Genomic DNA, 57,671 nt, shown 5'->3' with positions numbered 1-57,671 from the left:
TCCTGCGGGAACAGAAACGCATCATCCTGTACCGCGTGCCCATCGAACGCCTGGGGCACCCGCATCAGGACGACGACCTGCACCGTCGCATGATGATCGAGGGAGCCGTGTTCCGCGCGGCCGCAGAGTACCTCGACCGCGATCCCTGGGATCTGGGCCCCGAGCGCTTCCGCTTCTTCTGAGCCGCCGTCGCCCGAGCGACGCGGTGCCGCGCGGCTCGCCGTCGCGGCGGCATCCGTGACCCGGCGTGCGTCGGGTCAGTCCCTCACGGCAGGACGGTGACCGCCGACGCCGCCGCGTCCGCGGGCCAGAGCGGGTACGACGCCAGCGCCGACGCACCGGTGTAGGTGACGGAGGCACGCACGGGCGCGGTCGTCTCGAGGCGGTACACGCCCGCCGCGACGGGCAGCGCCGTGCTCGACCCCGCCACGACGGGGGTCGACACGGGGTCGCCGCCCTCGACGGGGGTGAGGGTGACGCTCGCATCGCCCGCGTCGGCGGCGAGCACCACCGACGCACCCGAACCGGGGGCGACCGCGACGACGCTGGGGTCGGCGATCTCGGGGGCCGCGGCGTACCAGGCGAAGTCTGCGCCCTCTCCGAAGCCCGTCGTCGACCACGTCGCGCCCACCACGGGGGCCGTGGCCGACACCTCGACCGTGTACGCGCCGGCGGTGTTGCCCGTGAGGTCGACGGAGGTGGGGAGCCCGGCCGTGAGAGGAATGTCGAAGGACGCGGGAGCGGGCGTCACGGCATCCACCGGGATGAGGGCGACGGTGGCGGTGGCGTCCGCGCCCGGCGCGAGCAGGCGGAGGACGGTCCCGGCCTGGCCCGCCGCGGTCGCGACGACCTGCACACCGGGCATCACCAGGCGCGTGTCGGCCTGCGCCGTCGGTGCCACCTGCTCGACACCGCCGGGCAGCAGCACCCGCGTCACGCTCGTCTGCAGCGCCGCGTGCACGGGGGCTCCGGATGAGACGACCCGTACGACGGGGCTCTCCTCGCCCAGCAGCAGTCCCGCCAGGGGCACGATGCGGCGCTCGCCGGCCGCGATGACGATGTTCTGTCCGCTCGGCGGCGTCGACACGCCCTGCGATCCGTACACCGACAGCTGCACCGTCGCCGGCACGCTGCCGGGGTTGGCCAACTCGATGAGGTCGTTCGCGCCCGTGGTGCTCGCCCCTCCCACCAGCCACGACTCCGCCAGCGGAGCGCGGCACGCGGATGCCGCGAAGCCGACGAGGTCGTCGGAGGCGGCGGTGGCCGAGGTCGCTGCGGCGATCGAGGTCAGCACTCCGTCGCGCGGGGCCGCGCGCAGGACCGGAGCGTCGCCGTCGGCGGCTCCCGTCGCCCCGCCGAGCGTGCTGGTGGTGGCAGCGGCGTCGGCGGGTCCGCTCACGATGTCCGACGGCGCGGCGGCGCTCAGGCTGCCCGCGGCGTCGGCGTTGCGCCCGAGCGCCAGCAGCGGACCGTCGCACGCGAGCACGGTGTCGCTGGGCGCCGGGGTGGTCTCGAGACGCACCGGCTGCGCCGTGTACTGCGGCCAGGGCACCGCGATCGCGGCGACGGTGCCGACGACGGCCGCCGCGGCGATGGCCGCTCCGGCGACCAGGCGGGCGCTCGTGGCGGCGTAACGGGCCAGTCGGCGCTCACTCATCGCGAACCTCCCGGTGTCGGTCCGACGATGCGCGGGGTGCGGCGCGCGATGCGGCGCGAGGCCGCGGTGGGGACGGCGAGCAGCAACGCGATCACCAGCACGCCGAGAGAACCCAGCGCGACGAGCCGTTGGAGGGTCGCCCGGTGATCGTCCAGGGGCGCGCGCGGAACGACCTCGGTGTTCACGCGCCAGAGGTCTCCGCGCGAGGTCGTCCCCACGGGATCGAGCAGGTCGCGCTGGTCGAGAGAGGTGGCGGCGCTCAGCCGGTCGCCGAGCACGACGTCGTCCTGGGTCGACGGCGCCGACGACAGCAGGACGAAGCCGATCCCCCGCTCGGCCAGCAGCGACACGACGTCGTCGGTGGAGGGCGACACGAGGTCGGCGGCAAGGGCTGCGAGCTCGCGCTGCTGGTCGTCGGCGGAGACGCGCGTGGCGTCGACCGTGCTCTGCCCAGACAGCGTGGCGCTCCCGCCCCAGACGACCTCGACGCGCAGGCCGTCGTCGCGCGGGTCGAGCACGAGCGTGCCGATGGCGAGCGAGCCGCGCCCCTCGGCGGCGACGAAGGCGGGGAGGGTGGAGACGGGTCCGTTCGTCAGCACCGAACGCGGGGCGGCGCCGTCGGCGAGCTGGGCGGTGAGCGCGGGGGCCACGGCCACGGCGAGCGCCAGCACCGCTGCGAGCCCGCCGATCGGACGAAGCACCCGTACGCGATCGGGGATGCCGGCATCGAGGGCGACGACGGCAGCACCGACCAGACCCACCCACGCCAGACTGAGGCCGGAGCCGGCCCAGAGCGGCACCGCGACGGCGGAGTCGTCGAACGACACCGCGACACCCACCGCGGCGAACGCGGTGGCGAGCCCGGCCACGGTGATCACGATGAGCCCGGATGCCGTGATCCAGCGCGCCGTGAGCACGGACAGCACGGCGAGCACCGCGAGCGGAGCCACGAGCAGGCCCACCCACCACACGGGGTGACCGAGCAGACTCGCCCACCCGCCCGGGTCGGAGGTGGGGAACCCCGCGGCCAGCAGGGCACGGCCGAGCGGATCGGGCGAGACCTCGTCGCCCGCGAACGGCACGCCGGGGTCGGCGAGCAGACCCCACGCATTGCCGGCTCGCACCTGGGTCCACACGAGCGGGGCGAAGATCACCGCCGAGGGGATCACGAGCCACACCACCCGAGCGATGCCGCGGCCGGCGACGAGGGCGACGACCACGAGGGCGGCGCACCAGAGCACGACCGCCGCGGGCGCCAGGGACGGGGCGCAGGCGAGCACCGCGACGAGCAGGATGGATGCCGCCCCCGCCGGCGCCCAGGAGCGATGCGCGACGCTCGCGGCGGAGAACAGCCACGGCAGCAACAGGTGCACCAGCACCCCGGCGGGGCGTCCCTCCACGAGCGCAGCGAGGAAGGTCGGTGCGAGCGCCCACGCGATCGCCGCGACGATGCGCAGCAGCGACGACTCCGTGACGCGGGTGGCGGCGAACCAGCCGCCCAACACCGCGAGCGGGAGGGCGAGCACCCACAGCACGACGAAGGCTCGCGAGGGATCGCCCGGCGACAGGGTTCCCACCAGCGCCACGAGCGCTGCGAACGGGTCGGCCGGGCCGATGGCATCCAGCCCGAGAGGACGCAGACCCCAGGCCGCGTCCTGCCAGAGCTGCGCGACGTTCGCCCGAAGAGGAGCGAGCGCCCCGCCGCCGAGCACCGGCCATGCCAGGAGCGGCGCGAACAGGGCCACCGACACGGCGAGCGCGCCCAGCACCGCCCATGCGCCGCCGCCGACGAAGAACTTCAGTTCGCTGCGGACCGGGGCGTCGGGGTCGCCCACGTCGCCCTGCCAGCGCACGCGCATCTCGGCCCGCGAGACGCGGAGCGGGGCGATCCGCGACCATCCGACGCTGCGGACGGTGCGGATCCTCCGCCGCGCACGGGCGACGGCTGCCGGCCTCGCCATGACCAGAAGCGTCGCCCCCCATTCGGGCAGCACGCGGTGCGGGACTTTCGTCACCAGGTGCACGAACGTCCGCCACAGGGCGAGGGGCAGGAACGACAGCCAATGCAGGGGGACGGCGGGGGCCGGCGCGTACGCGAGCCGGCGGTGCAGTTGCGCCGTACGGGTCGCGAAGGCGCGGCGGCGCGCGCGCCGACGACCGCGGGCCATGGCGGCGACGCCGTCACCGGCGACGGCGACCCGGGCGGCGGGGACCACGGCGACCAGGCGGGCGCCCAATCGTGCGCGGACCCCCAGGTCCAGACCCTCGTCGGCGCCGCCGAGGGCGGGGTCGAGTCCGCCGAGCGCGGACCACGCGTCGCGGCGCACGAGGACTCCGCGCACATCGGCACCGAGCACGTCGGAGGAGCGATCGCGCTGCCCCTGGTCGAGCTCGCCGGCGACGAGGTCGACGGTGGCGCCGTAGCGGTTCATGCTCACGCCCAGGGAGCGGATGACGTCGCGATCGTCCCAGTCGACGAGCTTGGGGGCGGCCACCACCAGCGGCGGCGAGAGTTCGAGGGCGCCCGCGAGGCGTTCGAGCGCGTCGGGATCGGGCGCGGTGTCCTGCGCGAGGAGCCAGACCGTGTCGCCCGTCAGGCGAGGTGTCGCGAGCGCGGTGGCCGCGGCGAACGACGTCCCTGCCGAGGCCGTGATCACGCCTTCGGCTCCCGACCCCGCGGCCAAGCGGGTGAGCTCGGCGTCCGGGCCGCACAGCACGATGGTGAGGGCGTCCACGCGACGGGTCTGGGCGGCGAGGGCGGAGAGCGTGCGCTGAAGATGGTTCGCCGCGGGAGTGCGTCCTTCGGGACGCACGACGAGGATGGCGTGTACACGGTCGGGCATGACGCGGATCAGCCTAAGTCCGGCTCCGCGGGATCGCGGACGCCGCGCCGTCGGCCGCCGGATCGTTCAGGCGCGCTGCGGACAGGCGCGCGACTCAGGCGCGACGCTTGAGCTTGCGGCGCTCGCGCTCGCTGAGGCCGCCCCAGATGCCGAAGCGCTCGTCGTTCTGCAGCGCGTACTCGAGGCACTCGCTCTTGACGTCGCACGAGGTGCAGATGCGCTTGGCGTCGCGGGTCGATCCGCCCTTCTCGGGGAAGAACGCCTCAGGGTCGGTCTGCGAGCAGAGCGCATCGGTCTGCCACGCGAGGGTGTTCTCCTCCGTGGCGTCGATGTCGCGGCGAACGCCGGGAACACCGAGGTCGACCGGGTCTACGAACCAGTTGTCCGGAACACCGGACCGGTACTGCGACGTCGCCATATCATCCTCCCCCTCGTTCGAGCCCCCATGACGCGGCTTGCGCGTAGGGATAATTACACCCGTGTCATTCGGATTGGTCAAGTCGCGGATGGTAAACCCTCAACGGCGACCTGAACCTTCAGGACGCGCTCCGGCGTGTCGCGGTCACGCCCCCGGCATGGCGACGAAGACCTCGCCCGCGCCGTCGCTCGTCAGCGGCGACTCGTCGGGGGTGACCAGAGCCGCCTCGCCGGCGGCGAGGGTGACCGTGGCCCCCGACGCCCCGGTGAGCGTCGCCGATCCCGCCACGCCGAGGGCGATCGATACACCGCGCAGGGCGAGACGCGCCTCCGCGCCCTTGACGAGGTGCCCCAGGGCGAAATCGGCGATGCCGGGGGCGAAGACCTCCGCGTCCCCGGCCGGCGTCGGACGCAGGAAGGGCGGTTCGGCCGGACGGAAGTCGACGAGCGCGAGCAGCTCGGCCACATCGATGTGCTTGGGCGTCAAACCGCCGCGGAGCACGTTGTCGCTCGCCGCCATGATCTCCACGCCCATCCCCGCGACGTAGGCGTGCAGAACGCCCGCGGGCACGAAGATCGCCTCGCCACGGCGCAGCTCGACGAGGTTCATCAGCAGCGCGACGACGATCCCGGGATCGGCGGGGTACGCCGCGTGCAGCGAACGGGTCAGCTCCAGCTCGGCGGCGAAGTCGTCGGATCCGGCGGATGCCGCGGCATCCACGATCTGCGCGATCTCGGCCGCGTCCGCCTCGCCGAGGAGCCAGGCGATGGTCGTACGCAGCGCCTCGACCGCGTCGGCCGCCGACAGGTGCGCGCGGAGCGTCGCGACGGCGGGCGCGTCGCCGAGGACCTCGACCAGGGCGCGGGTGCGCTCGAGGTCGCGCAGCCCCGCGAGCGCGGTGAAGGTGTCGCTGAGGGCGACGATGACCTCGGGCTTGTGGTTGTCGTCCTTGTAGTTGCGCGAACCCGCGTCGCGCGGGACCCCCGCCGCCTCTTCACGGGCGAAGCCCTCGACGGCCTGCTCCTTGGAGGGGTGCACCTGGATCGACAGGGGTGCCCCGGCGGCGAGGAGCTTCAGCAGGTACGGCAGTTTCGCCGGCACGTGCTGCTCCGCCGCGACGGCGGGCAGCCACGCGTCGAGCGCGCGGTCCGTGCCGTCGTGCACCACGGCCGGCGAGCCCGGGTGATCCCCGAACCAGACCTCGGCCTCCGGGGCGCCGCTGGGCTCGCGTCCCTCCAGGTCGGCGATGAGCGTCGGGCTGCCCCAGGCGTAGTCGCGGGGCGTGTTCGAGATCGCAACAAGCACGGGCGTCAGCATAGTGAGCAACGAACGCGGCCGGATGCCGACGGGTAGCCTGAACGCATCATGGCGATGTACACGAATCACCCCGTGTCGGCGCTGCCGACGGCGCCCCCGCGCGAGACCACGGGGCACCTGCTGCTGCGGGCGTGGTGCGTCTTCGTCATCCTGCTCGCCCTCGGCGGCGTCGGCCTCGTCAACGCCGCGGGTCCCGTCGTGGGAGCCGTGGTCGCGGGGGCCTCGGCCGTCGTCTCGCTCGTGATCTGGGTCGTGACCCGCCCGCCGATCGCCGTCCGACGCCTCCCCTGGCTGGCGTTCGCCTACCTGGCGTGGGCGGCGGCGTCGATCGCGTGGAGCGCCTGGACCGCGGCATCCGTCCTCACCTGGCTCCTGCTCCTGATCACCACGTTCCAGGGCCTGTTCGTGGGGGCGGTGCTCACCTGGCGCGACGTCGTGCGCGCCGTCGCATCGGCGGCGAAATGGGTCGTGGGACTCTCGCTGCTGTTCGAGGTGGCGGTGTCTCTGCTGGTGCGTGGACCCCTCCTCCCCGGTTTCGTCGTGCCGTCCGCGCGCGTGGACCCGACCCTGTGCTGGTCGCGCGACAACCTCTTCGACGGGGGGCGCATCCAGGGCCTCTTCGGCAATGCCGACCTGCTCGCCGCGGCCATGCTCGTGGCCGTCATCGTGTTCGGCGTGCGCCTCGCCGCGGGGGCTCCCCGCCGCGTGCTGCTGATGGTGTGGACCGCCCTCGCCGCCTTCCTCTTCGTACGCGCGGGCTCGGCGACCGCGGTCATCGCCGCCGCGTTCGTCGCACTCGTCCTCGGGACGGTGCTCGTCATGCGCACCGCGCGCCGCCCCGGCGAGCGCACCCGCTGGTACCTGCTCTACGCCGCGATCGGCGTGGGCTTCGGAACCGCGCTGTGGTTCGGACGCGAAGCGGTGTTCGGCGTGCTCGGACGAGGCGCCGACCTCCTCGGACGCGAGGGCATCTGGGCCGACGTGCGGGAGCGGGCGGGTCAGCGCCCGTTCGCCGGCTGGGGGTTCTCGACGCCGTGGATCCCCACGGAGCCGCTGATCGACGGCTGGATCGTCGACCACGACCAGACGGTCGTGCAGGCGCACAGCATGTGGCTCGACGCCTACCTGCAGCTCGGCGTCGTCGGCGTGATTCTGCTCGCCCTGGTCTTCCTGGCGTACGTCTGGCGCTCGTGGTTCTTCGCCGTCGACAGCCCCCGCTGGGATCTGCGCGACGATCGCCCGCACTCCCCCCTGACGCTTCTGCCCACTCTCGTCGGCGCCCTGCTGGTCGTGCAGGGACTGACCGATTCGGGCCCGCTCGCGCTCTGGGGCTGGATGTTCGTCATCCTGTTCGGTTCCAAGATCAAGCAGACCCCGTTCGTCGGCCACGGCCCCGGCGAGATCAGCGCCTCGGTCGAGGGCGGCGAGCGGCAGAGGTAGGCCCGATCGAGCAGAGCATCTCGATCGAGCGGTGGGCTGGTGAGGCCGTCGGCGTGAGCGGTGCGGCCGACGGCTGGGCGATCGTCGCGGGCCGTGCGGGTTCCGCGAAGGACGGACAGTTATGATCGACGGGCTATGACCGCGCACGCCGACGCCTCGTCCCCCTCGCGGGATACCGCCTTCGACCCGAAGACCGCGACGATCGTCGTCGTCACCTACAACCGCACGCCATTGCTGACGCGCCTGCTCGAGAGCATCGAGCGGATGTCTCCGGCGCCCGGGCACCTCGTCATCATCGACAACGCTTCGACTGACGACACCACCGACGTCGTCGAGTCGTTCCGCGACCGCCTTCCCACCGAGCTCGTCTACCGTCGCCTCGAGACCAACACCGGCGGCTCCGGTGGCTTCAGTGAGGGAATGCGCGTCGCCTACGATCTCGGCTCCGAGTGGATGTGGCTCATGGACGATGACGTCGAGGTCGTCTCCGACGGCCTCGCGCGCATGGGCAAGTGGGCCCCCCGTTTCCACAGCATCCAGGGGCGCCGCTACGACTTCGACGGCAGCGAGTTCTACTGGCAGTACCGCGTCGCAGAGTCGATGGCGATCCCCATCCCGTACGCGCCGGCGGACTTCGACGGTTCAGGATTCAAGCCCATGAACTCGGGCTGTTTCGAGGGCATGTTCATCCACCGCGACATCGTGGCGAAGATCGGTCTGCCCGACCCGCGCTTCTTCATCTACTGGGACGACCAGCTCTACGGCTGGCTCGCTTCACGCGAGACGCCGTCCGTCATCGTCGACGAGTTCGTCTTGCGCCGCACGCGCGAGATCAAACAGTGGGACATGGGCATCCGCCACATGAACGCCTCGAGCGACGCGTACCGCTACTACATCATGCGAAACCGCGCGTACCTGAAGAAGTACTACCGGGCGTTGGGCGTGTACCGCGTTCTCCCTTTCACCGTGGGAACAGTCCTGACGTTCGTCAAAGAGCTGATCCGCCTTGTCGTCGTGGAGCGGAAGGTCAGTGGCACCAGCCACCTCTTCCGCGGACTGCGTGACGGGCGGAAGATCTCACGCGATGCGTCCTGGAAGCCGATGCCCCCGCTGGAGCAGGTTCGACCGGCCGTATAGCCGATCGGTTTCACGCGATGGAAGCCGCCGACGGCTGCTTGTCTCGTGATCGCCGGGCAGGTCTGTGCTCGCCGTCCTCTGCGAGCGGCAAGCACAGACGCTCTCGTTAGGACCAAGCCGACGGGTCTGAGTACCCGCAGAACAGGTCGGGGAACACACGGGTCCCTTCCAGGGGCGTAGGCGAGCCCATGGCCACCCACTCCGGATAGGTCAGGCTGCGGGGGCCCATCCATCGGGCCACCGAATCGTCGTACCTGTAGGTCATCGCACCCAGGTAAGCCAGGCTCGGGTGATCTGGGCTCCGACGGAAGACGGAGTCGTTCGCGGTCCGGGTGACGGCGAGAGGTGTGGGCGAACCCAGGCTGGTCCACTGCTCGTAGGTGAGGCGTCCGCCCTTACCTGCGGCCGTGTCGCACATGTAGGCGATCCCTCCACTGCCATCCCAGGACAACCGCACGAATCCGCGCCCCTCCCGCACCGTGAACGCCGGGAATCCCGCGTCACGCCACTGCGGGTAGGTCAGCTTCAGCACGTCGCCGGCGGCGTCCTCGGCGATGAGTTCGTCGGAGGTACCCCACTTGTGCACCGAGATGTCGGGCCCCCACACGGCCGTCAAGACGGCCGGGAAACCGGCGTTGCGGTACTCGTCCCATGTGACGTCCTGCGTCAGCTCGACCCCGGCGCGCTCGAAGAAGGTGATCGCCGACACCGTCGGGAACGACAGCACCTTCTGGTAGACCGTAGCCGCGTCGTCGAAGGCGGGGAAGCCGAGCTGCGCCCACTCGTCGAACGTGAGGGGGCGGGCATCGTCATCCGTCACCTCGTAGATCGCGCCATCGTAGGCGGTGCGGACGTAGTCGGGAGCGGCGGGAGCGGCGTACGCCGCGGGCGCGGCCAACATGGCGGCTACGGCCACGCACGCGGCGGTGACGGAAATGCGGGTCTTCATAGATGTTCCCTGTCTCGGGTGGGTGGGGTCGCAGCTCTTCTCCCCGCGCGCGGACACGGGCCACCCGGGAGCACGGAGAGGCAATGGCGGCCCACCATCACCTGCACGACGAACCCGGCGCACAACTCACCGCCGTCAGGGCGGCGGCCTCGAGGGGACCTGCCTCGCATCTCCGCACCAAGGAGCGGAAGGTCGAGCTAAAGGAAACGTAGCGCACCCCGCGGGGCCGCCACGTCGAGATTCACCACCCCAGGAGGGGCATCATCCGTTGCTGCAGAACAGGCACCGTCGACAGTGCCCATGAGTTCGTCAGGTGGTGATCGTCGCGGTAGACCAGCCGTCCGCCCTGCGCGAAAGTGCACCAGTCATCCGGGCAGAGCAGATCGGTGAGATCCAACGGGCGTACGAGGGAGCCTTGGTTCGGCGCGCCGAAGAGCGGAGGGGTCTCATCGAGAACACTCGCGCGCGCCACTCCGCAGAGCTCGTTCGCGATCGACGCATCCGATATGCACCCGACGGGGTCCGCCGCCGTCCACGGGTTGTCGCGGATGGCGACGGTAGTGATACCGGCCGCGCTGAGACGCGCCCATGCCCTTTCGTACGCACCAGGGACGATCTCACGGCGTTCCGCGCCGGCGGGAGAGGGGCGGGTCCACGTCGTGAAGACCGCGTCAGGGGCGCGCGCGGTCAGAGTGTCGAGTGCGTTCGCCGCCCACGACAGGCACACCTCGTCGAAGTACTCGACGTCTTGCGGGCCGTCGGCCAGCTCGCAGCTCCACTTTATGAGGGAGTCGACGCGGAAGCCTTCCTCCTCCCCCAGCGCAGCGATCGCTTCAATCCACTGCTCGGTGTGAGAGCCACCGGCCACCGCGACGACCCTCGGGGCACCGAGGTCGCCGTACGAACACAGGACGACCTCATCCTCGACCGCGTTGCACCCATCGGTCACCGTCCGCGGTTTATCCTCCGACGCCAGGGCGACAGCGGGGATGATCCCGTCATCGGTGTTCCAGTGGAAGAGATCCGGGAACGCGGCAGCCGCAGCGCCCGGGTAGCGCGTGAGATCCTGCGCCAGGTTCCCCAGCTCGCTACGAGCGACGTCGACGCGTACGAGCCAGGCCGTGGGCAGGGCCACCACCAAGACCCCGGCCAAAACGACGACGGGCCGAAGGATCGGGCGGCGGGGTCCGCGACGCCGTCGGCGCAGGAAAGATTCCATCGCGGTGAAGCGCGCGCGAGCGCGCCCTGCCGCCGGCGCGCTTGACGCGGCGCCGGTGCCGACGCGCCGGATCGCGGGAGCGTCGAGAGGGAAAAGCGACTGCACGAGCTGGACCGTCACCCACGCCAATACGGCGCTGATCAGGAGAACCGCCGAACCGGCCAGCCAGCCGACCTCGGGGCGGTCACGGAGCCGGATGGCGAGGACGAGTATGGGCCAATGCCAAAGGTAGAACGCGTACGCGTACCGCCCGGCGACGACGAAGGGGTACCACGAGAGTATTCGGGCCGGACCCCCGTGTCCGCCCGGAAGGAGCACGACCAGGGCGGCACCGGCCAACGGGAGCAACGTGGCCGGGCCGGGAAAGAGGTCCGCACCGTCGACGAGGACCCCGGTCAGAAGGATCGCGACCAGACCCGCCCACGCCGCCAACGCGCTCGCTGTCGCCCGTCCCCTCCAGCGCGACCCGTCGTCCGCCGCGCGCATCCTTTGGTCCATCACGAGGGCGAGAACCGTGCCGAGCAGGAATTCCCACGCTCGAGCGAGCGTGTCGAAGTAGGCCCACGCCGGATCCGTCCACACCCCGACGCAGGCCCACGCGAAGGAGGCTCCGCAGGCTAGGACGAGCACGATCGATGTCGTTCGCGCGTCGAGTCTGCGCCCGCGTCGACGCTGCCCGATCATCCCGGCCATCGCCAATACCGCGATGCCCACGAAGAGTTGTCCCTGCACCGACATCGACCACAGGTGCTGGAACGGCGAGTCGACCACGGCGGCCCCCGCGTACTCCCGGCCGGTGACCGCGAGATACCAGTTCTCCACATAGAAGACAGAAGCCAGGGTCTGCCGTGCGCTCTCCGTCCACGCGCCGGGGGGCAGAACCGCCACCGTTAGCAGCATGCAGCCCGCGAGGACGGTCACGAGCATCGGCAGAAGCCGGCGGGCCGTGCGGACGACGAAGGTTCCCAGTTCGAAATCGCCTCGGAGGCACGCCCGGACGATCCCCCCACCGACGAAGAACCCCGATAGGAGAAGGAAGACGTCGACGCCTCCCGATACCCGCCCCACCCAGACGTGATACACCGCGACCAGCAGCACAGCTACGGCTCGGAGACCGTCCAGATCCTGTCGGCGAGCTCGCACGATCGGTGCGGAAGGGGAGGCGACGGTCGGGTTCATCTGTTCTCCTGCGAGCCGTGATCGACACGGCTAGGGCGCGCAGCGGCCCTTCTGGACGGGCGGGGGCACCTCAGGTGGGGGGCGCGCCACGAGCGGGGAGATGCTTCGCGACGAGTCCGGTCACGCTATCACGAGCCCCCGCCTTACCCCGTGGGATCGGGAAGCGGACCGCACTGATCAATGCGGTAGAGAACCGTGTCCGCGGAGCTTTCCACGGGAGTGAACAGGCCCGCCTCCACTGCGGCGTGCACTCCACCGAAAAGGTTGCCGGCTGGGTCCCCCCCGGCGACCGCGTGCGGACTGTAGAGCACGAAGCGGACCCGGAGACGATCTAGGGCGAAGCACACCGCGGGGTCGTCAAGGAGCGCCGGCAGGTTCTGAGCGACGAGGCTCCGATCTGCGTCCCAGACGCCGTTCACATGAGGGAAGACCGGCTCCCGATCACCGTAGAGCCGGGACCATGCCGACCCATCCCACGGATCTCCCAGCACCCTCTGATCCGCGGGGACGGTGTCCGGGAGCCTTCTCATGAGGTCGATCTGGGCGGACGAGACGACCTCGGTCGTCGCGTTCGCTACCGGCATGCGGAAGACCTCCCGCACGGCGGAGGTCACGCCACCTGTGGCGAGCACCACGCACGAGACGGTCGCGACGGCCGCACTGGCGGCCGCCGACACGCGGGACGGCCGGCGTATGGTTCTCAGGCGCGCCGTCACGCGGTCGACGAGCCCGAGAATACCCAGAGTCGCCAGGGGCACGCCGAGCACGGGGATGAGAGAAGACAGACGGTACCGGTCTTTGTACCAGATGCCCGTCAGGAGCTTCGCTACCACCTCGTCGGAGCCGGCAGCCAGCGCGAACAGGACGAGAACCGCCGCGTACGACACGACGATCCAACGAACACGTGGCATGCCGGCCGCGAAGACGACACCCAGGACGACGAGGGCGGCTAGCGCGAGGGAAGGCGCGGTCACCTGCAACCCCACCCCGGTCGGCCACGCCTGCAGCAAGACGGAAATGACCCCGTCGCCGATGGACTGGGTCGCCTCGGCCTGTGGGCCGCTCAGACGATCCTCGAGGGGCCGGTCGAAGATGCCGAGGACACGCGCCGCGACGAACAAGGCGGCGGCGGCAGCGACGACGAACGTGACACCCGTGCCGAGGACGAACCGCATCGCGCGGCGCCGCCGCGCCCCGCCCGCACCCCATTCGGTGCGAACGAGGCGCAGCACGGCGAACAAGACCAGGGGCACCAGCATGAGCGCCCACGACGCAAGGACGCGAGGCTGGGCGATCGCGAGCGCGAACACGCACCCTGCGATCGCGATCGAGCCGAGCAACGTCACGCGCCAGCGCCGCATCGCGACCTCACGACGCGCGCGTCGCGCGACCACGATGGGCACCGCAATCGCGGTCGGCAGCAACGCCGTCGCGAGGAATGTCGGGTAGAGCGACCCCCACGTCAGAAGGCCGTAGGGCATGGCCGCGAACGAGATCGACAGGGGGAGCGCAACAATGGCGACGATGCCGGGTCGCGTCGGCGGCAGGAGCACGCGGGTCAGCCAGGTAACACCCGGCATCCAGAGACCGACCGCGATCGCGATCCACGCGGCGTTCGCGGCGACGGGGACAGCCGCCCCCGTGACCATCGTGATCGACGCGACGAGGGTGTGCCACCCGGCCGGGTAATACGCCCAGGTGCTAGCGGGCTGGATGACGGTGCGCAGGGCAAGGGACGACGGATCTCCCCCGGCCAGGATCTCCGCCACCGCCGACAGATGGAAGACGTTGTCGTACGTCTGCGACACGCGCGCCGGATCGGGGACCGCGGCGAATGTCACGGCGACGAGGGCCACCGCCGAAACCGCCCAGACGCCGGCGATCCACCATCCTCGCTCCCCTCCGTCGCGTACGCGCCTCTCGCGCGGGGCGCAAAAGTGCGCGCCGGTCGCGCCGGCGACGGCCACCGCGAGTGGATGCCAGGGCGCCCAAGCCACACCCAACAGACCGTCTATGACACCCGCGACGCCGAGAGCAAGGATCGAGGCGAGGCCGGAGACCGCGACGCGCGCGAGCAGATCGAGCCGCAGCGGGTAAGTCACCACAAAGCCCGGCACGATGAGGACGACGACGGCGGTGATCGCGACCACCACGGCGGTCATCCAGTCTCCGAACATCGGCGCAAGCCTAGACGGCCATCTCACCGGGGCGTGCAGCGGCGTCCCGGCAAGGCCGATCTAGACTGAAGCACCATGTCTGCACCTGCCTCCGTCGCGCCCGTCTCCGCCGCGTCGACGCCGACACCCGTGCTCCCGTCGGGTGCGCGGAAAGAGGCGTTGACCCTCCTCGCGGTCGCGGCCTTCACGGCCGTCGTTGCACTGTTCCCCGTACTCTTCAACCGGCAGTTCTACTTCTTCGCCGACACCCCAGACGGCGCATACGGGCAGTGGTACGAGCTGGGCCAGCAGGTCGCCGGCGGAACCTGGCCCCTGATGAACCCCGCCGCCTGGATGGCGGGAAACTACGTGGCCGAGGGGCAATGGGGTCTCTGGAACCCGGTCATCCTGGGCGTCGGCCTGTTCGTCGCCGCCGCATCCAACGCCGTCGTCGCCTCCACGGTCATCAAGATCTTCTTCCTGGTCATCGGGTCGATGGGCGTTTACTGCATGACCCGAGCCCACGGCGCACGACGTTCTTGGTCGCTCGTGGCGGGTATCGCCGCGCCGTTCGCGGGCTTCACCTTCTTCATGGATGCCACCAGCTGGGTGACGAACATGATCACCTGGGCGTTCTTCGCCTGGGCCGTCGCCGCCCTTCGGGTCTGGATCAGGCGGGGCGGTGCATGGCTCCTCGCCGCCTACATCGCGGTATACATGCTGATCACAGTCGGATACGTGCAAGGCACGGTCATGCTGGTGTTCTACTTCATGGCCCTGCTGATCATGGCGGCCGTCCGCCGCGACTCCACCGCGGCAATGCGTACGGTCCTCGCCGGTGTCCCCGCGGCGCTCATCGCCCTCACGGTCTACCTCCCGGGAGTGCTCACCGCTTCGGTGACGGCGCGTTCATCGTCAATCGGGAACGACGGCTTCCTCGTCGTCACGCTCACCGGCCTCGGCACCTCATCCGTCCCCTCCGGGCAGACCGACCTCACCGGGTGGTGGGGACGTTATACCGACGTCCCGCTGCTCTACATCTTCTGGCTGCTGCCCCTCCTCGCCGTCGTCCCGTGGCACCGAGTCCGTGATGCGTGGGTCGAATGGGGCGCATTGTTGATCTTCGGCGCGATGGCGACCGCTCTGGCCGTGGGCCCTTCTGCGCTGGGGCCGCTCCGTTTCCCCGCCCGCACCATGCCCTGGGTCGCGCTCATCGTCATCTGCCTCGCGTGCCTCCTGCTCTCGCGCGCCGAGGGCAAGTGGGTGTTGACCCGCGGTCGTCTGGTCGCTGTGGCAGCACTCTGGGCTGCGCCCTTCTGGCTCGCCTTCAGCCAGGTCCCCCTCGGGTGGCGCCGTCACCTCATTTTCGCCGCCCTCACCGGTGCCGCCCTTATCGCTGTCATCCTGCTCCGTCGAGCCCGGCCCGCGGCGCGGAGGCGGACAGCTGCGATCGTGGCGGCGACGGGCGCCGTCGTGGTTGCTCTGCAGTCCGTGATGTTCGCCGATGCCCTCGTGTCACGTGCGCCCTACGAAGACGAAGCATCGGCCTACACGGAAGGGATGCCCACCGGTTACGGCGAAGGGATGGTGGTGGGCTCGCCGCTCGGCATGTCGGAGGCGGTGTTCGACGAGGTCGAGTTCGCCAACATGTGGTACCTCACCGATCGCGTGAACGTGCTCAATCTGTACACGCCCGTCGAGTTCCAGGCCATGGCACAGGATCTTTGCCTGTCCTACGACGGACGGACGTGCCCCGAGGCTGTCGACAAGCTTTTCGACACGGATGCCGAGACCGGCGCTCCCGTCGCGGACCTGATGTCGCTTGACTCGGTGCAGATCCTCGAAGACGACCAACGCTCCGTCGCCGACCTCGCGTCTATGGCTCCACCCGCGGGCTGGTCGCGAACCTTCGTGGGCCGCCATAGCGTGGTGTGGACTCGTGACGAAGCTACGGCGGACGTCGGCTCGGTGACGTGGTCGAGCGAGGGAACGAGCGTCGAGGTACTCGAGGACTCCCCTCTCGAAACGACTTTCCGCGTCACCTCCGTCCCGTCCGACGGAGGGAGCGTCGCGCTGAGCCGCCTCGCCTGGCCCGGTTACACGGTCAACGGCGGTAAATTGGGCGACCCTCTCCGCGGGTACCTGACGAGGGTCGAGATCTCGCCGGACGAGGCGGGCTCGATCGTCTCGGTCAGTTATGCCCCGCCGGCGTGGCCGCTGATCGTGTCATCCATCATCGCAAGTGCGGTCTTCGTTGCCGCAGTCATCGCATTCGGCGCGGTTCGGCGACGCCGCTCGACGCGCTGACGCTGGCGGCTACGCTCGCGCTGTCGGTCGGGGAGCGCCTCGCTGACGCGATTCGACGCACGCCGGCCACGACATCGTGATCGTTCCACTGGTCGACGACGACGCGTCGCAGACGAAGGCGGCAGCCGCGGACGATGCCGCGACTGCCGCCGGTCTCGCGACGTCAGCGTGAGGTGTCTGAGAAGACCCGGTCCCACGCAGCGGGGCTGGTGATGTTCTCGAGGCCGTCGCGGTAGCGTGCCGACAGACGCGGGAAACGCCGCCAGAGGTTGATGTGCAGCAGGACGCTCTTCGCAAGGGTCCGGCGCATGAGCGCCCGATCGCGCTGGTACCAGGCGACACCGATGCCGTCCGGCGACGTGACCAGAGCCGAGTCGATATCGGAGAACCGCCACCACGAGATGTCAGGTGCGGGGATGATCCGCTCGGGGTGCTGTCGGCTGTGAGCCGTCTCTCGTACCAACAGCTGACGTATGGCCACTCGTGCGGCCAGGGCGAGCGCTGCGACCGGGTTGGTAGGACGACGCACCGTGCCGCGCGCGCCCGGGGCCCGTCGGACGACAGGCAGATCGGACAGGTCCTCGACGACGCGGGCGTCACTGTAGTCGCCGCGCATCGCCCGGATCTCGGCCTGGCGTCGCGGGAGCAGTTCGGGGAGCACCTCGGGCCCGCGCAGGAGGTCGGCGAGGGCCTCATGCCGCAGACGCACCGTGGAGTACTGCAGCATGAACAGCAACTTGACGTCGCCGAGGAAGGACAACAGCGGCAGACCCGCACCGCGCTTGCCGCCCGGGTGGAGCATGCCGGTGATCCACCGGTTTCGGTGGATGAAGTACTCCTCCCAGGTGCGGGACGGGTCCTTGTCATGCCAGGCCATGTGCCACACCGCCACGCCGGGCAGGCACACCGTGGGGTATCCCTGGTCGCCGGCACGCAACGAGAATTCGATGTCGTCGAACTTGAGGAAGACCGGCAGCGCGAGGCCGATTCTGTCCAGCACCTCGGTCGGGATGAGGCACATCCACCAACCGTTGAAGTCGGCCGTCAGACGGCGGTGCAACTCGGGCGTCGCGCGGAGGGTGTCTTCCGCGAAGTCGTGGTCGTACTCGCTCTCGCCCGACGGGCGCATCCAGCTTCGGCCGTAGTCCCACACCTCGCCCTGCGTGTACAGCACAGCGCGCTCGTCGAGGTGCAGCATGCCTCCGCCGACGATCGTGGGCTTCAGGCAGAAATCGGCGAATCGAACGCTGCGGAGGATCGCTTCGGGCTCTGAGATCGCGTCATCATCGAGGAGCAGGACGTACCGGCTCCGCTCGCCACGGAGAGTCTCGAGCATGGCCCGGCCGAATCCGCCGGAACCACCGAGATTAGCCTGGCGGATGACGCGCAGGCGGTCGCCCAGCACTTCTGCGGCGGCCGGGTACCCTGCCTGATCCTGGACGAGGTCGGTGCCCTGGTCGACCAACAGCAGCGTGTCGAGGACGTCGTTGATCCCCTCGTCCTCACCGACGGCGATCAGCTGGTCCAGGGCATACGTCGGACGGTTGAAGGTCGTGATGCCCACTGTCACCGTGCCGTGCACCTTGCGGGTGTCGGGGACCCGCCATTCCGCACTCTCGAGCGTGGCCGCGGTATCGGCGCAGGCCACGTCGAACCAATAGAACCCTCCGTCGATGAACGAAGTGAGAGGGAGGTCGATCTCAACCGTCTCGTCGCTGAACGACTGAGATGCAACCGCCGACGAACGGCCACGTGCGCTCGACTTGTAGACCGACAGGAGGCCTCGGCCCGACAAGCGGACTACGAGGCGCACGGCACGCACGTCAGTGAAACGCTGCCAGTAGCTGGCAGGAAAGGCGTTGAAGAACGTACCCATCGACACACGGCGGTGGGGGAAGACCTTGATCGATCGGCGATCATTGATCTCATAACTCTCACCGGGCTGCGAGCCGCTTCCGTCACCCGTGTCGACGTAGAGCGACGACACCTCGGCGACACCGCGGACCGGGAAGACCGTGTGATTGACGGTCGCGTAGGACTCGGGGCGAACTGTCTGGTTCATCGGTCGCTTTCTGCGCTCAGGCGAGGGTGTTGTTCCACATGGACAGCGCGGAGCCGATCGCCATGTGCATGTCGAGGTACTGGTACGTACCGAGTCGGCCACCGAAGTGCACGCCCTGCTCACCCTGGGTCAATTCGCGGTAGGCGAGCAGCCCGGCGCGATCGTCGGCGGTGTTGACCGGGTAGTACGGCTCATCGGCGCGGGTGGCGAAACGGGAGTATTCACGCACCACCACGGTCTTATCGGTCGGGTAGCGATCCGCCCGCTCGGGGTGGAAGTGCTTGAACTCGTGGATACGGGTGTACGGCACGTCGGCGTCGGCGTAATTCATCACGCTGGTGCCCTGGAAGTCGCCGATCGGCAGCACCTCCTGCTCGAAGTCGAGCGTGCGCCACGAGAGCTCGCCTTCGGCGTAGTCGAAGTAGCGGTCGACCGGCCCTGTGTACACCACAGGTACCTGCCCGACCGTGGCCTTCTTGTTCAGCGGCTGGGACGCGTCGAAATAATCCGTCGAGAGCTTCACCTCGATGTTGGGGTGATCCGCCATCCGCTCTAGCCACGCGGTGTATCCGTCGACCGGCAGACCCTCCCACGTGTCATTGAAGTAACGGTTGTCATAGGTGTAGCGCACGGGGAGGCGCGAGATGACCTCCGCGGGGAGCTGCTTGGGGTCGGTCTGCCACTGTTTCGCGGTGTAGTCGCGGATGAACGCCTCGTACAGCGGCCGACCGATGAGGGCAATGCCCTTCTCTTCGAGGTTCTGCGCGGTCTTCGCGTCGAATTCGCCCGCCAGCTCCTGGACGAGGGCCTTCGCCTGATCCGGGGTGTAGGCCGCTTGGAAGAACTGATTGATCGTGCCGAGATTGATCGGGAGCGGGAAGACCACGTTCTTGTGGTTCGTGTACACGCGGTGCACATAGTTCGTGAACTGCGTGAACCTGTTGACGTACTCCCACACTGTCGGGTTCGAGGTGTGGAAGAGATGCGCACCGTACTGGTGCACCTCGATGCCCGTCTCGGGCTCGTTCGCCGAATATGCATTACCGCCGATGTGGTGGCGACGATCAATGACCGTCACCTTCCGCCCTGCCTCAGCCGCCCGCTCTGCGATGGTGAGGCCGAAGAAACCCGAGCCGACGACGAGGAGATCCATACTCTGCAACTTCTTCCGTTAGCGATGCGCGTTCTGGACGCGTGGGGCCGGGGAGGCCTCCGACGCGCTCACGGGAGTCTACCTGCGCGGGCGAGCGCGCCCGTACCCGCGCCGCGGGCTCGCGGACACGTCAAGGTAAGCTGTTGGCCGCCCGGGGCGAGTTGTCGAGAATCGCTCAGGGGGGAAGCGATAGCCTCGATGTCGGCCGACGGCCCGCTCCGCGAGACCTCCGCGTCCGCGCCGATGGATGCCCCTGCGAGGAGGCGTTCCGACACCGACCGAAAGGCCCGCGCACGATGAGTACCGACTCGACACTGCGATCATCGAGAGTCGCCTATTCGTCGGCCCCATCGGAAAGAGAGGGCGTGAGTCGTGGCTGAGCGCGAAAACGTCGGAGGCATGTCCGGACCCGACGGGCCCCTGCTTCGCCTCGTCAAGGATCGTCGTGTGGCGTTCCTGATCGTCGGCGTCATAAATACCGTGGTCGGCTTCGCGTGGTTCGCACTGTTCGAACTCAGCATCGGCCGGGTCTGGGGGTACATGGCGACTCTGCTGTTCGCGCATGTGGCTTCCGTCCTGTGCGCCTTCGTGCTGTATCGCCGATTCGTCTTCCGCGTCCGCGGCCACGTGTGGATCGATCTCGCGCGCTTCGAGAGCATCTATCTCGTGTCGCTCGGCATCAACGCTCTCCTGCTCCCCCTTTTGGTGGAGCTGGCGGGCCTGCAGCCCATCGTCGCCCAAGCGCTCATCGTGTTCGTGACGACCATCGTCAGTTACGTCGGCCACAGCCGATTCTCGTTCCGAAGGAAGAAGGTCTCGTGACGGCACCCCGACTCAGCGTCGTGATCCCGGCATACAACAACGGCAGGACGATCGCGGAGACGATGCGCTCCGTGCTGGCCGACAGGTCCGTCGACCTCGAGCTTGTCGTTGCGGACCACGCTTCCACCGACGACACGCTCGAGCAGATCCGGCGGTTCGAAGACGACGAGCGCGTGACCATCCTCGAGACACCTGCCGGCGGTGGCGCACCCCGCAACTGGAACCGCGTCACCGAGAGCGCCCGCGGCGAACTCCTCAAACTGGTATGCGGCGACGACATCGTCATGCCGGGCACCCTGGAACGGCAGATGCGCATCCTCGAGGATCCGGGCGTCGCCTTGACCGCGTGCCGCCGCGACATCGTGGATGCCAAGGGCGGTGTCCTCTTCTCGGGCTGGGGGCTTCGCGGGCTGCGTCGGCGCATGACGGGCGCCCGCGCCGTGCGCGCGGCAGTGCGCGCCGGTTCGAACCTGTTCGGAGAGCCGGCGTCCGTCATGATGCGTCGCGACGAGCTGGCGTCCGCGGGTGGATGGCGCGGTGACTTCCCATACCTGATCGATCAGGCAACCTACTGCGAGGTGCTCATGCGCGGCGACTTCGTTCCCGACCTCAACACAGGCGCCACCTTCCGCATGAGCGCGTCGCAGTGGAGCGTGGCGCTGGTGCGCGATCAGGCTTCCCAGGCGAAGGACTTCCACCGCGCGGTCCACCGTGAGCATCCGCACGCCGTGTCGAGCGTCGATGTCGTGGTGGGCAACCTCCGTGCGACGCTCATGGCTCGAGCCCGGCAAATCTCCTACTGGATCCTGAAGCGGAGAATGCGATGAACGCTCCCGAAACCGGACCTCACGTCCACGGCGTCACGATCGTCATCCCCGTCTACCAGGCAGAGCGGACACTCCGCGGAGTCCTGTCGGAGATAATCCCGCTCGTCGAGGGCTTCCGCACACCGCGGGGCCGCTCGGCGCGCGTGACCGAGGTCATCACGGCCTACGATCACGGCCCCGATCGGTCCGATGTGGTCATCCGCGAGTTGGCCGCCGAGCACTCATGGGTTCGTCCGGTCTGGTTGAGCAGAAACTTCGGTCAGCATGCCGCGACCCTCGCCGGGATCGCATCCTCGGGCGGCGAATGGGTCGTCACTCTCGATGAGGACGGTCAGCACGACCCCGCCTTCATCGGGAATCTCCTCGACACCGCATTAGACGATCGGGCGGACGTGGTCTACGCCGATCCGACGAACCGGCCCCCGCACGGCGCTGTGAGGAACGCCGCGTCGAAAGCCTCCAAGCGCATCCTCGAGACCGTCTTCGGTGGTGGCCGGGCATCCCACTTCAACAGCTATCGGCTCATTCTCGGCGAAGTCGCGCGAAGCGTCGCCGCCTATGCGGGGACCGGGGTTTACCTCGACGTCGCCCTTGGATGGGTCGCCGCTCGGATCGTCACCTCGCCCGTTCAGTTACGCGAGGAGGGTGACCGACGTTCGGGCTACTCCTACCGCCGTCTCATGGCCCACTTCTGGCGGATGATCCTCACGTCGGGTACTCGCGGTCTGCGGCTCGTCACGGCCGCGGGTGCGTTGTTCTTCGTGGGCGGCATCCTCTTTGCGGTCTATCTCGTCGTCATGCGCTTCGCGTCAGGGGACATCCCCGAAGGCTGGACCTCTCAGATGGTGCTCACGGCCTTGGGGACGGGCCTCATTCTCGTCTCGCTCGGTATCGTCGCCGAGTACCTCGGAGTCGCCGTCAATATGGCCATGGGACGACCTCCGTACCTGATCGTGCGCGATCCGGCGTCCGGACCACTCGGGCACGCCAACGATGGAAAATGACAACGCCTGGGTGATTGGCAGAGGCCTTCTCGGGCGTGCAGTCGAACGTGAACGGGGTCTCCCGGGTGTCGTCCGTCCGGTCAGGTGGGGCGACATCGACGAGGCGCTGGCAGACCTCCGCGAGCACGCGGCGACGTTCGCGTCGTCCGATGGTCCGATGGAGATCTACTGGTGCGCCGGCCGTGGCGTCACGTCGACGCCGAAGGTAGACCTCGACCTCGAGGTCGAGCTCTTTCGTCGTGCGCTCGACTCATTCGTCGAAGTTTTCACCGGACGCGACGTAAGATTCTTCCTTGCCTCCTCCGTCGGGGGCGCGTTCGCGTTGTCGCCGAACCCCCCGTTCACCGAGCGGTCGCCGGTGGCCCCGGGGTCGAACTACGGCTTCGCCAAACTGGAGATGGAGCAACTCCTCACCGCCTCGGCGTCGCGCGCGGGCTGGCGCGCCTTCGTCGGTCGCATAACCAATCTTTATGGCCCCGGACAGGACATGGCGAAAGGCCAAGGGCTCATCTCCGTCATCACCGACAGCTACGTCTCGGGCCGTCCCGTCTCCCTTTACGTCTCGCTCGACACCCTCCGCGACTACATCTATGAGGATGATTGCGGTCGCGTCGTCGTAGCAGGAATGCGGCGTCTCGCCGAGGAGCCATCCGGCGTCACCGTCACCAAGATCATCGGCGCAATGACAGCGGTATCGATCGGAGCGTTGCTCGGAGAGGCCACGCGGTTGCGACGGCAGCGTTCGCGCATCACCCTCGGCCAAGACCGGTCGGGCGGACAAGCCTCCGACCTGCGCGTACGGTCCGAGGTATGGCCCGAGCTCGACCGTCTCGTCTCCACCACGCTCCCTGAGGGGCTCGACAAGCTCTTCCGCGCACGCCTTCTCGCCCGGGGAGGCGGTACCGCGTGACAACCTCCTCCCGCCGTCGCCTCGTCGGGGTGATCGGACTGGTGTTCTCCGCGCTCGTCTACGCCGGCACGCTGTTCTGGGCGCTGCTCACCGCGGCTCCCGGGCCCCTCCGTGCCATCCGCAAGTTCGCGTGGCACGATCAGCTGGGCTACCTCAGCATGGTCAGCAACGTCTCCGACGGCGACCTCGGCAATCATGAGCCGGTCACCGAGACCGGCGTCAATCACTACCCCCGGGCTTACTACACCGCGGTCGGCCTGGTCGCTCGCATCCTCGGACTCGAGCCCATCACCGCGTGGAATCTCGTCTCGCTCACCCTGCAGCTCGCAGCCGTCGTCGCACTCGCGCTGTGTCTCATTCGGGTCTCACGGCGAAGCTGGGCGGGGTTCTTCGCGCCCCTGCCGTTCTTCACCGGTGTCCTCGCCTTCACCGCCCCGGACGGCGAGGGCTGGTACCGACCCTTGTCCTCTCACGCCGTGCTGTGGGGCCCGTACGGCGTCATGTTCTCCAACAATGCGGAGACGGCCGGGCTGTGCCTCATCATCGTGGCGCTGAGCGCACTGGCCGCGGTGTGGCTCCGCCCCACACGGCCGACCGCGCGCGCTGTCGTCTCCGCCGGTGCGATGGCCGTTCTGGGCGTCCTGTCGAGCTTTCAGACCTACAGTTTCCTCACTGGCGCATACGTCGTCGCCTTCACCGTCGCGGCGATGTTCCTGGTACGTCCGGGGCGACGCTGGTGGGTCGCGAGCACCGTGCTCGCGGTCCCCGTCCTCTTCGTCATCGGACCCGTCGTCGCTACGTCCGCCGGTCAGCTTCCGACTCTCGTCCTCGGCATGCTCCCCGCCGTCCCCGGCCTCATACGAGGAGTGCTCATCACCCGAGGGCGACTCGCTGCCTGTGCGGCCGTCTTCGCGGTGGCGGCGGCGCCGCAGATCCTGTGGACGCTCTCCGGCATCCGAGAGGGCGACCCATTCCTGACCTACCGCGTCGCCTCCAATGTCGACCTGGGCGTTGCCCGACCGGACGCCCTTTTCGCTGCCACCGTCGTCGCCCTTCCCCTGTTCGTCGTTCTGGCTATCGCGATCCACCGACGCGTCGCCGCCTCTGTCGCGCTGACTGCAGCAGCGGCGACGGTATGGGTGGTGCTCAGCCTGAACGACCTCTGGGGGGCGAATGCCGAGCCCTACCGCTTTTGGATCGACTGTTTCCTCTTCTGCGGAGTTCTGACCCTCGTCGCGGGCGCGAACCTCGTGGGTTCGCGAGGTCCAGATGCCGGAACGCGGCGGCGGCTCAGCGCGACGAAGGCACTCGCTGCCGTCTGCGCGCTCGTCTACGTCGTAGGACTCTCCGACCTCGTGCACTTCACCCGCGATACCGAAATGCTGCAGACGTGGAACCCGGATTCCCCGAACGCGGCAGCTGCAGCCGATCTGGCACGATCCACGGAGTCGGTGGACGACCGCCTGCTCATGGTCGACCACTGCCTTGACGACCGCACGATCAAGGCCACCTCGGGTGCAGCCATGGTCTTCTACTACCTCGGCATGGCGTGGCCAGAGAATCGCGATGCCGTGCAGGAGGTCATGGACGCGCGGTTCAATAAGCAGAAGATCACGCCCGAGATGGCCGAAGCCGCCGACGTCGGCTGGCTGCTGCTCGACAGTCGTTGCACCGTCCACGCGGGCGTGATCGGGGAGCCCGGCGAGCTGGTCGCAGAGCGAGAGTATGCCCCCGGGCAGACGCTCCAGCTGCGGCGACTGCCGTGAGGGCGGTAACGGGGCCGCTCTCCCACCTGGCAGGATGGAACTCGTGAAGGGCATCATTCTCGCCGGCGGCTCCGGCACGCGTCTCCACCCGATTACGCTCGGCGTCTCCAAGCAGCTGATCCCGGTATATGACAAGCCAATGGTCTACTACCCGCTGTCGACTCTGATGTTGGCGGGCATCGACGAGATCCTCGTGATCACCACACCGCACGATGCTCCATTCTTCCAGCGTCTGCTCGGCGACGGATCGCAGTTCGGGGTGCAGCTGACCTTCGCCGTTCAGCCGTCACCCGACGGATTGGCGCAGGCATTCACCATCGGCGCCGACTTCATCGGCGACGACAAAGTCGCGCTCGTCCTGGGCGACAATCTGCTGTACGGCCCGGGTCTGGGTACGCAACTGAAGCGGTACTCCGACGTCGAGGGTGGCGCCGTATTCGCCTACTGGGTGGCAGAGCCGTCCGCCTACGGCGTGGTCGAGTTCGACGGTGAGGGACGCGCTGTGTCGCTCGAGGAGAAGCCCGCCCAGCCGAAGAGCAACTACGCCGTTCCCGGCCTGTACTTCTACGACAACGATGTGATCGAGATCGCACGCGACCTCGCGCCCTCACCTCGCGGCGAGTACGAGATCACGGACATCAACGCGGAATACCTGCGGCGTGGAAAGCTCAAGGTGGAGGTCCTCCCTCGCGGTACCGCGTGGCTCGACACCGGCACCTTTGATCAGATGACGGATGCCGCGGACTACGTGCGCACGATGGAGCGCCGAACCGGTCTGCGGATCGGGGTTCCCGAAGAGGTTGCATGGCGACAGGGCTTCCTCTCGGACGACGAGGTCAGTGAACGGGCGAAGAAGCTCGTGAAATCCGGCTACGGCTCATACCTGCTCGAAATTCTTGAAAGGGGCCGCTGATGGCGCACCTTCTCGTCACCGGCGGCGCCGGTTTCATCGGTTCCAACTTCGTACACCATGTTGTGCAGCACACCGATCACACCGTGACGGTGCTCGACAAGCTCACCTACGCGGGCAACGAGCTGTCGCTGGCCGGGCTCCCCACAGACCGGGTGCGCCTGGTGGTGGGCGACATCGCCGACGCCGAAATGGTCGACCCGCTGGTCGCCGACGCTGATGCGGTTGTTCACTACGCCGCCGAGTCTCACAACGACAACTCCCTGCACGATCCGCGCCCGTTCCTCGACACCAACATCATCGGCACGTATACGCTGCTGGAGGCCGCGCGTCGCCACGATGTGCGCTTCCACCACATCTCCACGGACGAGGTGTACGGCGACCTCGAGCTCGACGACCCGGCACGATTCACCGAGCAGACCCCGTACAACCCCTCCTCGCCCTACTCCTCGACGAAGGCCGGCTCCGACCTGCTGGTTCGCGCTTGGGTGAGATCGTTCGGTGTGCGGGCGACGATCAGCAATTGCTCCAACAACTACGGCCCGTACCAGCACGTGGAGAAATTCATCCCCCGTCAGATCACCAACGTGCTGCGCGGCATTCGCCCGAAGCTCTACGGCAAGGGAGAGAACGTCCGAGACTGGATCCACGCGGACGACCACTCCTCCGCCGTCCTCACGATCCTCGACAAGGGTGTGATCGGTGAGACGTACCTCATCGGCGCCGACGGCGAGAAGGACAACAAGAGCGTCGTCGAGCTGATCCTCAGCATCACCGGACAATCGTCGGACGCCTACGACCTCGTCACCGACCGTCCTGGCCACGACATGCGCTACGCGATCGACTCGACGAAGCTGCGCACGGAACTCGGTTGGACGCCGACCTACGATGACTTCGAGTCCGGCCTCGCCGCAACGATCGACTGGTATCGCGACAACGAATCGTGGTGGGCGCCAGCGAAGGACGGCGTCGAAGCCTTCTACGCCTCGAAGGGGCAATGAGTCTTGACGCTCGAGTTCGGCCGATCCCTGCGGAGCGAGCCCACACCCATTCCTGGACTCGTCATTCTCGATCTGCCCGTACACGGCGATGCACGAGGCTGGTTCAAAGAGAACTGGCAGCGCGAGAAGATGACGTCGGGGGGCATCGATCTGCCCGACTTCGGTCCCGTGCAGAACAACATCTCCTTCAATGATGCGGTCGGAACCACGCGCGGAATTCACGCGGAGCCGTGGGATAAATTCGTATCCGTCGCCACCGGTCGCATTTTCGGAGCATGGGTCGATCTACGGGAAGGTGACACCTTTGGGGCGGTCTACACCGCAGAAATCGACCCGTCCCGTGCCATTTTCGTGCCCCGCGGCGTCGGCAATTCCTATCAGACGTTGGAACCGGACACCGCCTACACGTACTTAGTGAACGACCACTGGTCCGCCGACGCGACTTACACTTTCCTGAACCTCGCGGACGAGACCGTGGCCGTGGAATGGCCCATCCCGCTGAGCGAGGTGGAGATCAGCGAGAAGGACAAGAACCATCCGCGCCTCGCCGACGTCGTCCCCATGCCTCCCAAAAAGGTTCTGGTAACAGGAGCCGGCGGGCAACTGGGACGTGCGCTGCGCAAGGAGTTCGGCGAGCATCCGTGGATCGAGTATGCAGCCCGCGACGACCTCGACCTGACCTCGCCGGATCTCGACAGAGCCCGCCGATGGCGTGACTACTCCGTCATCATCAACGCCGCCGGCTACACCCGCGTCGACGCTGCGGAGAGCCCTGATGGGCGGGCCGAAGCGTGGGCCGCCAACGCCAGTGCCGTTGCGAACCTCTCCCGCATCGCAACCGTGCACGGTGTGACCCTCGTGCACGTGTCGAGCGACTACGTCTTCGACGGGACGAAGGACGGCGCCTATACAGAGGATGATCCCGTTTCTCCGTTGGGGGTGTACGCGCAGACAAAGGCCGCCGGCGACGCCGCGGCCAGTACGACCGCCCAGTATTACGTGATCCGCACGAGCTGGGTGATCGGCGACGGAGGTAACTTCGTCCGCACCATGGCCTCCTTGGCGGAACGTGGGGTGAACCCACGAGTCGTCGACGATCAAGTCGGCAGGCTCACGTTCACGGTCGATATCGCGTCCGCCATCCGCCATCTCCTCCACGTGGGCGCGCCGAGCGGCGTGTACAACGTCACAGGTTCGGGTGACGCGGGCACCTGGTGTGACGTTGCGCGTGAGGTCTTCCGGCTCACCGGGCACGACCCGGACCGTGTCACGGGCATCAGCACCCAGGAGTATTTCGCCGCGGCCACCGCCCCCGTCTCCCCCCGGCCGCGGAACAGCGTGCTCGATCTGACACGCGCGCACACGCAGGGTGTGACGACGCCGAACTGGTCGAGCAGCCTCGAGACGTACCTTCGAAGCCGCTGACACGCTCCGGGGTGCCGCCCACGCTCGGGCGAGGTGGGACTTCCGCGAGTAGGAGACGACCCCTCCTCGGCGCTCAGGGGAGCGGCGGCCCCACCGGCAACCCCGCCACCGTCGACGGGGACAGCAGCAGGATCACCGGGTCGCCTTTCGCAAGGTCGCGCAACGTCTGTCCCGACTGAACGTGACGGAAGACACCACCGCTGGCGACCAGGACGGCGTCTGAAGAAGTGGACTTCACGAAGACGGTCGAAAGGGTGCCGGGCCGCGATGTGAAACGCTGGCACGCCGCGACCGAGAGCTCGCGCGGGGTGAAGCCCGCAGCCGCCTGTGAGGTCACGGCGGTCACGCCGTTCGAGCCGACGACCGAAATCGTACCGGCGCATGAAACCCAGAGCCCGAGGGGACCGACTGCCGCGCCGAGGCGGGCGACTTCTCCGTCGGCCACGGTGACGAACGACGCATTCATCCCCGCATCCCGTGCCAGATCGAAGCTCGGCAGTGGGATCGGCGTCGTGCCCGAGACAAGGGACAACACGGGCGAGGACCCCTTGACGACCTCACCGTCGGCGAGGGGCGCTCCCGGCGTGAGCTGGTCGAACGTACCAGCCGACACCGTTGCGATCGTGAGGGGCGTGGCGCCCATGTATCGGGTCAACGCAGGCCAGCTCACGGCAACCCGGCGAGTACCGGCCTCCACGGCCGCCACAGCACTTCGACCGTCGACTTTGATGAGAGGCGCGCGGCCCATCGGGGCGCCACGCGTGAACTGTGCGCAGGTCGACGACCCCGCGTCCATGATGGACAGCCCCGACGACGAAGAGTCGCTCAGCGGATAGAGGACCCCTGATCCGGGGAAGTAGACCGTGTTGTCGCACCGCAGCATCGGCCGCACCTCACCGACCTCGCGGTATCGGCTGAACAGCTCGGCGTCGGCGATGACGGCCATGCTGGACGCATCTCGGTTGTACTCCGCGACATCCCGCCACGAACGGATCCATACGAGCGAACCCTGGTCGAGCGTCAGGTAGATCTTGTCCGAGCCCGCGGGTTTGACCACCTGCGCGGGTGCGAAGAGCATCGGGCTCCGCGACTTGCTGGCCAGGAGAGTCCGACTCGGGAAAGCGCCGTAGAGCGACGCGGAAGGGTCGCCGTTGACCGCCCGGGCAGCCGCATCGTTCCACAACGGCGTGATGGCAGAGGTGGAGTCGAGACGACCCCATTGGGCGCCTCCGCGCACACGGTAGAAAGCCGTCATGTCGGCGCCGACGGTGGCGCGTTGGAACAACGACGAGGTCACGCTCACGGGCGCGGCGCAGTCGCCGCCCCAACGGGCGACGAGGTCACAGGAGGCGAGCCGGTGACGTTGCCCGTCCTGGATGTAGGCCATATCGCCGGTGGACTCATCGCGCAGTACGGCGTTGGTGCGACCGGAGTCGACCAGACCTGCCAAGAACGCCCCGGTCACGGTCGACACGGGGCCGAAGGCGCTCGACAGCGAGGCCAGGTCGTCCCCGTCGGGAACGTACCAGCGTCGACCTCCGGAGAGGAGGTAGACAGCCGGGTCTCCCGCCGTACGGGCGAGCGCCACGCCTGATCCTCGCGTCGTCCCGAACCACTCCGTGAAGTAGTGGTAAAAATTCCGATTCCCGTATGCCGAGCAGTCGTCGCCCGTCCCCGTCCCGGCGGCAAGTGCGGCCGCGTTGGGCTGATAAGGGGTGTAGTAGTACAGGTTCGAGGTCGCCTGATTCGCGACGAACACCGGAGACGAGCCGCAGCCGGTATTTGGGTTGAACTGGATGTTCCAGGTGTTCCCCGGTGCATACCAGGTGAAGTACTTGCTTGTCCCGGGAGGGTTCGCGTAACGCTTGAACTGCCACGCAGCGCCGTAGACCTGGTTGAAGAAGCCGTAATACCGTGTGTCGCACGCCGCCGTGTCGGGACAGCCCTGTCCCATGGCGATCCGGTAGCGCCAATCGCTCGGCCACGTGTGCAGGACGAGTCCCTGCTCTTTCTGGAGGGTGGCCAAAATCACCTGCGGGTTGATACCGCAGGCCTGCGACACTTTGAAGATGATCCGCGAAGCGCGTTCATTCGCCTCGCCGGAGTAGGGGCCGCACATTGCATCTGCCGCCACCGTTCGAGACGTGTCCCTCCAGTCCTTGAGGCAGGTATACCCGGATTGACAATTCGGAACGCGCGCCTCGAGAAAACGCTGGATGTCGCTTTCCGTCATCGTGGCCGAGTTGAAGAACACACCGTCGTCGATGATGTTCCCCGGCGTGAAGCCGTCGAGCGTCGAAAGCATCGGTCGACCGACCGCGGAAAGCGCCGTGTTCGCAGCCACTCCCGTCGATGCACCCGTGGCGACGACCGATACCGGTGGTGCCGCCGACGCGGGCGCCGGCGCCGTCAGCGTCGGCGTCAGCAGGATTGCGGATACAGCGCATACGGCAAGCACATGCGATGCGATCGCTCGCACTCGTCGTCGATTCACTGCACCAGTCTGTCGGCATGTGGGCGAGTGGTCCAGCGAATCATCGAGGATCTCTCGAGCGCCTCGCTCCCAGCCGTCCGACAGGCCCGCGGGCCGGGGCGCACTATGATTGCTCGGGCGCTAGACGCCGAACACCCGAAAGAAGGCATATGAGCGCTGTGACCAGCGACGACGTCCTGATCCCCCCTGGCGGTGGCATCGGCCTGGCCGACGTTTTCCGTCGCCGCTACCTCCTGTCGCTCATCGTGCGCAAGGAGGTCCAGATTCGCTACCGCGGCTCGGTGCTGGGGTGGTTGTGGTCTTACGTCAAGCCGCTCGTGCAGTTCGCAGTCTTCTACCTGGCGATCGGCGTCTTCCTCGGTATGAATGGACGGGTCGAGTTCTTCCCGCTGTACCTTTTGTCGGGGATCACGATCGTCACGTTCTTCAATGAGGCCTTCACGAACGGAACGCGGTCATTGGTCGACAATGCCGCCCTCATCAAGAAGATCTATCTGCCGCGCGAGATGTTCCCGGTGGCCAGCATGATGATCGCCGGGGTCAACATCTTGCCCCAGATAGCCGTGCTCGTCGTGATCGCACTGTTCTTCGGATGGGTACCGTCGGTCCTGCACATCGCGGCACTGCTCCTCGCCCTGGTGATCATCGCGTCTTTGGCAACGGGGCTGGGACTTCTGTTCGGGGCAATCAACGTCACGTTCCGTGATGCGCAGAGCTTCGTCGAGATCATCACGATGTGCGCCGTGTGGGCTTCGCCGGTGATGTACCAGTGGGAAATGGTGGCCGACAAGATGCCCGATTGGCTTTTCGTCGCCTACCGGCTGAACCCGCTGACCGCTTCCGTCGAGCTCTTCCACTACGGCATCTGGTACCCCCTGGGACCGACCGGCGGACAGTTGATCCCCGATATGTGGCTCTACGCCGGTATCGCCGCCCTCATCTCGCTGGTGATCCTGTTCGTGGGCCAGCTCGTCTTCCGCCGATTGGAGGGGCGCTTTGCTCAAGACCTCTGACGCGGTCGATCCCCGCATCCGTGTCGCCGACGTCCATAAAGACTTCAAGCTTCGACACACTCACTCGGTGAAAGAGACGTTCCTCGCCGCGATGCGCCGTAAGAAGCTCACCACGGATTTCCACGCGCTCAACGGCGTCAGTTTCGACATCGGTGCCGGCGAATCTGTCGCGCTCCTCGGCTTCAACGGTTCGGGCAAGTCGACACTGCTGAAGCTCATCTCCGGTGTCCTGCGTCCCGATGAGGGGAATGTGCTCACTCGGGGACGCGTGGCGGGACTCATCGAGGTCGGCGCGGGCTTTCACCCCGACCTCTCCGGACGCGAGAACATCTTCCTCAACGCCGCCATTCTCGGCATGACCAAGCGCGAGACCGATCAGCGGTACGAGGATATCGTCGCGTTCAGCGAGATCGAGCAGTTCATCGACACCGAGGTGAAGCACTACTCGTCCGGCATGTTCCTTCGGTTGGCGTTCTCGGTCGCCATCCACACCGAGGTGGACATCTTGCTCATCGATGAGATCCTGTCGGTGGGCGACGAGCCCTTCCAGCAGAAGTGTCTCGCACGCATCCGCGAGTTGCACGGCCACGGCAAGACCCTCGTCGTGGTGTCACACGACCTGGATATGGTCTCCGACCTGTGTGAGCGCGGCATTCTCTTGCGTGACGGCGGCGTCGCCTTCGACGGCCCCAGCAAGGATGCCGTCGCGCTGATGCGTTCCTGAGGGCGACCTCGATACACAACCGAGGCGGCCGGACCCGAGCTGGGAGCCGACCGCCTCTGTGCGTCAGGGAGTGACCGTGAGTCAGTATTTATAACTCTCGCAGGCTACTCCGTCCCCATCGGCGTCGAGTCCGAACACGTCGCCGTACGCCGGGTACCAGTAGGTGAAGTCGGCCTGAGCCTGGCTCTGCGAACCGTAATCGCGGCAGTCCTTGTCCCTGGCTGGACGAGCCGGCGTACCGCGCACCTCGGGCGCAGGGTTGCCCATCGCCGCCCATTCCGCACCGTTGATCCGGCGGTAAACGGTCGGCCCCGCGTACCAGATGTCCGGTGACCCATAGTTGCGCCACACCTGGTCGCCGGGGAACCGCGGGGAGCTCGACGGATTCGGGAAGCCTTCGCTGGCCCATCGGTCGTACCCGATGGGGCTACCCTGGCCGGCTCCTGTGTTCGTGAAGAAGGCGATCGAGTTGTCCCACGTCAGTTTCGAGAATCCCTGCGAGGAGCGACGCTCGAAGGGCTCAAACCCGGAATCCCGCCACTCCGCGTACGTCAGGGCGTGGCGTACACCCCCGACGTCCCGCACGAAGATCTGGTCGCTCGTCCCCCACTGGTAATACGTAGAACCCTCAATCCATCCGGCATTGCGAGGCGTGGGGAATCCGGCGCGTGCCCACTCGTCGTAGCTGACGTGCTGCCATACCCACCGGTCGCGTGTCTGGCCAAAGAAGGTCACCGCGCTAATCGTGGACGACCATGCGTAGCGGACATAGTCCGTTGGAGCAGGAGCGGGCTGCGGGGACCCCGCGGCCTGCCAGTCGGCGTAGGTGAGGCGCTGGATTGCCTGGTCGGTGACGCGCCACACCGTTCCGTCATATCGGGTTACGTAATAGCGCTCCGCAGGAACCGTTGGTTCACAGTCCAGCTCGACAACTTGGTCGAGAACATCCGTACCGCTCTCGGTGTAGACGTGCACTCGGTACAGCGCGTCTTCCTGGTTCGTGTAGAAAAACGCCCGGTTTTCATTGATCTCGAAGAGTCCGCCATCCCCGAAATCTGCCTCGCCGTCGTTTCCTCGGTCGATGTCCCACAGAATTGTTCGCTCGATGTCATCGTCGTTCGCCACCCAGACCGTCAGCGTTCCTCCGTCATCGCATGACGGTGAGACCGAAGCGGTCACTCCCTCTTCCGCCGCATTGGCTGGAACCGCGAGGAGCAACGCACCCACGGTACCCAGAGTCGCCGCAATAGCGAGAGCACCGTGAATCACTCGTCCGCGCCCGCGGACATCACGAATAGCCATCTTTTCTCCCCCAAGTGATTTCGCGGCAACACAGCCGCCGCAACTCACTTTAGGGGGAGGCTCACAGCTCCGCGTGCAACGCCCACACGCGATCGGCCGCGGCGTTCCAGGCGAAGCCCTTGGCGCGGTCTCCGGAGAGCACGCGGAGTCGCTCGGCATCCTCTCCGAGCGCGCGTGAGAGAGCCGCGCCCAGTTCGGCGGGCTCGGCGTAGGCGGCGGCATCGGCGAGGACCTCGCGGTGCACGGGGGTGTCGGCGGCGACGATCGGCACGCCCACGGCGAGGGCGTCGACGGCACGCCACGGCCAGTCGGTGCGACCGCAGGCGGCGATGAAGGCGGCGGCGTGCGAGAGCACAGCGGCCCGGTCCCACCTGTCGAGGGAGCCGCGGCTGTGCACGCGCGCCTCGGCGAGGCCGGCCGCGGCGGCGATGTCGGCGACGGCGGGTTCCTCCCCCTCGGGCACGTCGAGCACGACGACGTCGCCGTCCCACTCCGCATCGGCGACCGCGGCGAAGGCGGCGGCGAGCGCGTCGGACGCCGCCGATCCGCCGGCGAGGACGAGGAACGACGACGGCAGATCGAGGGCGCGCAGGCGCCCGACGGCATCCGAGGGCACGCGGAGGCCGGCGGCGGGGGCGCCGCCGATGACGCGCACCTTCTTCGACAGCTTGCTCTTGGCGAGCTCGGCCAGGCGCGCCGCCATCGCGTGGGTGGGCACGATGACCGCGTCCGCGTGCTTGGTCACGCGGGCGAGCAGGGCGCGGCACGCGAGGATCTCGGCTCGCGGCAGCTCTTCGGGGGTCTCCCACGCCCGCAGTTCCCACAGGGTGACCACGATCTGGTGCGTCTCGTTGACGCGGTCGTGGCGCACGAGCGGGGCGAGCGCCGTCGGCGAGTGGATCAGGCCCTTGCCGATGCCGGGGGTGACGCCGAGCTGCCAGGATGCCGCGAGCTCGCGCCGGCGTACGGCCAGCCGCGTCTCGGAACTGAGCCCGGCCACGGCGGCCTCGTCGGGGATGCCCGGGGAGGGGACGATCGCCGAGACGTCGCACCCGCGGGGAGCGGTGGCGATGAGGGCTTCGGTGAGCGACGCCGATGCCTCGGCGAGGTCGGGCGAGGTCGGCGAGACGAGCTGATCGAGCACGACGCGCAGGGTCACGGTCACGGTGCCGGCTCCTCGGTCGCGGTCGCCGGGTGCAGCGCGTCGCGCACCATCTGCTGCACCTGGGCGTAATCCGGGTCGTACTCGTCGACGCCGCCCTCGGGGGTGAGCTCGAGGGTGTTGATGGGCTGATCCTTCGCCTTCAGCGCCAGATCGACGAGCGTCGGCGCGATCAGTCCCTGCGGGAGGTCGGTCTGGACGATGATCGTGGTGGACTTCGCCACCTCCTGGAACCGCGTCAGCACGACCTGCGGGGTGAACTGCGCGAGTACGGCCTCCTGCAGTTCACGCTGGCGTCGCATGCGGTCGAAGTCGCTCGTCGTGTAGCGCGAGCGGGCGTACCACTGCGCCGTGTCGCCGTCCATGTGCTGAGCCCCGGGCTCGATCCAGCCGAAGGCCCAGTCGTCGACGGGCTGACCGTCGTAGGCGGGTCCGCCCTTGGGGAGGCGCTCCTGCACCGTGATGTCGACGCCGCCGAGGGCGTCGATCACGTCGGCGAAGCCCTTCATGTCGATGAGCACGTAGTACGGGATCTGGATGCCGAGGATCCCCTCCGCGGCATCCTTCGTCGCCTCGATGCCGGGCTCGGAGTCGTTCGCCTCGGCGTCGGGGTACAGCGCGTTGCCGTCCTGGCAGACCTCGACCTCGGTGCGCAGCTGGTTGACCCCACTCCCCCAGCCGCAGGTCGGGTCGGCGTAGCCGGTGTGGCCGTCGGGGTACTTGTCCTGCATGGGCCCGGGCGCGAACGGGAAGTGCGGCATGTCGCGCGGGATGCCGGTGATGGTCGTCGCGCCCGTGTCGGCGTTGATCGACACGACGGAGATGCTGTCGAAGCGCATCGAATCGCGTCCCTCGCCGGAGTCGGCACCGAGCAGCAGGATGTTGTAATACCCGTCGGACGGCGGCACGATCGGCCCCGACTGGGCGAAGAGCGTCGACAGGGCGTCGCGCGTGCTTCCCGCGATCTGCGCCGCATACGCCGCTCCCGAACCCGAGAGGACGAGGAGCACCACCGCGACGACCGCCATGGCGACCCGCGACAAGGGTCCCACCCGCACCAGGCGCACGAGCCGAAGGGTGTCGATGGTCAGCACGATCCACAGAGCCACGTAGGCGAACAGCGCGATCTGCACGATGGTCAGCGGCACCGGCCGGAGAGCGGAGAGGAAGTCGGGGAGGAACGAACCGGTCACGAGGGTGAACAGCCCCGTCGGCCAGAGGAGCCCCGCCAGCGCGGCGAGCGCGATGAGGGTCCACATCACCAGCGTCGCGCCGAGGCCGATACGGCCGAGGCGACGGTGTCCGGCGAGCACCTGCGCCGACCCCGGGATGAGGAAGTTCAGGACCACGAGCCACCAGCCGCGACGCGTCATGACCTCGGACGAGGTGGCGTCGGGATTGCGCAGCGGTCGCGATTCGATGGCCCGAGCCGGCGCACCGGGCCGCGCCGCGGTGAGCGTCACAGGGAGTCCTTGAGTCGCCGGTTCTTCTCCTCGACCTGCGACTCCAGGTCTTTCGCGTACGCCTCTACGCGGTCGGCGAGCTCGGGGTCGGCGCTGCCGAGGATCCGCGCGGCGAGGAGCCCGGCGTTCTTGGCCCCATTGATCGAGACCGTGGCGACCGGGATGCCGGCGGGCATCTGCACGATGCTCAGCAGCGAGTCGAGGCCGTCGAGCGTCGCCAGCTGGACGGGCACACCGATGACGGGCAGGGCGGTGACGGATGCCAGCATGCCCGGCAGGTGCGCGGCACCGCCGGCGCCCGCGATGATCGCGCGCAGGCCCCGGGCGCGTGCCTCTCGGCCGTAGCGCACGAGCTTGTCGGGGGTGCGGTGGGCAGAGACCACCTCGACCTCGTGCGGGATGCCGAACTCCGTCAGCACCTGGGAGGCGTCGCTCATCACGCGCCAGTCGGAGTCGGAGCCCATGACGACGCCGACCACGGGCGTCTCGGAAGAATGCAGCGGCCGGGTCACCGGTCCAGGCTAGGCGCGCTCGCTGGAAGATCGCGGAACGGCACGCGACACGATCAGTCGAAGAACGAAGCCGCGCCGCGCGCCTCGTAGACGGTCTCGTCGAGATCGTCGCCCACGACGTTGACGTGCCCCACCTTGCGCCCGGGGCGCGGCGCCTTGCCGTAGGTGTGGATCTTGGCCGACGGGTGGGCGGCCATCGCCGAGGCGAACCTCTCCTCGAGTCCGCCTTCGGAGGGGCCGCCCAGCACGTTGACCATGACCGACCAGGGCGCGACGGCATCCGTCGTTCCGAGCGGGAGGTCGAGCACGGCACGCAGGTGCTGCTCGAACTGGCTCGTGACGGCGCCGTCCTGCGTCCAGTGACCGCTGTTGTGCGGTCGCATCGCGAGCTCGTTGATGAGGATGCGCTGGTCGGTCGTCTCGAACAGCTCCACCGCGAGCATGCCGGTGACGCCGAGCCCCTCGGCCACGGCGACCCCGATCTCGGCGGCGACCCGCTGCACGCGCTCGTCGGCGCGGGGAGCCGGGGCGATGACCTCGGCGCACACGCCGCCGCGCTGCACGGTCTCGACGATCGGATAGGCGCGCACGTCTCCCGACGGACGGCGCGCGACCTGCTGCGCGAGCTCGCGCGTGAAGTCGACCAGCTCCTCGACCAGCAGCGATCCACCGCCGGCGTCTTCGGCGAGGGCCGCGAACCAGTCGTCGGCCTCGGCCGCGGCCGACACGACGCGCACGCCCTTGCCGTCGTACCCGCCGCGCGGGGTCTTGACCACGGCCCGGCCGCCGTGGGAATCGAGGAAGCTCTGCAGCCCGGCGGCATCGCTCACGGCGGCCCAGTCGGGCTGCGGCAGGCCGAGCTCGGCCATGCGTGCACGCATGACGAGCTTGTCCTGTGCGACGCCGAGGGGCGCGGGGCCGGGGTGAACGGCCACACCGGCGTCGACGAGGGCGGCCAGAACGTCCTGCGGCACGTGCTCGTGGTCGAACGTGATGACGTCGACCTCGCGGGCGAAGGCCAGCACGGTGTCGGCGTCGCGGTAGTCGCCGACGGCCGTCGCGGCCAACGCGGCCGACATGCCCTCGTCTTCCGCGAGCACGCGGATCTCGACGCCCAGCTCGACGGCGGGCGCGATCATCATCCGCGCCAGCTGTCCGCCACCGACCACTCCGACTCGCAGCGCCATGCCGCTCCCTTCGTCGGCATCCATTCTGTCGGGCCTCCCGCGACCACGCGAGCCGGGTCGGCGGCCTCGCCGTGACATGACGCAGGAGTTGGCGCCGCCCCGGCGCCGCGTCGGCCGCCCGGCGAGCTGCCGGTCAGTAGCCGACGGACCCCGAACCGAAGGTCTGCGAGTCGCGGTGGGCCAGGATCTGGTTCACCTCGACCTGATCGACGAGGGTCTCGTGCACCAGGACCGCGTGCGGCACGTTCTTCAGCCGCAGCGCCGGCTCCACACCGTTGGACAGGGTCAGCGTTCCCGCGCCCCACATCCGCTGCAGGATGCCGCGGCGAAGCTGGATCGCGTAGCCGCGCACGTGCGAGATCTCGCGGCGGTTCGCCCCGAAGGGACCCGAACGTTCGATCACGCGCCGCGTCGTGATCGTCCACGTCCGCGACAGCCAGAAGAGGAAAGGGACCACGACGAGGAGCAGGACGAGCGCGCCCGCCGTCGTCAGCAGCATCCAGTTCTCGTACGGTGCCGGCAGGTTGTCGTAGAAGTAGCCCGTCGCCCCCGCCACACCGATCAGCACGAGCGCCGACCAGAAGAGCCGCCGCGCGTGCCCCCGCAGCCGGGCGATGCGCAGCTCCGGCGCGGCCGCTCCCGGCGCCGGCATGCGCGGGCGGCCGAGCGGGGTCGAGGGCTGGGTCACGGTTCCATTGTGCGGCGTGATGCGGACGGGGGTCCGGTGCCACGCGGAGGGGCGCGTGCGGCGCCTCAGCGCACGTGGACGACGTCTCCGGCCGACACGACCGTCTCGATCGTGCCCACCCCGACCACCAGACGGCCGTCGGGGTCGAGCCGGGCGGCCGTGCCCTGCAGCGTCGAGCCGTCGGGCAGCGACACCGAGACCTCACGGCCGACGGTGGCGCAGAGCTTCTCGATCTCGTGCTGCACGCGCTCCCCGTCGTCGTGGGCGAGGCGGGCGAGGGTCTTGCCGAAATCCTCGACGAAGTCGGCGAGCAGGCGGTCGTCGTCGCACTCGGCGCCGATCGCGGCGAACGAGGTCGCCGTGGTCACCGGCAGGTCGGCGCGGCTCATGCGGGTGTTCACCCCCGCCCCCACCACCACGGTGTCGACGTCGCCCGGCACGACCTCGGCCAGGATGCCGCAGATCTTGCCGCCGTCGACGAGCACGTCGTTCGGCCACTTCAACTCCGCGGTCGCACCGTGGCCGGTCAACTGGTGCCGCACCGCCCGCGTCATCGCCGCGCCCGCGGCGAGCGGGATCCACCCGCGCTGGGCGGGCGGGATCATCGCGGCGTCGACGACGATCGAGACGGCGAGCGCCGTGCCGGCCGGGGCGGTCCAGGTGCGATCGAGGCGTCCACGCCCGGCGCGCTGGTCGTCGGTGACGAGGAGAGACAGGTGGGGCCACCCCGCGGGGTCGGCCACGACGGCGGCGACGACGTCGGCATTCGTGGAGTCGGTGGTCTCGACCACCTGGACGCGGGGGCTGTGGGCGGCGGTGCGCGGGTATCCGGCGGCGGGGATCGGCATGCCCACACCCTAAGGAACCGTCGGGTGCCGTGGCATCCACTTGCCGGGATCGTCTCGAGGGCATACCGCCGACGCTGGCCGGATGCCACAGCCTCTCCGGCTTTGCCTTGTGGGCACCCTCCAACCTGGGTGACGGTGCGGTCGCTAGGGTGGGAAGGGTGACCGACCAGCCCGATCTCTACACGACCGCCGGCAAGATCGCTGACCTGCGCAACAGGTTCCAGGAGGCGGTCGTCGACGCCGAAACCGCCGCCCGCACCAAGCAGCACGCGAAGGGCAAGCTCACCGCCCGCGAGCGGCTCGAGATGCTGGTCGACCCGGGCTCGTTCGTCGAACTCGACGAGTACGTGCGCCACCGCACCACCGCCTTCGGGATGGACAAATCGCGTCCCTACGGCGACTCGGTCGTCACCGGCACGGGCACCATCCACGGCCGCACGGTCGCGGTCTACGCGCAGGACTTCTCGACCTTCGGCGGCTCGCTCGGCGAGGTCGCCGGCGACAAGATCATCAAGGTGATGGAGCTGGCGCTGCGCAGCGGCATCCCGATCATCGGCATCCTCGACTCCGGCGGCGCGCGCATCCAGGAGGGTGTGGTCGCCCTCGGCAAGTACGGCGAGATCTTCCGCCTGAACACCGCCGCCTCGGGCGTCATCCCGCAGCTGTCGATCATCATGGGCCCGGCCGCGGGCGGTGCGGTGTACTCCCCCGCCCTGACCGACTTCGTCATCATGGTCGACAAGACCAGCCAGATGTTCGTCACCGGCCCCGACGTGATCAAGACCGTCACCGGTGAAGACGTCGGCATGGAGGAACTCGGCGGCGCACACACGCACAACACCCGCTCGGGCGTCGCGCACTACCTCGCCGACGACGAGGACGACGCGATCGACTACGCCCGCGGGCTCATCGGGTACCTCCCCGACAACAACCTCGCCGAGATCCCCGTCTACGACACCCCGTTCGAGTTCGAGACGACCGACGCCGACCGCTCGCTGAACACCGTCATCCCCGACTCCCCCAACCAGCCCTACGACATCCACACCGTCATCAGCGGGATCGTGGATGCCGGAGAGTTCCTCGAGGTGCAGCCGCTGTTCGCGCCCAACATCGTGATCGGCTTCGGCCGCATCGAGGGGCGCACCGTCGGTGTCATCGCCAACCAGCCCTCGCAGATGGCCGGAACGCTCAACATCGACGCGGGCGAGAAGGCCAGCCGCTTCGTGCGGTTCTGCGACGCGTTCTCGATCCCCATCGTCACCCTCGTCGACGTGCCCGGCTACCTGCCCGGCACCGACCAGGAGTGGACGGGCGTCATCCGCCGCGGCGCGAAGCTGCTGTACGCCTACGCCGAGGCCACCGTGCCCCTCGTCACCGTGATCCTGCGCAAGGCCTACGGCGGGGCGTACATCGTCATGGGCTCCAAGCAGCTCGGCGCCGACATCAATCTCGCCTGGCCCACCGCCGAGATCGCCGTCATGGGCGGTCAGGGCGCGGTGAACATCCTCTACCGCGGTGAGATCAAGCGCGCCGAAGAGGCCGGCGAAGACGTCGCGGCCGTGCGGACGCGCCTCGCCAACGAGTACACCTACAACGTGGCATCCCCGTTCCTTGCGGCCGAGCGCGGCGAACTCGACGGCATCATCGAGCCCGCCCAGACGCGGGTGTCGATCGCGAAGGCCCTCCGGGCGTTGCGCAACAAGCGCGCGAGCATGCCCGCCAAGAAGCACGGGAACATCCCGCTGTGACCGCCGCCGACGACGACGCCCGGGAGAACCCGCCGGTCGTGGTGGAAGTGGTGCGCGGCGCGCCCACCGAGGAGGAGCTGGCCGCGGCGATCGTCGTGGTGAGCGAGGAGTACGCCCGCGAAGTCGCCGGTGCGACCGCGCCCGAGGATGCCGTGCGCTCGCGGTGGGAGCTCCACGCCCGCGGTCTGCGCCAGCCCCTGAACCGCGCGGCGGGCTGGAACGGCTTCACCGGCTGAGACCGGCGCGTCGTGTCCCCCGAAATACCTACAGACGGCGGGACGCGCGATGCGAATACTGGAGGAGCTGGAACGCATCATGCGTTCGGTCGGTCCGCTCTTCGAGCCGGATCCGGCCTTGCGGGCGGTTTTCGGGTAACCGCTCGCCAGGGGTGAGGGGTCGGCGTATCGCCGCCCCTCACCCCTCATCTTTTTCGAGCGCACATCGGGGCCCGTGCCGCCCTCCGTGCGGGTCGGAGCGCCGCGACCGGGCGTTCGTCCAGCGCGCGGAACCCGGTGTGCCCGGGCCGTGCGGGCGGGGCGCTGCGGGTCGACCGTTGCGGGTTGGTCGTTATGGGTGGACGGCTGCGGTCGGCGGCTGCGGTCGGCGGCTGCGGTCGGCGGCTGCGGGTCGGCCGTCCTGGGTGAGCCGCTGCGGCGGATCGGCGGGCGCGACCGCGGTCAGCGCGGACGGCGGATCTCGCGCCAGAGATCGACGTTGTCGTCGTCGCCGGCCGCGGCGTCTCCGCTCGAGCGCCCCACGACGGTGACCGCGACCTGTTCGTCGGGAGACGTGCGGATGATCACGCGCTCCGACACCGACTCGCGCAGGATGCCCGCCAGTTCTCTCCGGACCTCGGCGAGCTCACGCGCATCCAGGCCGTCGAGACCGCCCTCGTCGAAGAGGCTGATGGCCGCACCGCGGCACCGCGCGGCGTCGATCTCCGCGCGCACCTCGTCGTCGAGGAGCCGGTTACCGCGCAGTTCGTCGCGGAGCCGGGCCTCGGCTCGCCGCGCCGCCTCTTTGTCGGAGGGTCGCAGATTGCCGCCGTTCTCGATGGTGCGCGAGAGGATCGGGCCGGCCGTCTGCAGAGCCCGCTGCACGTGCAGGCGACGCTCGCGCTGGCGGCCGCTCTGCGACGCCTGCCACGCCGACGCCGCCTGCTGCAGTTCGGCGAGCCGCTCGGCATCCCTCGCCGCACGATCGAGCGCGAAGACGACCAACTGCGCGGCGGACACCCAGACGATCGAGCCGATGAGGCCGAGGCTCATCGCCTGCACGGGTCCGAGCCACAGCGACGTCGAGAGCGCGAGCACCGCGATACCGGTCCAGGCGGCGACGGGCCGCCGACGGGCCATGACGATCATCATGAGCGCGCCGATCGCCCCGATGACCCACGTCACGAAGGGTTCGGTGCGCCCCTCCTCGGTGACGGCGAGGAACGTCGCATTCGAGACGAAGATCGCGACGACCAGTGCCGCCGCGACCTGCCAGGCCGGTGCGCGCGGGGGTGCCGCGGCCGTCGCCGACCGTGGGCGGTCGCGGACTCCGAGGACGAAGATCAGCAGCAGCGTCACGGGCAGGTAGACCACGAGGGCGGCGACGATCAGCCAGCCGTGAACCACCGTCTCGGGCGAGGTCCAGATGAGCCCGCGCGCGGCGAGGTAGGCGGTGAGGGCGACGCCGAGGAACGACAGGATGCCGCGGACGGTCACCAGCGGTCCCCGCTCTCCCACTCGAGGGTCACCGTGGTGCCACCCCCGTGCGACTCGATGTCGCTGCGTCCTCCGACGGCGGCGAGGCGAGCGTGGATCGAGCCGCGGATGCCGAGCCGGTCGGGCGCGACCGCGGCGACGTCGAAGCCCGGACCCGTGTCACGCACGCGCAGGATCACCCCGCCCGGCGACGCCGAGCCTGTCACCTGCACCGTCAGGCCCTGGGCATCGGCGTGCTGGACAGCGTTGGCGACGGCCTGGAGCGCGGCGAGAACGAGCGCCCGCGCCACGCGTCCGGGTACGCGGGGGGTGTCGTCGTCGAGCTGCCGGATGACGCTCAGCTTCACCCCCAGCTCCTTCGCGGCCGCCTCGATGTCGTCGGCGAGGCGCGAGGCGGGGACCGGCTCGTCGCTGCCCTCCAGGGCGTCCTTCTCGGCGTTGGCCAGTCGCGTGAGCGCCTCGCGCGCCATGCTGACGGCGAGCGTGCGCTCGCGGGGAGTCGAGGCGCGTTCGGCCGCGAGGAGGGCGCCCAGCACGCTGTCGTGCATGAGGGCGGCCACCGCCACCCGCTCGGACTCGGTGGCCGCCGTCGCCGCGGCCGAGGCGTAACTGGCGACGGCGGCCGCCCGCGCCTGGTCGACGTTGGCCGCGACGGAGCGGTACATCCAGCCGAGGGTGAGCAGGACGCTGCCGAGGATGAGCGCGAAGGAGACGTCGAGCGCCACCGGTACGACGAAGTCGGCATCGTCGCCGGCCTGCAGCAACCGCACGACGCCGTACAGGATGGGGGTCGCGATCGTCCAGGCGATCTGCAGCCCGATGGGGAAGGCGACGATGCTCGCGACGGTCGCCACGTTCACGAGGAAGAAGACCCACGGATCCTGCGTGGGGGCCGGCGCGGGTCCCGCCGCGGTGGCCCACGGCCACACCGCGAGCGTGACGACGAACACGATCGCGAAGATCCCCGCGAAGACACGCGTGAACCGGCCGACCAGGCACGCCAGGATCATCGCCGTCAGCGGCACGAAGACGGCGACGATGAGGGGGACGTGCCAGTCGGACGCCTCGTCGGGGGACCCGAGGGCGGCGGCCAGGGCCTGCGCCCCGAGGACGAGCGACCCCGATCCGACGATCAGGGTGATGACCCGTTCGATTCTCGTCTGCGTGAAGGAGCCCTGGTCGGCCTGCGTCTCGCGCGTGTGGGGAATGCGCCCCCACGCCTCGTCGAGAACCGACCGTTCGATCTCAGGCATGCGGTGCGGTGCCGTCGGGTGCGTCGTGCAGGATGCCGTCTTCCATCGCGCGTCGGAGCAGATCGACCTTCGTCGGGGCGGGTCTTCCCACCTCGACGTACTTCACCCGCACCCGGGTGATGTTCTCTTTCGCGGTGGAGTAGGCGACGCCGAGTCGCTCGGCCACGGCCTTCAGGGGAAGACCCGCGGCATACAGTCGCAGCACCTCGCGCTCGCGGGCCGACAGCTGCGCGTCGGCGAACGCGCGATCGCCCTCCACGGCGCTGGCCCACTCGACGTTGTCGATGAGCTCGCCCCGGGCGACGGCGACGATGGCGCCCAGCACCTCGTGCGTCGGCGACGATTTGCTGACGATGCCCGCGGCCCCCGCGGCGAGCGCCTCGCGCACGGCCGCCGGGCGGTCGGCGACACTGTGGATGATGACGCTCGACCCGTCGCGGACGACGCGATCGACGTTCTCGGAGACGGTCGTACCGTCGCCGAGGGTCAGATCGAGCACGACGACATCGGCCGGTGACGCCACGGCCACCTGCCGCCAGGTGAGGTAGGCGGCGACGTTGGCGCCCGAGAAGACGACCTCGGTCGACGCGGTGCGCGCCAGGGCCGCCTCCAGCCCGAGCCGAACCGACTCGTGGTCATCGATGAGAGCGACTTTGGTCATCTTCACATCGTATCCACGCCGCCCCCGCCGTTGCGGGAGAACTCGGGCCCTCGAGGCTCAGCGACGCAGGACCGCGACGGCTTCGACGTGGTGCGAGTTCGGGAACAGATCGATCCCCCGGATGCCGTCGTGCGCCCGGTATCCCCGCTCGGCGAAGGTGGCGAGGTCGCGGGCGAGGGCGACCGGGTCGCACGCGACGTACACGACCGCCGACGGCGACAGCGCGGCGATGCCCTCGACGACCTGCGCTCCGGCCCCGGCGCGGGGCGGGTCGAGCAGGATCACGCCACGGGCCAGCCGCTCGCGCTCTCGCTCCGAGGCGTCTGCCGCCAGGCGACCGATGTAGCGGTCGACGCGCGCGGTCTCGGCACGGGCACCGACCCACTCGACGAGGTTCTCACCGGCGTGCTCGGTCGCCCGGGGGTCGGACTCCACGCTGACCACCCGCGTGCCCGTCCCGCCGAGCTCGCCGAGGGTCGCGGCGAACAGGCCGACGCCGCCGTAGAGGTCGAGGTGCGTCGCCTCGGGGTCGAGTCCGCCGACGGATGCCGTGAGCTCACGCGACACGACGGAGGTCAGGGTGCGCGCGGCGAGCCGGTGCACCTGCCAGAACCCGCCCGCGTCGACGCGGAACACCCGATCGCCGACGCGTTCCTCCACGACCTCGGGCGTTCCGCTCGGACGGGATCCGTCGGGACGCGGAAGCACCCGCACGCGTGCGTCGGCCGGCTGAACGAGGTCGATGCGACCGGGTCGGGCGCCGGCGCCCACCTCGGCAGCCGCCCGCGCGACGGCGTCGGTCGCCAGCGGCAGGTCGGGCGTCTCGACGACATGGTGCGTGCGGGCAGCGTAGGCGCCGACGCGACCGTCGGCGTCGACGTGCAGGCTGACGCGGGTGCGCCAGCCGGTGCCGTCGGCGGATTCGCCCTGCTCGGGGGTTCCCGCGGCGCGCACGTCGACCGGCAGCTCGAGTCGGCCCACCCGTTCGATCGCCTCGCGGACGACCCGCTCCTTCAGCGCGCGCTGGTGGGCGAGCTCGATGTGGCCGAACTCGGCCCCTCCGACGCGGTGGCCGGGGTCGACGTCGATGCCCGCGGCCTTCCAGACGTGCGGTCGTCGCTCGGGTGCCGCCTGAAGCACCTCGACGGCGTCGGCGCGCCAGAACGCTTTCTTTCGGGTGTCGGTGAGGCGGGCGCGGATGCGCTCTCCCGGCAGCGTGTCGGGGACGAACACCACGCGCCCCTCGTGCCGCCCGACGAAGACCCCGCCGTGGGCGATGCCGGTGATGTCGAGTTCGATGAGGTCGCCGTCGTGCATCCCCCGAGCCTGACACATCCGGCCGGGAGACGTCCCGGGGCGTCGACGGGCGCAGCCACCTCGCAACCCAGGACCCGAGCCCGTCGAAGGGTCCGGAGGCGGCCGGACGCGGGGGCGTCGACGGGCTCGGCCACCTCGCGTCGGTCGATCGCGGGCCGCACATCGGTAGCGTTGTCGCATGCGCGTGTGCTTGGCATCCACTTCTCCCGCCCGTCTCATGCTGCTGCGGCAGGCGGGCATCGAGCCCGAAGCGCGCGCCCCGCGGGTCGACGAGGAGGCCGTGATCGCCGAGGTCGAGGCGGCCGAAGGGCGGCGGCTCCCCGCGGCCGAGCACGTGCTGCTGCTGGCCCGACGCAAGGCCGAAGACGTGGCCCGGCGCCTGCACGCCGAAGAGCCCGGGTTCGACGGTTTCGTCATCGGGGGCGATTCGATGTTCGAGCTCGGCGACGAGATCCTCGGCAAGCCCTACACGCCCGAGGCGGCCACCGCGCGGTGGCGGCAGATGCGTGGGCGAACCGGCGTCCTGCACTCCGGTCACAGCGTGTTCCGACTCTCCCCCGGCGCCGATCCCACCGAGGCGCACGCGGTGGCCGAGGCGTCCGTGACCTTCGCCGCCGACGTCGACGACGACGAGATCGCCGCGTACGTCTCAAGCGGTGAGCCGCTGCTGGTGGCGGGCGCCTTCACCGTCGACAGCCTCGGCGGGGCGTTCATCGAACGCGTCGAGGGAGACCCCTCCACGGTGGTCGGGATGTCGCTGTCGACCACGCGCCGGCTCGTGCGGGAGCTCGGCGGTTCGTGGACCGACCTGTGGAATCGTTCGTAGAGTCCCGCACACGTTTTTCGACCTTTCTTGTGGAGTGGGGTCAAAAGGCGGGGGTGGCCCCTCGATAGGCTGGGAGGATGCCGAAGATCGCCAAGGTCCTTGTCGCCAACCGCGGCGAGATCGCCGTCCGTGTCATCCGAGCCGCCCGTGACTCGGGTAAGGCCTCCGTCGCCGTCTACGCCGATCAGGACCGCGACGCCCTCCACACGCGCCTGGCCGACGAGGCGTACGCCCTCGACGGCGCCACCAGCGCCGACACCTACCTCTCGATCGAGAAGATCCTCTCGGTCGCCCGCCGCGCCGGCGCCGACGCGGTGCACCCCGGTTACGGTTTCCTCGCCGAGAACGCCGACTTCGCCCGTGCGGTGATCGCCGCGGGGCTGGTGTGGATCGGTCCCTCCCCCGACGCCATCGAGGCCCTCGGCGACAAGGTCACCGCCCGCCACGTCGCCGAGAAGGTCGGAGCACCGCTCGCCCCCGGCACCCCCGGCCCCGTCGCAGGAGCCGACGAGGTCATCGCCTTCGCCGAGCAGGTGGGCTTGCCCATCGCCATCAAGGCCGCCTACGGCGGCGGCGGACGCGGCCTCAAGGTCGCGCGCGAACTCGGCGAGGTCGCCGAGATGTTCGAGTCGGCGACCCGCGAGGCCGTCGCCGCCTTCGGCCGCGGCGAGTGCTTCGTCGAGAAGTACCTCGACAAGCCCCGCCACGTCGAGACCCAGTGCCTCGCGGATGCCGCGGGCAACGTCGTCGTCGTCTCGACCCGCGACTGCTCGCTGCAGCGCCGTCACCAGAAGCTGGTCGAAGAGGCGCCGGCGCCCTTCCTCAGCGACGAGCAGAACGCGGTGCTGTACTCGGCATCCAAGGCCATCCTCAAGGAGGTCGGCTACGTCGGTGCGGGCACCTGCGAGTTCCTCATCGGCGCCGACGGCACCATCTCGTTCCTCGAGGTCAACACGCGTCTCCAGGTCGAGCACCCCGTCTCGGAAGAAGTCACCGGCCTCGATCTCGTGCGCGAGCAGTTCCGTCTCGCCGAGGGTGAGGAGCTCGGGTACGACGACCCCGCCCCGGTGGGCCACTCGATCGAGTTCCGCATCAACGGCGAGGACCCGGGCCGCAACTTCCTCCCCCAGCCCGGACCCATCCACGTCTTCAAGACGTTCGGCGGTCCCGGCATCCGCCTCGACTCCGGCGTCACCGCGGGTGACAGCGTCTCGGGCGCATTCGACTCGCTGCTGGCGAAGATCATCGTCACCGGCCGCGACCGTGCCGAGGCCCTCGAACGCTCGCGCCGCGCGCTCGACGAGTTCGAGGTGTCGGGCATGCCCACCGTGCTCCCCTTCCACCGGAAGGTCGTGCGCGACCCCGCCTTCACCGCCGAGGACGGCGACTTCGGCGTCTTCACGCGCTGGATCGAGACGGAATTCGTCAACGACATCCCCGCGTGGGACGGCGAGCCCGAGGCCCCCGCGGTCGTCCCCGGTCGCCACACCGTGGTCGTCGAGGTCGGCGGCAAGCGCCTCGAGGTCAGCCTGCCCGACCGCATCACGGCCGCCGCTCCCGCCGTGGGTCGCCCGGTGGCGGCTCCCCCGTCGCGTCGGTCGCACGCCGCCTCGCCCTCGGCCGGTGCCACCGGAGACGCCGTGAAGTCGCCCATGCAGGCCACGATCGTCAAGGTCGCAGTCGAAGAGGGCCAGCAGGTCGTCAAGGGCGACCTCGTGGTCGTGCTCGAAGCGATGAAGATGGAGCAGCCGATCCAGGCGCACAAGGACGGCACCATCGCCGGCATCGACGCCACCGCCGGCACCACGGTCTCGGCCGGGCACCAGCTGCTCCTGATCAACTGAGACGTTCGCTCGACGGCGCCGCCGCATCCCTCCGGGGTGCGGCGCCGTCGTCTGCCCGGGTGTCGGCGCGTCAGGCACAAGCCGCACCGGGGGGCCGGACCCACGCATAAACACGGTTCGTGCGTGTAAACACGCCCTCGCCGTGTTTCTGCGCACAGAACGTGTTTATGGCTCGACGGGACCCCGCCGACGTTGCACGGGACCCGCGACCGCCGCACCGCCGACACCGCTGCCGTGCCGGGATGGATGCCGGGAGGAAACGGCATCCGGAATCGCGGCGCCACTCGTGGCGTCGGCTCCGACACCGGCGGCGCCGGTGCGGCCCAGGGGCGCGCCCTCCCCACGCATAAACACGATTCGTGCGCATAAACACGCTCTCGCCGTGTTTCTGCGCACGGAAAGTGTTTATGCCTCGGCGGGAGCGCGCGGACGACGCGCGGCAACCCGCGAACGCCACACCGCCGACACCGGCACTGCGCCGGGATGGATGCCGGGAGAAAGAGGCATCCGGGAATCGCGGCGCCACCCATTGCGGCGACGCCGACACCGGCAGCGCCGGCGCGACCCAGGGGCGCGCCCTCCCCCACGCATAAACACGATTCGTGCGCATAAATACGCTCGCACCGTGTTTATGCGCACGGAAAGTGTTTATGCCTTGACGGAAACCCGCGGACGACGCACGGGACCCGCGACCGCCGCACCGCCGACACCGGCACCGTGCCGGGATGGATGCCGGGAGGAAGCGGCATCCGGAATCGCGGCGCCTCCCACGGCGGCGGCGACGCCGACATCGGTAGCGCCGGAGCAGCCCAGGGGCGCGCCCTCCCCCACGCATGAACACGATTCGTGCGCATAAACACGCTTTCACCGTGTTTATGCGCACGGAAAGTGTTTATGCCTCGACGGGAGCCCGCGGACGCGGCACACCGGACAGTCCCGGGACACCCCCCACCCCACGCATAAACACCATTCGTCCGCATAAACACGCTCTCGCCGTGTTTATGCGCACAGAACGTGTTTATGCCTCGACGGGAGCCCGCGGCCGCGGCGCCGGATCGCGCGCACCCGCACCGTTGCGGCTCGCAGGGATGCGGCGCGCACCGCGCCGGGACGGATGCCGGGAGGAACCGGCATCCGGAAGCTCAGTCCTCGCCCGGGTCGTCGCGGTCGACGATGTGCATCGCGCGGGCGGCGTCGGTGATGCTCGACGTGAGCGACGGATACACGGCGAAGACGCGGGCGACCTGGTCGACGGTGAGGCGACGCTCGACGGCGATCGCGATCGGGTAGATGAGCTCCGACGCCTTGGGGCCGACGATGACGCCGCCCATGACCGTGCCGCTGCCCTCGCGGGCGATGAGCTTGACGAATCCGTCGGTGATGCCCTGCATCTTCGCGCGCGGGTTGGCCGACAGCGGGAGCTTGCGCACGACGCCCGCGATGCGGCCCTCGGTGACGTCCTGCTCGCTGAAACCGACGGTGGCGATCTCGGGCGCGGTGAAGATGTTCGCCGTGATGCGACGCGTCTCGAGGGGGATGACGATGTCGCCGAGGGCGTGGAAGATCGCCTGGCGCCCCTGCATCGACGCGACGGATGCCAGGGGGTAGAAGTTCGTGCAGTCGCCGGCGGCGTAGATGTTGGGCACCGAGGTGCGGGCCACGCGGTTCACGCGGATGTGCCCCGAAGCGGTCATCTGCACTCCCGCCTGCTCGAGCCCGAGACCGGCGGTGTTGGGGATCGAGCCCACCGCCATGAGGCAGTGGCTGCCTTCGATCGTGCGGCCGTCGGCGAGGGTCACCACGACGCCGTCGCCGGTGTTCACGACCGAATCGGCGCGTGCCTTCGACAGCAGGGTCATGCCCCCGCGCTGGAAGACGCGCTCGAGCACGGCGGCGGCATCCTGGTCTTCGCCCGGGAGCACCTGATCTCGGCTCGAGACGAGCGTGACCTTCGCGCCGAGGTTCATGTAGGCCGAGGCGAACTCGGCCCCCGTCACGCCGGAGCCGACGACGATGAGGTGCGCGGGCACCGACTTCATGTTGTACAGCTGCGTCCACGTCAGGATCCGCTCACCGTCGGGCTGTGCCGACGGGAGCTCCCGCGGCGACGCGCCGACCGAGACGACGAGGGTCTCGGCCTCGACGCGATCGAAGTCGGTGCCGCCGGCCTCGGTCGAGACGACGACGGCACCCGATCCGTCGAGGCGACCGTGACCGGAGATGATGCGCACCCCCGCTTCGAGGAGCGAGGAGCGCATGTCGTCGGACTGCTGCCGCGCGAGCGAGAGCAGACGCTGGTTGACGGCGGCGAGGTTGATCGCGACCTCGGGGGCGAGGGGCTTACCGCGGTCGTCCTTGGCGAACAGCTGCACGCCGAGGCTGCTGGCGTTGCGGATGGCGACGGCCGCGTCGGCCGTGGCGATGAGGGTCTTCGAGGGCACGACGTCGGTGATGACGGCGGAGCCGCCCACGCCCGCACGCTCCACGAGGGTGACGTCGGCGCCGAGCTGCGCGGCGGACAGCGCCGCCTCGTACCCGCCGGGGCCGCCGCCGACGATCGCGACGGATTGCTTGCGCTCGAAGCTCTGCACCATGGCATCCATTCTGTCAGCGCGGCGGACCGCGCCGACCCCGCCCTTGCCTGCGGCGCAGGCGACACGCGGCCGAGGCGGCTCGCCGTCTGGCCCGCGCGGCCCGCAGTTTCTAGAGTGGGGGGATGTCCAACAGCATCTCTCACCCGCTCGACGACCCGGCGGTCGACCCCTTCGAGGTCGCCGCGTCCGCAGCGGCCGACATCGCACGCCTCTCGGGCGTCGCGCACCACGACATCGCCGTCACCCTCGGATCGGGTTGGGGGCGTGCCGCCGAACTCATCGGCGAGGAGACGGCGTCGTTCCCCGCCACCGAGGTGGTCGGCTTCTCGAAGCCCGCGCTCGAGGGGCACGTCGGAACGCTCCGCAGCGTCCGCACCCCGGGCGGTAAGAACGTCCTCGTCATCGGAGCGCGCACGCACTACTACGAGAACCACGGCGTGCGCCGGGTCGTGCACAGCGTGCGCACCGCCGCCGCCACGGGCGCCCGGACGATGATCCTGACGAACGGCGCCGGCGGCATCCGCGAGACGTGGAAGCCCGGGCAGCCCGTGCTCATCAGCGACCACATCAACCTCACCGCCGACTCGCCCCTTGAGGGCGCCACCTTCATCGACCTCACCGACCTCTACTCGACGCGCCTGCGCGACATCGCCCGGAGCATCGACCCCTCGCTCGACGAGGGCGTCTACTGCCAGTTCCGCGGGCCGCACTACGAGACCCCGGCCGAGGTGCAGATGGCGAAGGCCATCGGCGGACACATCGTCGGCATGTCGACCGCCCTCGAGGCGATCGCCGCACGCCAGGCGGGCATGGAGATCCTCGGCTTCTCGCTGATCACGAACCTGGCCGCCGGCATCCAGAAGACCCCGCTCAGCCACGAGGAGGTGCTCGAGGCCGGTCGCGAGGCCGAGCCCGTCATCTCGGCGCTGCTGGCCCGTGTGATCGGCGCGCTGTGAGCGAGAACTCCTCCGGCTCGACCGGCACGTTCGTCGACGCGGCTCGCGCCTGGGTGGCGCAGGATCCGGATGCCGTGACCCGCGACGAGCTGTCGGCTCTGCTCGCGCGCGTCGAGGACGGGGATGCCGCCGCGGCCGACGACCTCGCCGATCGCTTCCGCACCCGCCTGGCGTTCGGCACCGCGGGCCTGCGCGGCGCGCTCGGCGCCGGTCCCAACCGCATGAACCGGGTGCTCGTCGCTCAGGCCGCCGCCGGCTTCGCCGCCTTCCTCGGCGAACGCGCAGGGTCCACGACCCCGACCGTGGTCATCGGTTACGACGGTCGACGCAACTCCGACGTGTTCGCGCGCGACTCGGCCGAGATCTTCGCGGGAGCGGGGCTCAACGCGGTGCTGCTCCCGCGGATGCTGCCGACCCCCGTGCTCGCCTTCGCCGTGCGCCATCTCGGCGCCGACGCCGGTGTCATGGTCACCGCCAGCCACAACCCTCCCGACGACAACGGCTACAAGGTCTACCTCGGCGGAGCGGACGAGGGCGCGCAGATCGTTTCGCCCGCCGACGCCGAGATCGCCGCGCACATCCAGCGCGTCGCCGACGCGGGCAACGTCACGGTGCTCCCCCGCTCGGTCGGATACGCCAACGCCCCCGAGTCGCTCATCGACGCCTACGTCGCGGCCACCGCCGCGATCGCCCCCGCGCCCGCGGGCGCCGACGGCCTCAACTGGGTCTACACGGCGATGCACGGCGTGGGTTGGGAGACCGTCTCGCGGGTGCTCACCGAGGCGGGTTACCCCGCACCCACGCTCGTCGATGCGCAGATCGAGCCCGACGGCCGCTTCCCCACCGTCGCCTTCCCCAACCCGGAGGAGCCGGGCGCGATGGACCTCGCCTTCGAGACGGCGCGCACCGCGGGCGCCGAGCTCGTCATCGCCAACGATCCGGATGCCGACCGCCTCGCCGTCGCCATCCCCGACGCCGACGCCGAGGGCGGCTGGCGCCGGCTCTCCGGCAACGAGATCGGCCTGCTACTCGGGTGGCGGGCCGCCCGCGAAGCCGCCGCCGCGCGCGACGGTTCGGCGAGCGAGGGTTCCTCGAACGGCGTCCCGGACGTGGATGCCGGGGCTCCGGCATCCCTCGCCTGCTCGCTCGTGTCGTCGCCCGGACTCCAGGCGGTGGCCGAGCACTACGGTCTCGCGTTCCACTCCACCCTCACGGGCTTCAAGTGGATCTCGCGGGCGCCGGGCATCGTCTTCGGCTTCGAGGAGGCGCTCGGGTACCTCGTGAACCCCCGCACGGTCCGCGACAAAGACGGGATCTCCGCCGCCGTGGCGATGCTCGGCATGGCCGCCGAGGCGCGGGGGCAGGGGCGCACGGTCGCCGACCTGCTGCAGGAGTTCCGCGACACGTTCGGCGCGTTCGCGAGCGATCAGATCTCGATCCGCGTCAGCGACGTGGGCGAGATCGCCGGGATCATGGCATCCCTGCGCGCTGACCTGCCCACCACCGTCGGCGGTGTCGCGGTCACGCGCATCGACGACCTGCTCACCGGCGTCGACGACCTGCCGCCGGGCGATGTGCTACGACTCTGGCTCGACGGCGGATCCCGACTCATCGTGCGCCCGAGCGGCACCGAACCGAAGCTCAAGCTCTACCTCGACGTGCGCGGCTCCTCGGCCAAGAAGGCGCGCCGCCGCCTCGAGGCGCTGCGCGCGGGTGCGGAGGAGATGCTCGCGGCGGTGCGCTGACGGCGGGGCGACCGCCTCGGACCGGACGCCGGAGAGAGCGTGTTGAAGGTAGGTGAGGCGGAAGCGGTATCGGCGTCCACCTTCGGGTGAAGCGCGGGTGGACGGGTCGGCGCAGGTCGCCGGGCGCACCACAGGATGGACGTGCGCTGCTGCTGCGGCACCTCTGAGCGCACGCCGCTCCGTAGCCTCCGTGAGGTCGGCGTCCTGCGAGCGGTAGCCCGGTTCACCCTGGACGGGCAGCGAGGGGCCGCGCGCGCGGTCGGCGTGCGCATGGGGTGATGGGGTACGGCGATCCTCGTCGCCGCCCGATTTCCGCGCTGCTGGCGCGGTCGTCCCCGATGGAGCGCCCCGTGACCGAGACCCTCGCCCCCGCCGACGACGCCGCGTCGTCCGCCCGCCTCTCCCGCCGCACCGTGCTCGCCGGCTCCGCGTGGGCGGTACCCGCGATCGTCGTCACCACCGCGACGCCCGCGTTCGCGGCATCCACCGCCCCCACCCTCGCGGTCACCGCACCGAACATGCAGACCGTCGCCGCAGGCACCACCCCCGTCACCGCCACCGCGACCGACAACACCGGGCAGCCCCTCACCGGCGGTGTCGTCACCTTCTCCGGGCCGGCCGGCACGAGCTTCTCGCCCCAGAACGCCACCATCACCAACGGCGTGGCAACCACAACCCTCACCACCACCAACACGTGGGCGACCCCCGGTAGCACGCTGACCGTCACCGCGAGCACCACCGGCGCCACCACGACCGCAGCCCTCACCATGCTCGGCGCCAACGCCCGCGCCGGCGGGTACAACGGCAACCCGGCCGGATCGGCTGGCACCGGTCAGACCGGCACCACCATCCGCCCGCCCGCCCAGCTATCGCAGGTGTTCCCCTCCCCCATCGTCGCCCTGAGCGGCGGCTCCCACCCGTTTGCCGGCTCCTTCTCCGTCGCGCTCCTGCAAGACGGCACGGTGTGGACCATCGGCAGCAACGTATACGGCGCCCTGGGTGACGGCACCACCACGAGCCGCGCCACCTGGGCGAGAGTGCCGAGCCTCACCGGGGTGACACGAGTCGCGTGCACCCTCAACTCGGTGTACGCGGTGCTCAACGACGGCCGTGTGCTGGCCTGGGGATACAACGGCAGCGGCCAGATCGGCGACGGCACCAACATCGACCGGTCGATCCCCACAGCGGTCGGTGGGATCACCGGCGCCGTCGAGATCAGCGCGACGGGAGGGTCCGCAATCGCGCTTCTTTCAACGGGTGAGGTTCGCACATGGGGGTACAACGGATACGGCCAGCTCGGCAACGGCACGACGACAAGCAGCAACATCCCTATCAGTCCCGGGCTCACCGGTGTCGCCCAGGTACGCGCCGGTGGGAACACCTGCTATGCGCTGCTGTCGAACGGGCAGGTGCGCGCTTGGGGTTACGGGCGCGACGGGCAGATCGGAAATGCGGCCTCGACCGACGTCGCCGTGCCCACCGCTGTCTCGGGCATCACCACCGCTACCCAGATCTCCGCGGGTAGCAACACCGGATTCGCCCTCCTGTCGACAGGCGAGCTCCGCGGCTGGGGATACAACGGCACAGGAAGCGTGGGCGACGGCACAACGACCAACCGCAATAGTCCGACCCCCGTGGTCGGCGCCGCTGACGCCGTCTCGATAGTCAGCACGGTGGGCTCGAGTTTCGCGCAACTCGCGACCGGCGAGTACAAGGGATGGGGATCCAATCAATACGGTGAGCTCAACGACGGGACGACGATCAACCGCGCCACCCCCATCACTCTGCCCGGCACCGACGACATCGCTTCCTTCCAAGCAGCACCGAACGGTGGCGCAGTCCTCACGCTCCGCGGTGCCGCACCCGCCGTATCGGTGACCTCCGCGAACCAGCAGATCACCGCCGCCGGCGACACCCCCGTCACCGCCACCGTCGTCAACGGCCCCAACCAACCCGCCGCCCGCAAGACCGTCGCCTTCACCGGACCCAACGGCGCCACCCTCACCCCCGCCTCGGCCACCACGGACACCGCCGGTGTCGCATCCACCGTCGTCAACCTCAACGACACGTGGGCCACCCCCGGCTCCACCCGCACCATCACCGCCGCCGCCAACGGCACCACCGGCACCGCCGCGCTCACCGTGCTCGGCGCCAACGCCTACGGCATCGGGAACGGCCTCGCCCTCGGGACGCCTGCCACGACGAGCACGGTCCCCACCCCGACGCAGCTGAAGCAGGTGTTCCCCTCTCCCATTGCCTCGCTCGCCGTCGGCTGGAGCACCGTCTTCTCCCTCGCCCTGCTGGAAGACGGCACGGTCTGGTCCATCGGCAACAACCAGAACGGCCAGCTCGGCGACGGCACCACCACCAACCGCCCCACCGTCTGGGCTCGAGTCGCCGGCCTGAGCAACGTGACGCAGATATCCGCGGGACAGGGATTCGCGATGGCGCTTCTGGCATCCGGGGAGATCCGGAGCTGGGGACGCAACGATCGCGGCCAGCTCGGCAACGGCACCATCGGCGACACGCCGACCCCCGTCGCCGTGACCGGGATCACCACCGCCGTGTCCGTCTCGTGCGGAATCACGAGCGGTTACGCACTTCTGGCGGACGGGACGGTGCGCTCCTGGGGACGCAACGACAACGGCCAGCTCGGCAACGGCAGCACAGTCGACACCTCCACCCCCGTGCAGGTGTCGGGTCTCGCAGGCGTCACCCTGATCGCCGCCGCGAATGGCGAGGCCTGCTTCGCACTGCTGCCCGACGGAACCCTCCGGTCGTGGGGACGCAACAACCTCGGCCAGCTCGGTGACGGCACGACCACCGACAAATCCACTCCCGTCAGCGTCGTGGGGGTGACCGGGGTGACGCAGATCGCCCCCGGCGACACGTTCTGCCTCGCGCTGACCTCCGCCGGGACCATCAGGGCGTGGGGCTCGAACGCGACCGGGCAGCTCGGTATCGGCACGACCAGCACGGCGGCCACCACCACAGCCGTCACCGTCTCGGGAATCACCACGGCGACGCAGATCTCGGCGGGCCTCCAGTCGGGCTACGCGATCGTGAGCCCCAATTCAGGGGGCCAATACGGCACCCTGCGCAGCTGGGGCGCCAACAGCT

General features: G+C 69.4%; 43 protein-coding genes (2 of these 43 cut by a window edge). 21 read left to right on the top strand and 22 right to left on the bottom strand.

The window, feature by feature from the left end; genetic code table 11:
- Window positions 1-182, top strand: the 3' end of a protein-coding gene (locus QRO03_RS01255; protein WP_285135709.1) for a hypothetical protein. The gene continues 253 nt to the left of window position 1, outside the view; 182 of the gene's 435 nt are visible here — the last part of the coding sequence; the start codon falls outside the window, past its left edge; it ends in the stop codon at window positions 180-182.
- An 83-nt stretch (window positions 183-265) separates the two neighbouring features.
- Here QRO03_RS01255 and QRO03_RS01250 read toward each other — a convergent pair whose 3' ends face one another.
- The 4 genes from QRO03_RS01250 to manA all read right to left on the bottom strand — a co-directional run bounded on the left by QRO03_RS01250 (window position 266) and on the right by manA (window position 6,223).
- On the bottom strand, window positions 266-1,657 hold the full coding sequence (locus QRO03_RS01250; RefSeq protein ID WP_285135708.1) for a DUF5719 family protein: 1,392 nt from the start codon (window positions 1,655-1,657) through the stop codon (window positions 266-268).
- On the bottom strand, window positions 1,654-4,500 hold the full coding sequence (locus QRO03_RS01245) for a glycosyltransferase (protein ID WP_285135707.1): 2,847 nt from the start codon (window positions 4,498-4,500) through the stop codon (window positions 1,654-1,656). Before QRO03_RS01245 ends, QRO03_RS01250 begins: the two co-directional genes overlap by 4 nt.
- Window positions 4,501-4,594: 94 nt before the next feature.
- Entirely contained in the window at window positions 4,595-4,918 is a 324-nt protein-coding gene (locus QRO03_RS01240; protein WP_058232110.1) for a WhiB family transcriptional regulator, read from the bottom strand.
- Between the two features lie 144 nt (window positions 4,919-5,062).
- Window positions 5,063-6,223: a mannose-6-phosphate isomerase, class I gene (gene manA / locus QRO03_RS01235; RefSeq protein WP_285135706.1), complete on the bottom strand. Its 1,161-nt coding sequence runs from the start codon at window positions 6,221-6,223 to the stop codon at window positions 5,063-5,065.
- 60 nt (window positions 6,224-6,283) lie between these two features.
- Here manA and QRO03_RS01230 point away from each other — a divergent pair, with 60 nt between their 5' ends.
- Window positions 6,284-7,675 (top strand): O-antigen ligase family protein, encoded by a 1,392-nt coding sequence (locus QRO03_RS01230; RefSeq protein ID WP_285135705.1) that lies wholly within the window; start codon window positions 6,284-6,286, stop codon window positions 7,673-7,675.
- A gap of 135 nt (window positions 7,676-7,810) precedes the next feature.
- Window positions 7,811-8,812: a glycosyltransferase gene (locus QRO03_RS01225; RefSeq protein WP_285135704.1), complete on the top strand. Its 1,002-nt coding sequence runs from the start codon at window positions 7,811-7,813 to the stop codon at window positions 8,810-8,812.
- Window positions 8,813-8,918: 106 nt separating this feature from the next.
- Here QRO03_RS01225 and QRO03_RS01220 read toward each other — a convergent pair whose 3' ends face one another.
- From QRO03_RS01220 to QRO03_RS01210, 3 genes are all read right to left on the bottom strand, one after another.
- Window positions 8,919-9,761: a hypothetical protein gene (locus tag QRO03_RS01220; RefSeq protein ID WP_285135703.1), complete on the bottom strand. Its 843-nt coding sequence runs from the start codon at window positions 9,759-9,761 to the stop codon at window positions 8,919-8,921.
- A gap of 241 nt (window positions 9,762-10,002) precedes the next feature.
- Window positions 10,003-12,159 carry an acyltransferase family protein gene (locus QRO03_RS01215; protein WP_285135702.1) on the bottom strand — a complete coding sequence of 719 codons (2,157 nt, stop codon included), beginning with the start codon at window positions 12,157-12,159 and terminating at the stop codon, window positions 10,003-10,005.
- Window positions 12,160-12,302: 143 nt separating this feature from the next.
- The gene (locus tag QRO03_RS01210; RefSeq protein ID WP_285135701.1) at window positions 12,303-14,336 is read right to left on the bottom strand and encodes a DUF6541 family protein; all 2,034 of its coding nucleotides are present in this window, start codon (window positions 14,334-14,336) and stop codon (window positions 12,303-12,305) included.
- A gap of 75 nt (window positions 14,337-14,411) precedes the next feature.
- Here QRO03_RS01210 and QRO03_RS01205 point away from each other — a divergent pair, with 75 nt between their 5' ends.
- Entirely contained in the window at window positions 14,412-16,622 is a 2,211-nt protein-coding gene (locus QRO03_RS01205; protein ID WP_285135700.1) for a hypothetical protein, read from the top strand.
- 163 nt (window positions 16,623-16,785) lie between these two features.
- Here QRO03_RS01205 and QRO03_RS01200 read toward each other — a convergent pair whose 3' ends face one another.
- The gene (locus QRO03_RS01200; RefSeq protein ID WP_285135699.1) at window positions 16,786-18,684 is read right to left on the bottom strand and encodes a glycosyltransferase; all 1,899 of its coding nucleotides are present in this window, start codon (window positions 18,682-18,684) and stop codon (window positions 16,786-16,788) included.
- A gap of 16 nt (window positions 18,685-18,700) precedes the next feature.
- Complete coding sequence (glf, locus tag QRO03_RS01195; RefSeq protein ID WP_285135698.1) at window positions 18,701-19,837, bottom strand: UDP-galactopyranose mutase; 1,137 nt, start codon at window positions 19,835-19,837, stop codon at window positions 18,701-18,703.
- 399 nt (window positions 19,838-20,236) lie between these two features.
- Here glf and QRO03_RS01190 point away from each other — a divergent pair, with 399 nt between their 5' ends.
- From QRO03_RS01190 to QRO03_RS01155, 8 genes are read left to right on the top strand one after another with little or no spacing between them, the layout of a single operon-like run.
- On the top strand, window positions 20,237-20,659 hold the full coding sequence (locus QRO03_RS01190) for a GtrA family protein (RefSeq protein WP_285135697.1): 423 nt from the start codon (window positions 20,237-20,239) through the stop codon (window positions 20,657-20,659).
- Window positions 20,656-21,486 (top strand): glycosyltransferase family 2 protein, encoded by an 831-nt coding sequence (locus QRO03_RS01185; RefSeq protein ID WP_285135696.1) that lies wholly within the window; start codon window positions 20,656-20,658, stop codon window positions 21,484-21,486. The genes QRO03_RS01190 and QRO03_RS01185 overlap by 4 nt, the downstream gene beginning before the upstream one ends.
- Window positions 21,483-22,490, top strand: a complete 1,008-nt coding sequence (locus tag QRO03_RS01180; RefSeq protein WP_285135695.1) for a glycosyltransferase — start codon at window positions 21,483-21,485, stop codon at window positions 22,488-22,490. Before QRO03_RS01185 ends, QRO03_RS01180 begins: the two co-directional genes overlap by 4 nt.
- Complete coding sequence (locus tag QRO03_RS01175; protein ID WP_350224111.1) at window positions 22,480-23,400, top strand: NAD-dependent epimerase/dehydratase family protein; 921 nt, start codon at window positions 22,480-22,482, stop codon at window positions 23,398-23,400. Before QRO03_RS01180 ends, QRO03_RS01175 begins: the two co-directional genes overlap by 11 nt.
- A complete protein-coding gene (locus QRO03_RS01170) occupies window positions 23,397-25,166 on the top strand; it encodes a hypothetical protein (RefSeq protein WP_285135693.1) in 1,770 nt (589 codons plus the stop codon). Before QRO03_RS01175 ends, QRO03_RS01170 begins: the two co-directional genes overlap by 4 nt.
- 43 nt (window positions 25,167-25,209) lie before the next feature.
- Window positions 25,210-26,079 carry a glucose-1-phosphate thymidylyltransferase RfbA gene (rfbA, locus tag QRO03_RS01165; protein WP_285135692.1) on the top strand — a complete coding sequence of 290 codons (870 nt, stop codon included), beginning with the start codon at window positions 25,210-25,212 and terminating at the stop codon, window positions 26,077-26,079.
- Complete coding sequence (rfbB, locus tag QRO03_RS01160) at window positions 26,079-27,077, top strand: dTDP-glucose 4,6-dehydratase (protein WP_285135691.1); 999 nt, start codon at window positions 26,079-26,081, stop codon at window positions 27,075-27,077. Before rfbA ends, rfbB begins: the two co-directional genes overlap by 1 nt.
- Window positions 27,078-27,080: 3 nt before the next feature.
- The gene (locus tag QRO03_RS01155; protein WP_285135690.1) at window positions 27,081-28,502 is read left to right on the top strand and encodes a sugar nucleotide-binding protein; all 1,422 of its coding nucleotides are present in this window, start codon (window positions 27,081-27,083) and stop codon (window positions 28,500-28,502) included.
- Window positions 28,503-28,575: 73 nt separating this feature from the next.
- Here the strand turns inward: QRO03_RS01155 and QRO03_RS01150 are convergent, their stop codons facing one another.
- Entirely contained in the window at window positions 28,576-30,996 is a 2,421-nt protein-coding gene (locus QRO03_RS01150) for a hypothetical protein (RefSeq protein WP_285135689.1), read from the bottom strand.
- Between the two features lie 149 nt (window positions 30,997-31,145).
- Between QRO03_RS01150 and QRO03_RS01145 the strand changes: the two genes are divergently transcribed.
- Both QRO03_RS01145 and QRO03_RS01140 read left to right on the top strand, forming a co-directional pair.
- The gene (locus QRO03_RS01145) at window positions 31,146-32,009 is read left to right on the top strand and encodes an ABC transporter permease (RefSeq protein ID WP_285135688.1); all 864 of its coding nucleotides are present in this window, start codon (window positions 31,146-31,148) and stop codon (window positions 32,007-32,009) included.
- Window positions 32,010-32,076: 67 nt separating this feature from the next.
- A complete protein-coding gene (locus QRO03_RS01140) occupies window positions 32,077-32,733 on the top strand; it encodes an ABC transporter ATP-binding protein (RefSeq protein ID WP_502882991.1) in 657 nt (218 codons plus the stop codon).
- A gap of 81 nt (window positions 32,734-32,814) precedes the next feature.
- On the opposite strand, the gene QRO03_RS01135 is transcribed toward QRO03_RS01140, so the two are convergent.
- The 7 genes from QRO03_RS01135 to QRO03_RS01105 all read right to left on the bottom strand — a co-directional run bounded on the left by QRO03_RS01135 (window position 32,815) and on the right by QRO03_RS01105 (window position 39,895).
- On the bottom strand, window positions 32,815-34,035 hold the full coding sequence (locus QRO03_RS01135; RefSeq protein WP_285135686.1) for a hypothetical protein: 1,221 nt from the start codon (window positions 34,033-34,035) through the stop codon (window positions 32,815-32,817).
- A 61-nt stretch (window positions 34,036-34,096) separates the two neighbouring features.
- Window positions 34,097-35,200 carry a glycosyltransferase gene (locus QRO03_RS01130; protein WP_285135685.1) on the bottom strand — a complete coding sequence of 368 codons (1,104 nt, stop codon included), beginning with the start codon at window positions 35,198-35,200 and terminating at the stop codon, window positions 34,097-34,099.
- Window positions 35,197-36,570, bottom strand: coding sequence for an LCP family protein (locus QRO03_RS01125; RefSeq protein WP_285135875.1), 1,374 nt, complete (start codon window positions 36,568-36,570; stop codon window positions 35,197-35,199). The genes QRO03_RS01130 and QRO03_RS01125 overlap by 4 nt, the downstream gene beginning before the upstream one ends.
- Before the next feature lie 86 nt (window positions 36,571-36,656).
- Complete coding sequence (gene purE / locus QRO03_RS01120; protein WP_243502149.1) at window positions 36,657-37,124, bottom strand: 5-(carboxyamino)imidazole ribonucleotide mutase; 468 nt, start codon at window positions 37,122-37,124, stop codon at window positions 36,657-36,659.
- Between the two features lie 101 nt (window positions 37,125-37,225).
- The gene (locus QRO03_RS01115) at window positions 37,226-38,359 is read right to left on the bottom strand and encodes a 5-(carboxyamino)imidazole ribonucleotide synthase (RefSeq protein WP_285135684.1); all 1,134 of its coding nucleotides are present in this window, start codon (window positions 38,357-38,359) and stop codon (window positions 37,226-37,228) included.
- Between the two features lie 133 nt (window positions 38,360-38,492).
- The gene (locus tag QRO03_RS01110) at window positions 38,493-39,011 is read right to left on the bottom strand and encodes a PH domain-containing protein (RefSeq protein ID WP_502882994.1); all 519 of its coding nucleotides are present in this window, start codon (window positions 39,009-39,011) and stop codon (window positions 38,493-38,495) included.
- A gap of 101 nt (window positions 39,012-39,112) precedes the next feature.
- A complete protein-coding gene (locus tag QRO03_RS01105) occupies window positions 39,113-39,895 on the bottom strand; it encodes a biotin--[acetyl-CoA-carboxylase] ligase (RefSeq protein ID WP_285135682.1) in 783 nt (260 codons plus the stop codon).
- A gap of 158 nt (window positions 39,896-40,053) precedes the next feature.
- Between QRO03_RS01105 and QRO03_RS01100 the strand changes: the two genes are divergently transcribed.
- The gene (locus tag QRO03_RS01100; protein WP_285135681.1) at window positions 40,054-41,643 is read left to right on the top strand and encodes an acyl-CoA carboxylase subunit beta; all 1,590 of its coding nucleotides are present in this window, start codon (window positions 40,054-40,056) and stop codon (window positions 41,641-41,643) included.
- Window positions 41,640-41,879 carry an acyl-CoA carboxylase epsilon subunit gene (locus tag QRO03_RS01095; protein WP_285135680.1) on the top strand — a complete coding sequence of 80 codons (240 nt, stop codon included), beginning with the start codon at window positions 41,640-41,642 and terminating at the stop codon, window positions 41,877-41,879. Before QRO03_RS01100 ends, QRO03_RS01095 begins: the two co-directional genes overlap by 4 nt.
- 441 nt (window positions 41,880-42,320) lie before the next feature.
- Here the strand turns inward: QRO03_RS01095 and QRO03_RS01090 are convergent, their stop codons facing one another.
- From QRO03_RS01090 to QRO03_RS01075, 4 genes are read right to left on the bottom strand one after another with little or no spacing between them, the layout of a single operon-like run.
- Window positions 42,321-43,355 carry an MFS transporter gene (locus tag QRO03_RS01090; RefSeq protein ID WP_285135679.1) on the bottom strand — a complete coding sequence of 345 codons (1,035 nt, stop codon included), beginning with the start codon at window positions 43,353-43,355 and terminating at the stop codon, window positions 42,321-42,323.
- Window positions 43,352-44,608, bottom strand: a complete 1,257-nt coding sequence (locus QRO03_RS01085; RefSeq protein ID WP_285135678.1) for a sensor histidine kinase — start codon at window positions 44,606-44,608, stop codon at window positions 43,352-43,354. Before QRO03_RS01085 ends, QRO03_RS01090 begins: the two co-directional genes overlap by 4 nt.
- Complete coding sequence (locus QRO03_RS01080; protein WP_285135677.1) at window positions 44,601-45,269, bottom strand: response regulator transcription factor; 669 nt, start codon at window positions 45,267-45,269, stop codon at window positions 44,601-44,603. The genes QRO03_RS01085 and QRO03_RS01080 overlap by 8 nt, the downstream gene beginning before the upstream one ends.
- A gap of 57 nt (window positions 45,270-45,326) precedes the next feature.
- Window positions 45,327-46,586, bottom strand: a complete 1,260-nt coding sequence (locus QRO03_RS01075; RefSeq protein WP_285135676.1) for a class I SAM-dependent RNA methyltransferase — start codon at window positions 46,584-46,586, stop codon at window positions 45,327-45,329.
- Window positions 46,587-46,764: 178 nt separating this feature from the next.
- Here QRO03_RS01075 and QRO03_RS01070 point away from each other — a divergent pair, with 178 nt between their 5' ends.
- Together QRO03_RS01070 and QRO03_RS01065 are read left to right on the top strand one after the other, a co-directional pair.
- Window positions 46,765-47,412 (top strand): Maf family protein, encoded by a 648-nt coding sequence (locus QRO03_RS01070; RefSeq protein ID WP_285135675.1) that lies wholly within the window; start codon window positions 46,765-46,767, stop codon window positions 47,410-47,412.
- Between the two features lie 77 nt (window positions 47,413-47,489).
- A complete protein-coding gene (locus tag QRO03_RS01065) occupies window positions 47,490-49,256 on the top strand; it encodes an ATP-binding protein (protein ID WP_285135674.1) in 1,767 nt (588 codons plus the stop codon).
- 1,142 nt (window positions 49,257-50,398) lie between these two features.
- Here QRO03_RS01065 and QRO03_RS01060 read toward each other — a convergent pair.
- On the bottom strand, window positions 50,399-51,859 hold the full coding sequence (locus QRO03_RS01060) for an NAD(P)H-quinone dehydrogenase (RefSeq protein ID WP_285135673.1): 1,461 nt from the start codon (window positions 51,857-51,859) through the stop codon (window positions 50,399-50,401).
- Between the two features lie 113 nt (window positions 51,860-51,972).
- Between QRO03_RS01060 and QRO03_RS01055 the strand changes: the two genes are divergently transcribed.
- The 3 genes from QRO03_RS01055 to QRO03_RS01045 all read left to right on the top strand — a co-directional run.
- Complete coding sequence (locus QRO03_RS01055; protein ID WP_285135672.1) at window positions 51,973-52,806, top strand: purine-nucleoside phosphorylase; 834 nt, start codon at window positions 51,973-51,975, stop codon at window positions 52,804-52,806.
- Window positions 52,803-54,551, top strand: coding sequence for a phospho-sugar mutase (locus QRO03_RS01050; protein ID WP_285135671.1), 1,749 nt, complete (start codon window positions 52,803-52,805; stop codon window positions 54,549-54,551). The genes QRO03_RS01055 and QRO03_RS01050 overlap by 4 nt, the downstream gene beginning before the upstream one ends.
- A gap of 350 nt (window positions 54,552-54,901) precedes the next feature.
- On the top strand, window positions 54,902-57,671 hold the 5' portion of the coding sequence (locus QRO03_RS01045; protein WP_285135670.1) for an RCC1 domain-containing protein. 131 nt of this gene lie beyond the right edge of the window; only the first 2,770 of its 2,901 coding nucleotides appear in the window; its start codon is at window positions 54,902-54,904; its stop codon lies beyond the right edge, outside the window.

This window comes from Microbacterium sp. lyk4-40-TSB-66 (assembly GCF_030209475.1).
GTDB lineage: Bacteria > Actinomycetota > Actinomycetes > Actinomycetales > Microbacteriaceae > Microbacterium.
This window is presented reverse-complemented; position numbering and strand designations above follow the sequence as displayed.

Excerpts from the sequence above, each read along its gene's own strand:
- QRO03_RS01225 (WP_285135704.1), top strand. The coding sequence starts at position 7,811 with ATGACCGCGCACGCCGACGCCTCGTCCCCCTCGCGGGATACCGCCTTC.
- QRO03_RS01245 (WP_285135707.1), bottom strand. The coding sequence starts at position 4,500 with ATGCCCGACCGTGTACACGCCATCCTCGTCGTGCGTCCCGAAGGACGC.
- QRO03_RS01055 (WP_285135672.1), top strand. The coding sequence starts at position 51,973 with ATGTCCAACAGCATCTCTCACCCGCTCGACGACCCGGCGGTCGACCCC.
- QRO03_RS01205 (WP_285135700.1), top strand. The coding sequence starts at position 14,412 with ATGTCTGCACCTGCCTCCGTCGCGCCCGTCTCCGCCGCGTCGACGCCG.
- QRO03_RS01240 (WP_058232110.1), bottom strand. The coding sequence starts at position 4,918 with ATGGCGACGTCGCAGTACCGGTCCGGTGTTCCGGACAACTGGTTCGTA.
- purE (WP_243502149.1), bottom strand. The coding sequence starts at position 37,124 with ATGGGCTCCGACTCCGACTGGCGCGTGATGAGCGACGCCTCCCAGGTG.
- QRO03_RS01080 (WP_285135677.1), bottom strand. The coding sequence starts at position 45,269 with ATGACCAAAGTCGCTCTCATCGATGACCACGAGTCGGTTCGGCTCGGG.
- QRO03_RS01220 (WP_285135703.1), bottom strand. The coding sequence starts at position 9,761 with ATGAAGACCCGCATTTCCGTCACCGCCGCGTGCGTGGCCGTAGCCGCC.
- QRO03_RS01085 (WP_285135678.1), bottom strand. The coding sequence starts at position 44,608 with ATGCCTGAGATCGAACGGTCGGTTCTCGACGAGGCGTGGGGGCGCATT.
- QRO03_RS01200 (WP_285135699.1), bottom strand. The coding sequence starts at position 18,684 with ATGAACCAGACAGTTCGCCCCGAGTCCTACGCGACCGTCAATCACACG.
- QRO03_RS01215 (WP_285135702.1), bottom strand. The coding sequence starts at position 12,159 with ATGAACCCGACCGTCGCCTCCCCTTCCGCACCGATCGTGCGAGCTCGC.
- glf (WP_285135698.1), bottom strand. The coding sequence starts at position 19,837 with ATGGATCTCCTCGTCGTCGGCTCGGGTTTCTTCGGCCTCACCATCGCA.
- QRO03_RS01060 (WP_285135673.1), bottom strand. The coding sequence starts at position 51,859 with ATGGATGCCATGGTGCAGAGCTTCGAGCGCAAGCAATCCGTCGCGATC.
- QRO03_RS01075 (WP_285135676.1), bottom strand. The coding sequence starts at position 46,586 with ATGCACGACGGCGACCTCATCGAACTCGACATCACCGGCATCGCCCAC.
- rfbB (WP_285135691.1), top strand. The coding sequence starts at position 26,079 with ATGGCGCACCTTCTCGTCACCGGCGGCGCCGGTTTCATCGGTTCCAAC.
- QRO03_RS01145 (WP_285135688.1), top strand. The coding sequence starts at position 31,146 with ATGAGCGCTGTGACCAGCGACGACGTCCTGATCCCCCCTGGCGGTGGC.
- QRO03_RS01230 (WP_285135705.1), top strand. The coding sequence starts at position 6,284 with ATGGCGATGTACACGAATCACCCCGTGTCGGCGCTGCCGACGGCGCCC.
- QRO03_RS01110 (WP_502882994.1), bottom strand. The coding sequence starts at position 39,011 with ATGCCGGCGCCGGGAGCGGCCGCGCCGGAGCTGCGCATCGCCCGGCTG.
- QRO03_RS01125 (WP_285135875.1), bottom strand. The coding sequence starts at position 36,570 with ATGACGCGTCGCGGCTGGTGGCTCGTGGTCCTGAACTTCCTCATCCCG.
- QRO03_RS01175 (WP_350224111.1), top strand. The coding sequence starts at position 22,480 with ATGGAAAATGACAACGCCTGGGTGATTGGCAGAGGCCTTCTCGGGCGT.
- QRO03_RS01070 (WP_285135675.1), top strand. The coding sequence starts at position 46,765 with ATGCGCGTGTGCTTGGCATCCACTTCTCCCGCCCGTCTCATGCTGCTG.
- QRO03_RS01065 (WP_285135674.1), top strand. The coding sequence starts at position 47,490 with ATGCCGAAGATCGCCAAGGTCCTTGTCGCCAACCGCGGCGAGATCGCC.
- QRO03_RS01250 (WP_285135708.1), bottom strand. The coding sequence starts at position 1,657 with ATGAGTGAGCGCCGACTGGCCCGTTACGCCGCCACGAGCGCCCGCCTG.
- QRO03_RS01105 (WP_285135682.1), bottom strand. The coding sequence starts at position 39,895 with ATGCCGATCCCCGCCGCCGGATACCCGCGCACCGCCGCCCACAGCCCC.
- QRO03_RS01180 (WP_285135695.1), top strand. The coding sequence starts at position 21,483 with ATGAACGCTCCCGAAACCGGACCTCACGTCCACGGCGTCACGATCGTC.
- QRO03_RS01135 (WP_285135686.1), bottom strand. The coding sequence starts at position 34,035 with ATGGCTATTCGTGATGTCCGCGGGCGCGGACGAGTGATTCACGGTGCT.
- QRO03_RS01190 (WP_285135697.1), top strand. The coding sequence starts at position 20,237 with ATGTCCGGACCCGACGGGCCCCTGCTTCGCCTCGTCAAGGATCGTCGT.
- QRO03_RS01210 (WP_285135701.1), bottom strand. The coding sequence starts at position 14,336 with ATGTTCGGAGACTGGATGACCGCCGTGGTGGTCGCGATCACCGCCGTC.
- QRO03_RS01115 (WP_285135684.1), bottom strand. The coding sequence starts at position 38,359 with ATGGCGCTGCGAGTCGGAGTGGTCGGTGGCGGACAGCTGGCGCGGATG.